Source organism: Arthrobacter sp. zg-Y750 (assembly GCF_020907365.1).
Lineage (GTDB): Bacteria > Actinomycetota > Actinomycetes > Actinomycetales > Micrococcaceae > Arthrobacter_B.
On record NZ_JAJJOC010000013.1, the window covers coordinates 342,292 to 396,171 of the forward strand.

59 protein-coding genes, 7 tRNA genes, 1 pseudogene and 1 riboswitch (2 of these 68 cut by a window edge) are annotated in these 53,880 nt (G+C 65.4%); of the genes and pseudogenes, 27 read left to right on the forward strand and 40 right to left on the reverse strand.

Going from position 1 to position 53,880, the window contains the following annotated elements; genetic code table 11:
• Both LOC57_RS09415 and LOC57_RS09420 read right to left on the reverse strand, forming a co-directional pair.
• Nucleotides 1–42, reverse strand: partial view of a CoA transferase subunit B gene (locus LOC57_RS09415; RefSeq protein ID WP_227911137.1) — the beginning only. It extends 630 nt beyond the left edge of the window; the window shows 42 of its 672 coding nt (coding positions 1–42); it begins with the start codon at nt 40–42; its stop codon lies off the left edge, out of view.
• Nucleotides 39–764: a CoA transferase subunit A gene (locus LOC57_RS09420; protein WP_227911136.1), complete on the reverse strand. Its 726-nt coding sequence runs from the start codon at nt 762–764 to the stop codon at nt 39–41. Before LOC57_RS09420 ends, LOC57_RS09415 begins: the two co-directional genes overlap by 4 nt.
• A gap of 128 nt (nt 765–892) precedes the next feature.
• Between LOC57_RS09420 and LOC57_RS09425 the strand changes: the two genes are divergently transcribed.
• On the forward strand, nt 893–1,684 hold the full coding sequence (locus LOC57_RS09425) for an IclR family transcriptional regulator (protein WP_229959325.1): 792 nt from the start codon (nt 893–895) through the stop codon (nt 1,682–1,684).
• Nucleotides 1,685–1,747: 63 nt separating this feature from the next.
• On the opposite strand, the gene LOC57_RS09430 is transcribed toward LOC57_RS09425, so the two are convergent.
• The 3 genes and pseudogenes from LOC57_RS09430 to LOC57_RS09440 form a co-directional block, all read right to left on the reverse strand.
• Nucleotides 1,748–2,788 (reverse strand): NAD(P)-dependent alcohol dehydrogenase, encoded by a 1,041-nt coding sequence (locus tag LOC57_RS09430; protein ID WP_229959327.1) that lies wholly within the window; start codon nt 2,786–2,788, stop codon nt 1,748–1,750.
• A 117-nt stretch (nt 2,789–2,905) separates the two neighbouring features.
• Nucleotides 2,906–3,226, reverse strand: a pseudogene (locus LOC57_RS09435) (SDR family oxidoreductase); the annotation flags it as partial.
• Between the two features lie 30 nt (nt 3,227–3,256).
• A complete protein-coding gene (locus LOC57_RS09440; RefSeq protein WP_229959330.1) occupies nt 3,257–3,499 on the reverse strand; it encodes an SDR family NAD(P)-dependent oxidoreductase in 243 nt (80 codons plus the stop codon).
• 27 nt (nt 3,500–3,526) lie between these two features.
• On the opposite strand from LOC57_RS09440, the gene LOC57_RS09445 reads away from it, so the two are divergent.
• Nucleotides 3,527–4,060: a hypothetical protein gene (locus LOC57_RS09445; RefSeq protein WP_229959332.1), complete on the forward strand. Its 534-nt coding sequence runs from the start codon at nt 3,527–3,529 to the stop codon at nt 4,058–4,060.
• Nucleotides 4,061–4,100: 40 nt separating this feature from the next.
• On the opposite strand, the gene LOC57_RS09450 is transcribed toward LOC57_RS09445, so the two are convergent.
• The 7 genes from LOC57_RS09450 to LOC57_RS09480 form a co-directional block, all read right to left on the reverse strand.
• Nucleotides 4,101–4,586, reverse strand: a complete 486-nt coding sequence (locus LOC57_RS09450) for a GNAT family N-acetyltransferase (protein WP_229959334.1) — start codon at nt 4,584–4,586, stop codon at nt 4,101–4,103.
• 120 nt (nt 4,587–4,706) lie between these two features.
• Nucleotides 4,707–5,477: an imidazole glycerol phosphate synthase subunit HisF gene (gene hisF / locus LOC57_RS09455; RefSeq protein ID WP_227911130.1), complete on the reverse strand. Its 771-nt coding sequence runs from the start codon at nt 5,475–5,477 to the stop codon at nt 4,707–4,709.
• A 12-nt stretch (nt 5,478–5,489) separates the two neighbouring features.
• Nucleotides 5,490–6,332 carry an ATP phosphoribosyltransferase gene (gene hisG / locus LOC57_RS09460; RefSeq protein ID WP_229959336.1) on the reverse strand — a complete coding sequence of 281 codons (843 nt, stop codon included), beginning with the start codon at nt 6,330–6,332 and terminating at the stop codon, nt 5,490–5,492.
• 92 nt (nt 6,333–6,424) lie between these two features.
• Entirely contained in the window at nt 6,425–6,688 is a 264-nt protein-coding gene (locus LOC57_RS09465; protein WP_229959338.1) for a phosphoribosyl-ATP diphosphatase, read from the reverse strand.
• Nucleotides 6,689–6,867: 179 nt separating this feature from the next.
• Entirely contained in the window at nt 6,868–8,775 is a 1,908-nt protein-coding gene (locus LOC57_RS09470) for a hypothetical protein (protein WP_229959340.1), read from the reverse strand.
• 774 nt (nt 8,776–9,549) lie between these two features.
• Entirely contained in the window at nt 9,550–11,145 is a 1,596-nt protein-coding gene (gene mdlC, locus LOC57_RS09475; protein ID WP_229959342.1) for a benzoylformate decarboxylase, read from the reverse strand.
• Between the two features lie 31 nt (nt 11,146–11,176).
• Nucleotides 11,177–12,424 (reverse strand): MFS transporter, encoded by a 1,248-nt coding sequence (locus tag LOC57_RS09480; protein WP_229959344.1) that lies wholly within the window; start codon nt 12,422–12,424, stop codon nt 11,177–11,179.
• Between the two features lie 266 nt (nt 12,425–12,690).
• Here LOC57_RS09480 and LOC57_RS09485 point away from each other — a divergent pair, with 266 nt between their 5' ends.
• The 5 genes from LOC57_RS09485 to LOC57_RS09505 all read left to right on the forward strand — a co-directional run bounded on the left by LOC57_RS09485 (nt 12,691) and on the right by LOC57_RS09505 (nt 18,124).
• The gene (locus LOC57_RS09485; RefSeq protein ID WP_227911118.1) at nt 12,691–13,098 is read left to right on the forward strand and encodes a YciI family protein; all 408 of its coding nucleotides are present in this window, start codon (nt 12,691–12,693) and stop codon (nt 13,096–13,098) included.
• 7 nt (nt 13,099–13,105) lie between these two features.
• Nucleotides 13,106–14,290, forward strand: a complete 1,185-nt coding sequence (locus LOC57_RS09490) for an RNA polymerase sigma factor (protein ID WP_229959346.1) — start codon at nt 13,106–13,108, stop codon at nt 14,288–14,290.
• Nucleotides 14,291–14,490: 200 nt separating this feature from the next.
• The gene (gene pelF, locus LOC57_RS09495) at nt 14,491–16,134 is read left to right on the forward strand and encodes a GT4 family glycosyltransferase PelF (RefSeq protein ID WP_229959348.1); all 1,644 of its coding nucleotides are present in this window, start codon (nt 14,491–14,493) and stop codon (nt 16,132–16,134) included.
• On the forward strand, nt 16,131–17,456 hold the full coding sequence (locus LOC57_RS09500; RefSeq protein ID WP_229959350.1) for a hypothetical protein: 1,326 nt from the start codon (nt 16,131–16,133) through the stop codon (nt 17,454–17,456). The genes pelF and LOC57_RS09500 overlap by 4 nt, the downstream gene beginning before the upstream one ends.
• A complete protein-coding gene (locus tag LOC57_RS09505; protein WP_229959352.1) occupies nt 17,453–18,124 on the forward strand; it encodes a spherulation-specific family 4 protein in 672 nt (223 codons plus the stop codon). The genes LOC57_RS09500 and LOC57_RS09505 overlap by 4 nt, the downstream gene beginning before the upstream one ends.
• 63 nt (nt 18,125–18,187) lie before the next feature.
• Here LOC57_RS09505 and LOC57_RS09510 read toward each other — a convergent pair whose 3' ends face one another.
• The 3 genes from LOC57_RS09510 to LOC57_RS09520 all read right to left on the reverse strand — a co-directional run bounded on the left by LOC57_RS09510 (nt 18,188) and on the right by LOC57_RS09520 (nt 20,569).
• A complete protein-coding gene (locus LOC57_RS09510; RefSeq protein ID WP_227911113.1) occupies nt 18,188–18,493 on the reverse strand; it encodes an EthD family reductase in 306 nt (101 codons plus the stop codon).
• 64 nt (nt 18,494–18,557) lie between these two features.
• Complete coding sequence (locus LOC57_RS09515) at nt 18,558–19,997, reverse strand: dihydrolipoyl dehydrogenase family protein (protein WP_227911126.1); 1,440 nt, start codon at nt 19,995–19,997, stop codon at nt 18,558–18,560.
• Nucleotides 19,997–20,569 (reverse strand): hypothetical protein, encoded by a 573-nt coding sequence (locus LOC57_RS09520; RefSeq protein ID WP_229959354.1) that lies wholly within the window; start codon nt 20,567–20,569, stop codon nt 19,997–19,999. The genes LOC57_RS09515 and LOC57_RS09520 overlap by 1 nt, the downstream gene beginning before the upstream one ends.
• Before the next feature lie 216 nt (nt 20,570–20,785).
• Here LOC57_RS09520 and LOC57_RS09525 point away from each other — a divergent pair, with 216 nt between their 5' ends.
• On the forward strand, nt 20,786–21,355 hold the full coding sequence (locus tag LOC57_RS09525) for a TetR/AcrR family transcriptional regulator (protein ID WP_229959356.1): 570 nt from the start codon (nt 20,786–20,788) through the stop codon (nt 21,353–21,355).
• Nucleotides 21,345–22,244 carry an endo alpha-1,4 polygalactosaminidase gene (locus LOC57_RS09530; protein ID WP_229959358.1) on the forward strand — a complete coding sequence of 300 codons (900 nt, stop codon included), beginning with the start codon at nt 21,345–21,347 and terminating at the stop codon, nt 22,242–22,244. Before LOC57_RS09525 ends, LOC57_RS09530 begins: the two co-directional genes overlap by 11 nt.
• Nucleotides 22,245–22,265: 21 nt before the next feature.
• Here LOC57_RS09530 and LOC57_RS09535 read toward each other — a convergent pair whose 3' ends face one another.
• Nucleotides 22,266–23,303 (reverse strand): hypothetical protein, encoded by a 1,038-nt coding sequence (locus LOC57_RS09535; protein ID WP_229959360.1) that lies wholly within the window; start codon nt 23,301–23,303, stop codon nt 22,266–22,268.
• 15 nt (nt 23,304–23,318) lie between these two features.
• Nucleotides 23,319–23,813, reverse strand: coding sequence for a hypothetical protein (locus LOC57_RS09540; RefSeq protein ID WP_229959362.1), 495 nt, complete (start codon nt 23,811–23,813; stop codon nt 23,319–23,321).
• A gap of 161 nt (nt 23,814–23,974) precedes the next feature.
• Here LOC57_RS09540 and LOC57_RS09545 point away from each other — a divergent pair, with 161 nt between their 5' ends.
• Both LOC57_RS09545 and yczE read left to right on the forward strand, forming a co-directional pair.
• Entirely contained in the window at nt 23,975–25,381 is a 1,407-nt protein-coding gene (locus tag LOC57_RS09545) for an MFS transporter (RefSeq protein ID WP_229959364.1), read from the forward strand.
• Between the two features lie 62 nt (nt 25,382–25,443).
• Complete coding sequence (yczE, locus tag LOC57_RS09550; protein WP_227911098.1) at nt 25,444–26,055, forward strand: membrane protein YczE; 612 nt, start codon at nt 25,444–25,446, stop codon at nt 26,053–26,055.
• Between the two features lie 80 nt (nt 26,056–26,135).
• Here yczE and LOC57_RS09555 read toward each other — a convergent pair whose 3' ends face one another.
• Nucleotides 26,136–26,996, reverse strand: a complete 861-nt coding sequence (locus LOC57_RS09555; protein WP_229959366.1) for an alpha/beta fold hydrolase — start codon at nt 26,994–26,996, stop codon at nt 26,136–26,138.
• Between the two features lie 84 nt (nt 26,997–27,080).
• On the opposite strand from LOC57_RS09555, the gene LOC57_RS09560 reads away from it, so the two are divergent.
• Nucleotides 27,081–27,602 carry a CGNR zinc finger domain-containing protein gene (locus LOC57_RS09560; RefSeq protein WP_229959374.1) on the forward strand — a complete coding sequence of 174 codons (522 nt, stop codon included), beginning with the start codon at nt 27,081–27,083 and terminating at the stop codon, nt 27,600–27,602.
• A 164-nt stretch (nt 27,603–27,766) separates the two neighbouring features.
• Nucleotides 27,767–29,281, forward strand: a complete 1,515-nt coding sequence (locus tag LOC57_RS09565; RefSeq protein ID WP_229959376.1) for an HNH endonuclease signature motif containing protein — start codon at nt 27,767–27,769, stop codon at nt 29,279–29,281.
• Nucleotides 29,282–29,404: 123 nt separating this feature from the next.
• Here the strand turns inward: LOC57_RS09565 and LOC57_RS09570 are convergent, their stop codons facing one another.
• The 5 genes from LOC57_RS09570 to LOC57_RS09590 form a co-directional block, all read right to left on the reverse strand.
• Nucleotides 29,405–29,932 (reverse strand): hypothetical protein, encoded by a 528-nt coding sequence (locus LOC57_RS09570; RefSeq protein WP_229959378.1) that lies wholly within the window; start codon nt 29,930–29,932, stop codon nt 29,405–29,407.
• Nucleotides 29,933–29,941: 9 nt separating this feature from the next.
• Entirely contained in the window at nt 29,942–30,253 is a 312-nt protein-coding gene (locus tag LOC57_RS09575) for a hypothetical protein (protein ID WP_227911081.1), read from the reverse strand.
• Between the two features lie 59 nt (nt 30,254–30,312).
• Nucleotides 30,313–30,792 (reverse strand): hypothetical protein, encoded by a 480-nt coding sequence (locus LOC57_RS09580; RefSeq protein WP_229959380.1) that lies wholly within the window; start codon nt 30,790–30,792, stop codon nt 30,313–30,315.
• A 132-nt stretch (nt 30,793–30,924) separates the two neighbouring features.
• Nucleotides 30,925–32,010 carry a DNA alkylation repair protein gene (locus LOC57_RS09585; protein WP_227911078.1) on the reverse strand — a complete coding sequence of 362 codons (1,086 nt, stop codon included), beginning with the start codon at nt 32,008–32,010 and terminating at the stop codon, nt 30,925–30,927.
• A gap of 48 nt (nt 32,011–32,058) precedes the next feature.
• Entirely contained in the window at nt 32,059–32,754 is a 696-nt protein-coding gene (locus tag LOC57_RS09590) for a TetR/AcrR family transcriptional regulator C-terminal domain-containing protein (RefSeq protein WP_227911076.1), read from the reverse strand.
• A gap of 171 nt (nt 32,755–32,925) precedes the next feature.
• Between LOC57_RS09590 and LOC57_RS09595 the strand changes: the two genes are divergently transcribed.
• Complete coding sequence (locus LOC57_RS09595; RefSeq protein ID WP_227911072.1) at nt 32,926–33,204, forward strand: hypothetical protein; 279 nt, start codon at nt 32,926–32,928, stop codon at nt 33,202–33,204.
• A 130-nt stretch (nt 33,205–33,334) separates the two neighbouring features.
• Here the strand turns inward: LOC57_RS09595 and ribH are convergent, their stop codons facing one another.
• The 13 genes from ribH to LOC57_RS09660 form a co-directional block, all read right to left on the reverse strand.
• Nucleotides 33,335–33,817 carry a 6,7-dimethyl-8-ribityllumazine synthase gene (gene ribH, locus LOC57_RS09600; RefSeq protein ID WP_227926469.1) on the reverse strand — a complete coding sequence of 161 codons (483 nt, stop codon included), beginning with the start codon at nt 33,815–33,817 and terminating at the stop codon, nt 33,335–33,337.
• A gap of 33 nt (nt 33,818–33,850) precedes the next feature.
• Nucleotides 33,851–34,504, reverse strand: a complete 654-nt coding sequence (gene ribA / locus LOC57_RS09605) for a GTP cyclohydrolase II (protein ID WP_227911070.1) — start codon at nt 34,502–34,504, stop codon at nt 33,851–33,853.
• Nucleotides 34,501–35,145 (reverse strand): 3,4-dihydroxy-2-butanone-4-phosphate synthase, encoded by a 645-nt coding sequence (gene ribB, locus LOC57_RS09610; protein ID WP_227926471.1) that lies wholly within the window; start codon nt 35,143–35,145, stop codon nt 34,501–34,503. The genes ribA and ribB overlap by 4 nt, the downstream gene beginning before the upstream one ends.
• Entirely contained in the window at nt 35,146–35,865 is a 720-nt protein-coding gene (locus LOC57_RS09615) for a riboflavin synthase (RefSeq protein WP_229959382.1), read from the reverse strand.
• Complete coding sequence (ribD, locus tag LOC57_RS09620) at nt 35,866–36,975, reverse strand: bifunctional diaminohydroxyphosphoribosylaminopyrimidine deaminase/5-amino-6-(5-phosphoribosylamino)uracil reductase RibD (RefSeq protein ID WP_229959384.1); 1,110 nt, start codon at nt 36,973–36,975, stop codon at nt 35,866–35,868.
• Nucleotides 36,976–36,977: 2 nt separating this feature from the next.
• Nucleotides 36,978–37,661, reverse strand: a complete 684-nt coding sequence (gene pnuC / locus LOC57_RS09625) for a nicotinamide riboside transporter PnuC (protein WP_227911059.1) — start codon at nt 37,659–37,661, stop codon at nt 36,978–36,980.
• 198 nt (nt 37,662–37,859) lie between these two features.
• Nucleotides 37,860–38,005, reverse strand: a riboswitch (FMN riboswitch).
• A gap of 10 nt (nt 38,006–38,015) precedes the next feature.
• A complete protein-coding gene (gene rpe / locus LOC57_RS09630) occupies nt 38,016–38,684 on the reverse strand; it encodes a ribulose-phosphate 3-epimerase (protein WP_229959386.1) in 669 nt (222 codons plus the stop codon).
• A 44-nt stretch (nt 38,685–38,728) separates the two neighbouring features.
• The gene (locus tag LOC57_RS09635; protein ID WP_229959388.1) at nt 38,729–40,216 is read right to left on the reverse strand and encodes an RsmB/NOP family class I SAM-dependent RNA methyltransferase; all 1,488 of its coding nucleotides are present in this window, start codon (nt 40,214–40,216) and stop codon (nt 38,729–38,731) included.
• Nucleotides 40,213–41,148 (reverse strand): methionyl-tRNA formyltransferase, encoded by a 936-nt coding sequence (gene fmt, locus LOC57_RS09640; RefSeq protein WP_229959390.1) that lies wholly within the window; start codon nt 41,146–41,148, stop codon nt 40,213–40,215. Before fmt ends, LOC57_RS09635 begins: the two co-directional genes overlap by 4 nt.
• A 5-nt stretch (nt 41,149–41,153) precedes the next feature.
• The gene (def, locus tag LOC57_RS09645; RefSeq protein ID WP_229959392.1) at nt 41,154–41,768 is read right to left on the reverse strand and encodes a peptide deformylase; all 615 of its coding nucleotides are present in this window, start codon (nt 41,766–41,768) and stop codon (nt 41,154–41,156) included.
• Between the two features lie 44 nt (nt 41,769–41,812).
• The gene (locus LOC57_RS09650; RefSeq protein WP_227911050.1) at nt 41,813–42,727 is read right to left on the reverse strand and encodes a PD-(D/E)XK nuclease family protein; all 915 of its coding nucleotides are present in this window, start codon (nt 42,725–42,727) and stop codon (nt 41,813–41,815) included.
• An 89-nt stretch (nt 42,728–42,816) separates the two neighbouring features.
• Nucleotides 42,817–43,494, reverse strand: coding sequence for an MBL fold metallo-hydrolase (locus LOC57_RS09655; RefSeq protein ID WP_229959395.1), 678 nt, complete (start codon nt 43,492–43,494; stop codon nt 42,817–42,819).
• A 140-nt stretch (nt 43,495–43,634) separates the two neighbouring features.
• Nucleotides 43,635–43,709 (reverse strand) — tRNA-Val (locus LOC57_RS09660).
• 254 nt (nt 43,710–43,963) lie between these two features.
• Between LOC57_RS09660 and LOC57_RS09665 the strand changes: the two genes are divergently transcribed.
• The 7 genes from LOC57_RS09665 to LOC57_RS09695 all read left to right on the forward strand — a co-directional run bounded on the left by LOC57_RS09665 (nt 43,964) and on the right by LOC57_RS09695 (nt 45,247).
• Nucleotides 43,964–44,037, forward strand: a tRNA-Gly gene (locus tag LOC57_RS09665).
• Between the two features lie 70 nt (nt 44,038–44,107).
• Nucleotides 44,108–44,181: transfer RNA gene (locus tag LOC57_RS09670), tRNA-Cys, on the forward strand.
• A 29-nt stretch (nt 44,182–44,210) separates the two neighbouring features.
• A tRNA-Val gene (locus LOC57_RS09675) sits at nt 44,211–44,282 on the forward strand.
• Between the two features lie 27 nt (nt 44,283–44,309).
• Nucleotides 44,310–44,383 (forward strand) — tRNA-Gly (locus LOC57_RS09680).
• A gap of 54 nt (nt 44,384–44,437) precedes the next feature.
• Nucleotides 44,438–44,509: transfer RNA gene (locus LOC57_RS09685), tRNA-Val, on the forward strand.
• Nucleotides 44,510–44,534: 25 nt separating this feature from the next.
• Nucleotides 44,535–44,608, forward strand: a tRNA-Gly gene (locus tag LOC57_RS09690).
• Between the two features lie 381 nt (nt 44,609–44,989).
• On the forward strand, nt 44,990–45,247 hold the full coding sequence (locus LOC57_RS09695) for an antitoxin (protein ID WP_227911046.1): 258 nt from the start codon (nt 44,990–44,992) through the stop codon (nt 45,245–45,247).
• 80 nt (nt 45,248–45,327) lie between these two features.
• Here LOC57_RS09695 and zapE read toward each other — a convergent pair whose 3' ends face one another.
• Nucleotides 45,328–46,365 (reverse strand): cell division protein ZapE, encoded by a 1,038-nt coding sequence (gene zapE / locus LOC57_RS09700; RefSeq protein ID WP_229959579.1) that lies wholly within the window; start codon nt 46,363–46,365, stop codon nt 45,328–45,330.
• Between the two features lie 297 nt (nt 46,366–46,662).
• On the opposite strand from zapE, the gene LOC57_RS09705 reads away from it, so the two are divergent.
• Complete coding sequence (locus LOC57_RS09705; protein WP_229959397.1) at nt 46,663–47,763, forward strand: hypothetical protein; 1,101 nt, start codon at nt 46,663–46,665, stop codon at nt 47,761–47,763.
• On the opposite strand, the gene LOC57_RS09710 is transcribed toward LOC57_RS09705, so the two are convergent.
• Nucleotides 47,756–48,652: a LysR family transcriptional regulator gene (locus LOC57_RS09710; protein WP_229959399.1), complete on the reverse strand. Its 897-nt coding sequence runs from the start codon at nt 48,650–48,652 to the stop codon at nt 47,756–47,758. The two genes, LOC57_RS09705 and LOC57_RS09710, sit on opposite strands and share 8 nt — an antisense overlap.
• Before the next feature lie 192 nt (nt 48,653–48,844).
• Here LOC57_RS09710 and LOC57_RS09715 point away from each other — a divergent pair, with 192 nt between their 5' ends.
• On the forward strand, nt 48,845–49,744 hold the full coding sequence (locus tag LOC57_RS09715) for a DMT family transporter (RefSeq protein ID WP_227911040.1): 900 nt from the start codon (nt 48,845–48,847) through the stop codon (nt 49,742–49,744).
• A gap of 7 nt (nt 49,745–49,751) precedes the next feature.
• Here the strand turns inward: LOC57_RS09715 and LOC57_RS09720 are convergent, their stop codons facing one another.
• Nucleotides 49,752–50,393 (reverse strand): hypothetical protein, encoded by a 642-nt coding sequence (locus tag LOC57_RS09720; RefSeq protein WP_227911038.1) that lies wholly within the window; start codon nt 50,391–50,393, stop codon nt 49,752–49,754.
• A 370-nt stretch (nt 50,394–50,763) separates the two neighbouring features.
• On the opposite strand from LOC57_RS09720, the gene LOC57_RS09725 reads away from it, so the two are divergent.
• From LOC57_RS09725 to ybaK, 4 genes are all read left to right on the forward strand, one after another.
• A complete protein-coding gene (locus LOC57_RS09725) occupies nt 50,764–51,228 on the forward strand; it encodes a hypothetical protein (protein WP_229959409.1) in 465 nt (154 codons plus the stop codon).
• 84 nt (nt 51,229–51,312) lie between these two features.
• Nucleotides 51,313–52,215, forward strand: a complete 903-nt coding sequence (locus LOC57_RS09730) for a sulfurtransferase (RefSeq protein WP_229959411.1) — start codon at nt 51,313–51,315, stop codon at nt 52,213–52,215.
• A 28-nt stretch (nt 52,216–52,243) separates the two neighbouring features.
• The gene (locus LOC57_RS09735) at nt 52,244–52,708 is read left to right on the forward strand and encodes a SufE family protein (RefSeq protein ID WP_227911034.1); all 465 of its coding nucleotides are present in this window, start codon (nt 52,244–52,246) and stop codon (nt 52,706–52,708) included.
• A gap of 47 nt (nt 52,709–52,755) precedes the next feature.
• Entirely contained in the window at nt 52,756–53,265 is a 510-nt protein-coding gene (gene ybaK / locus LOC57_RS09740) for a Cys-tRNA(Pro) deacylase (protein WP_227911033.1), read from the forward strand.
• 30 nt (nt 53,266–53,295) lie between these two features.
• Here the strand turns inward: ybaK and LOC57_RS09745 are convergent, their stop codons facing one another.
• Nucleotides 53,296–53,880: the 3' portion of a class I SAM-dependent methyltransferase gene (locus LOC57_RS09745; RefSeq protein WP_229959413.1), read on the reverse strand. 144 nt of this gene lie beyond the right edge of the window; only the last 585 of its 729 coding nucleotides appear in the window; its start codon lies beyond the right edge, outside the window — the gene reads right to left on this strand; the stop codon is at nt 53,296–53,298.

Here is a 53,880-nt window from a genome sequence, read left to right on the forward strand (position 1 = left end):
CCGGGCGGCAATGGCCGCCATATCGTTCCTTGTCCAGGTCATGCTTTCTTCCCGTCGCTAAGCGTAAGCATGCGCGGCCGCGTAGTCCGCTGCTCGATTTCCTTTGGCCGCGATGTCCGCACCAGCCGCTTCACAAAAATCCCGGGGGTCACCACCAGGTTCGGGTCCAGGTACCCGGGGTTCACCACTTCTTCGACCTCCGCTACGGTCACCCGGCCGGCGGCCGCGACGAGCGGATTGAAGTTCCGCGCAGTGTTGCGGTAGGTCAGGTTGCCCTCGAGGTCGCCGCAGTGTGCGTGCACAAGCGACAGATCGGCGACTATGCCCCGCTCCAACAGGTACTCTTTCCCATCCAGGATTCTGGTGGGTTTCCCCTCGGCGACCGGCGTACCTACGCCGGTTGCAGTGTAGAAGCCCGGAATTCCCGCTCCGCCTGCCCGGAGCCTTTCAGCGAGCGTTCCTTGGGGAACGAACTCGACGTCGAGCGTCCCGGCCAGATAAGCCGCGGCGAAGCCCTTGTTCTCACCTACGTAAGACGAGATGACTCGTGAAACCTGCGCATTCTCCAACAAAAGGCCTAGACCTTTCCCGTCTACCCCCATATTGTTCGAGACGACCGTTAGGTCGCGCACTCCGGAGTCCCGAACCGCCTCGATGAGGTCCGCCGGAATTCCACTCAGGCCGAAACCTCCTACGGCCAGCGTCATGCCGTTACGGAGTAAACCTTCAAGGGCCGCTGTTGCGCTAGTCCACATTTTGGGCATCGGAACTTCCTTCGCTCGGATTACCCGTGAGCTAAGCAGAGCCGGAAATTGCGATCAACAGGAAGGAATGAATTAAGCAACATGTGAATTTGTGCCGTCCATCTGTCCACATAGTGAATTGAGGCTCAATGCCTGAAGCCCTTCCCGGAGGTCAGGTGGTCGCCCGTGTGGCCGCCATCCTCCGAGCACTCAGCTCCTCCCCTGTCGGACTGTCCACGGGAACTGTTGCCGCTGCGGTTGGGCTCACCCGCTCAACGGCCTACCGGATCCTGCGTTCCCTCGCGGCCGAAGGTTACGTCGACTTTGACGAGGACGATTCGCGCTGGGTACTGGGCACCGAGCTCCTCGTCATGGGAACAGTCGCGGCGGCGCGGCACGACATCACTGAGCTCGCACTCCCATTCGTCCGGCGTCTCGCGGCGCTGACGGGCGAGAGCGCATTCTTCTCGATCCGGCGGGGGGATGAAACTGTGTGTCTCCTCCGCGAGGAGGGCACCTTCCCGGTACGGTCGTTTGTCCTATATGAGGGTGTGCGATTCCCATTGGGCATAGCTTCAGCGGGGCTCGCAATTCTCGCGTTCAGTGACTCCGAAGACGTTGATGCGTATTTCCGGCGGAACAGCCACATGGAGAGGCGGGGATACAACGGGCATTCCGAGGCCGAAATCCGCGGCCGGATGCTTCGCACCCGGCAGCTCGGGTTCGCTGTGAACCCTGGGCTCATTGTCGAAGGCAGCTTCGGCATGGGGGCGGCAGTCTTCGACAGCGCCGGCCGCGCCCAGTATTCGCTGAGCATCACCGGCATCGAGCAACGCTTCGGTCCCGGCAGGGTCCCGGCACTCGGCCGGATGCTGCTCGATGAGGCGCATCAGCTCACTCGGCGCCTGGCCGTGGTGAACCCCGGAAGGGCGCAGAGCTAGCTGCGGACAAAAGTATGGGCACCCCGCCATCTTGGCGGGGTGCCCATACTGGTGGCTAACAGATTAGATGGTCGCCGCATCAATGACGAAGCGGTACCGCACGTCGGACTTCAGCACACGCTCGTACGCGGTGTTGATTTCGGCGGCCTCGATCAGCTCCACCTCGGGGGCGATGCCGTGTTCGGCGCAGAAGTCCAGCATTTCCTGGGTCTCGCTGATACCGCCGATGTTCGAGGCGGCGTAGGAGCGGCGCTTGCCCATCAGGGTGAACACGGAGATCGGCATGGGCTCGGGCGGGGCGCCCACGCTGACCATGGTGCCGTCCAGCCGCAGCAGGGCCAGGTACTGGTTGAGGTCGAGCGGGGCGCTGACCGTGTTGATGATCAGGTCATACGTGTTGGCCAGCTTCTCGAAGGTGCTCTCGTCGCTGGTGGCGTAGTAGTCCTTCGCACCGAAACGGAGTCCGTCTTCCTGCTTGCTCAGCGTCTGGGACAGGACGGTCACGTCGGCGCCCATGGCGACGGCGATCTTGACGGCCATGTGGCCCAGCCCGCCCATGCCGACGACGGCGACGCGCTTGCCCGGTCCTGCGTTCCAGTGGGCCAGCGGTGAGTAGGTGGTGATGCCGGCGCACAGCAGCGGGGCGGCAGCTTCGTAGGGAATGCTTTCCGGCACGCGGAGCACGAAGTCGTCGATGACCACTACGGAGGTGGCGTAGCCGCCCTGCGTGACGGTGCCGTCCACGTCCTTGCTGGCGTAGGTGCCGATGTTGCCGTTGAGGCAGTAGTTCTCCATGCCGGCCTTGCAGTTCTCACACTCGCGGCAGGAGTTGACCATGCAGCCCACACCCACCCGGTCGCCGACCTTGTGCTTGGTGACGTCGGAGCCGACCTCGGCCACGGTGCCCACGATTTCGTGGCCAACTACCTGCGGGTACGCAATGGGTCCCCATTCGCCGCGGACGGTGTGGATGTCCGAGTGGCACACACCGGCGTAGGCGATGTCGATGAGGACGTCATGGGCGCCGACCTCGCGGCGTTCGATCGTGGTGGGAACCAGCGGATCGGTGGCGGAAGTGGCTGCGTAAGCGCGTGCGGTAGTCATATTTCTCCAAGCTGTTTGGTAACCGTGCCGTAGGGCACTTAAAGCACAAGCCGGATCCGGCGTGATCTATTCCCGCGCCTTCCGGACGACGACGCCGGCCGGCACTGATTGCCGAACTCACCAGGGCTGGTTGGCCGGTCCGACGGTGAACTCGTTGACCGTGGTGTCCGCCGGCAGGTCCAGGGCGTAGGCAACGACGTCGGCCACCCGCTCCGGCGCAATTCCGTAGCTTTGGTACAGGGCCTGCGCACCTTTGGCGGTGTGCTGGTCGCTGATAGTGTCCAGCAGTTCAGTGTTGATGGCCGCCGGATAAATGGTGGCGGTGCGGATGTTCGTGCCCTCGGCGGCGGACTCCATGCGCAGCACTTCCATGAAGTCCCGCAGGAACCATTTGGTTCCGCCGTACACGGCACCGCCCGGACAGGCCTTCAGTCCGGCGACTGATGACGTTGAGCACCCCGGTGACGTTCACGTCCACGCGTGGTTGGAGTCCTGCACGGTAACGTCGAGGACCTGGTGGACCGCTTCCCCGCCGGCGTCCCGGATCTGCGTGGCAATCCGTTCCAGTTTGTCTTCGCGCCGGGCACCGAGCACAACCCTGGCTCCGCGTTCGGCGAGCAGCTTTGCCGTCGCTTCGCCAATCCCGGACGATGCTCCGGTGATGATGACTACCTTGCCGGAAATGTTGTTGGCAAGGCGAACGGATATCATTGGAGGTCCGCCGAACCCGTCGACCAGATGCGAACCGGCTGCCCCACCGCAAGGAACCCCCTCCCGTTGAACAAGAAATCACTCAAGGCCAACGGCTTCACCGGCTTCCGGCCCATCGACAACCTCGACTTCAACCGGATCCCGCAGCGCCAGGGGATCTTCGCCGTCGTGCGGCCCGACGGGTTTGAACCGCGGTTCCTCAAGGAGAGCACGGCCGGGGTGTTCAAGAAGAAGAAGCCGTCCCTATCCCGGGATGAGCTCGCCGCCGAGTGGGTGGCGGAGGCGGACATCCTCTTCTTCGGCAAGGCCGGGGCCGGCAGCCAGGGCAACCGCGGACTGCGGCGGCAGATCAAGGAATTTGTGGACTTCGGCAGGGGGAAGCCGCCGGGGCACTGGGACGGACGGCTGGTCTGGCAGCTGGTCGATGCAGAGGATCTTCTGGTGGCCTGGAAGGAACTGCCGCCGGAAGAGCTCAACGCCGCTCTCGCCGAGTGTCAGCAGCAGTTCACCCACCAGTACGGTCGGCTGCCCTTCGCCAACCTCGTTCCGGCCCGCGCCTAGAAGAACCACCGTTTGGCAGGGGAACCTCCCTGCCGGGCGTTCAGCCCAACAATGCCCGGTCGTCCCCTTCAACGGGGCTGAGCGTCTTGCTGAACAGCACATACTCACGGTCTTGACCCGTGGCTTCGTAACCCGCGGCCCGGTACAGCAGATGGGCCTGGTTGCTTCGGAAAACACCGAGTTCCACAACGCGGGCTCCGCTTGGAGCGGCGCTCTGCTCGAACGCATCCAGAAGGACCCTGCCGAGTCCTTGGCGGCGATGGCTTCCGAGGACACTGATCGAGACCAGTGTTGCGGTGTCGCCGTCGAGGCTGCCCATCACATACCCGAGCGGGTGACCTTCTGCATCAAGGCAGAAGAGCGTGGAGGGAAGGCAATCGATCCAGAGTTCCAGGTTCTGGTCGAGAACGCTCATCCACCCCAGGAGCGCATGCGGCTCGATGGTCTCCATGTATTCGCGCTCTTGACGCAGGATGAAGGGCAGATCGCTTACTTCGGCGCGTCGGACGCGTGTTGGCATAGTCATGAGACGGAAGCATGCCACATCCGTCTGCGTTCCTAGCCGAGCGCAGCCCAGCGCGCCCTCACGGCCGGGCCTGCCGGTGTGGCCGGGGAGGCGTGCCGGGGAGGCTGTGAGGGGCAGCAGCTAGCGGACGTCGAACCCGGCGTCGCGGATGGCCTGCTTCACCTGGTGGATGGCGTCATCCGGGCCGAAGTGGAACACCGAGGCGGCCAGGACGGCGTCGGCACCGGCTATCACGGCGGCCGGGAAGTGCTCGGGCTTGCCGGCCCCGCCGGAGGCGATCAGCGGCACGTCCACGGCGGCGCGGACGGCCTTGATCATTTCGATGTCGAAGCCCTCGCGGGTGCCGTCGGCGTCGATGGAGTTCAGCAGGATCTCCCCCACGCCGCGGTCTGCGGCCTCCTTCGCCCAGGCGACGGCGTCGATCCCGGTGCCCGTGCGCCCGCCGTGGGTGGTGACCTCAAAGCCCGACGGCGTGGCGCCGTCGTGCGTGCGGCGTGCGTCCACGGAGAGCACCAGCACCTGGGAGCCGAAATGCCGGGTGATCTCGTCGATCACGTCCGGCCGGGCGACGGCGGCGGTGTTGATGGAGGCCTTGTCCGCGCCGTAGCGCAGCAACCGGTCCACGTCGGCAATGGAGCGCACTCCCCCGCCGACGGTCAGCGGGATGAAGACTTCTTCGGCGGTGCGCGCGACGACGTCGAACGTGGTGTCCCGGTTGCCCGAGGACGCGGTGACGTCCAGGAAGGTCAACTCGTCGGCGCCGGCCTTGTCGTACCGGTGCGCGAGTTCCACCGGGTCTCCGGCGTCGCGCAGGCCTTCGAAGTTGATGCCCTTGACCACACGGCCGGCGTCGACGTCCAGGCAGGGGATGACGCGGATGGCAACACTCATGGTGTTCTCCCCCTAGATCCGGCAGGCGTGGATGCTGCTGACCAGGATGGCGCGGGCGCCGATGTCGTAGAGCTCATCCATGATGCGGTTGGTTTCGGACTTCTTGATCATGGAGCGGACAGCTACCCAGTCGCTGTTCTGCAGCGGGGACACGGTGGGCGATTCCAGGCCCGGGGTCAGGGCGGCGGCCTGCTCCACCAGGTCCTTGCGGACGTCGTAGTCCATCATCACGTACTGCCGGGCCACCAGCACGCCGCGCAGGCGGCGGATCAGCACGTCGACGCCGGCGGGGTTGGCGCCGGGGCGGCCGATCAGCACGGCCTCGGACTTCAGGATCGGTTCGCCGAAGATTTCCATGCCCGCGGCGCGCAGGGTGGTGCCGGTTTCCACGACGTCGGCGATCGCGTCGGCAACGCCGAGCCGTACGGAGGACTCCACGGCGCCGTCGAGCCGGACCACGGAGGCGTTGATGCCGCGTTCGGTCAGGTAGGAGCGCAGCAGGCCGTCGTAGCTGGTGGCCAGGCGCTTGCCTTCAAGCTGGTCAATGGAGGTGAAGTCCCCCACCGGGCCGGCGAAGCGGAAGGTGGAGGCGCCGAAGCCGAGGCTCAGCAGTTCCTCGGCGTCCACCTGGGCGTCCAGGAACAGGTCGCGGCCGGTGAGGCCGACGTCGAGCGTTCCGGCACCCACGTACACGGCGATGTCACGGGGGCGGAGGAAGAAGAATTCGACGTCGTTGTCGGGGTCCACCATGACCAGTTCGCGGGTGTCGCGGCGCTGGCGGTAGCCCGCCTCGTTGAGCATGGCGGAGGCGGATTCGGACAGGGCACCCTTGTTGGGTACGGCTACACGGAGCATGGGAGCATCTTTCGCTGGAAGTTTGTTGCTGCGGGTTTGTTACTGCGCAGGGAGTAGTTCAACCGGCGGGCCACACGCGGAAAGGCGCGTGGCTAGAGATGCTTGTAGACGTCCTGCAGGCTCAGGCCTTTGGCGAGCATGAGGACCTGGAGGTGGTAGAGCAGCTGGGAGATTTCTTCGGCGCATTCGGCATCGGATTCGTATTCGGCGGCCATCCACACTTCGGCGGCCTCCTCAACAACCTTCTTACCGATGCCATGCACGCCCGACTCGAATTCGGTCACGGTGCGTGACCCGGCGGGGCGGTCCTGAACTTTCTGGCTCAGCTCGGCAAAGAGGTCTTCGAAGGTTTTCACAGTGACAAGGGTACGCTGTGGCGCGGTATGTGACGGAATCGTGGGGCGGTGTGGCGAGCAGCATGAAGGCTTGTAGTACAGGGTGGCGACTGCACGGCCTTCGTCGCTCATTAACTAGTCCTGCACGAAAGGCCACCAAGCTTGCTACGATTCCTAGGCTCATTGATTTCCCATGTCAGTTACGGTGCCCGGACGCAGCCTGTACCTAACTGCACGTCTATCGGATTACCCGCACTGATGGTTGCGGCATGCCACGTAGTACCGTTCGAAGGGAAATCTGACGGCAATTGAAATAGCTGCACACCATTAGGGCCTGCGATTTGGAGCTTGGGTTGGGCATCAGCCAGAGGTACACCTTGGTGTGAATGAACCAGAATCCGAGTTTCTTCGTCGGCATTGAACAATTCAACTGTTTCCGGGCCACCATCAAATGCATCCTGAATTAGGTGCCCATAAAAGCTAACTGGCGATTGATAGTTGATCTGAGCGACTTCATCAGTTTCGCCCCGATAAACATAAAGATCTAGATCATGTACCAGCGGAGACCAGGTCAGAACAGCGGCGAGGAACGGTGGTGAATATAGCCTAGACTTCGACGATCGTGGCGGCGGCAACATATTTGAGATAGCCTCTATCAATTTACTCCGTTCTTCATGGAATGGCCGAACGTCACGAAAGACTTCAGCCCGCGAGCGATTCTCGGCCGGCACAAGATCCAACACATTCGCACTGACCGGGCCATAAGCTGCCAAAAATACCTGCGCGTTCGGTAAACCTTTTGTATAATCCGCAAGTGCCTGACCGGGGTTCTTTTTAGCTGCCTTGAAATATTGCTTAACTTCAATCGCCAGCAACGTATCCTGAATGGCGTCATGCTGTCTTGCTGTGGTGGATTGAAATGATTGCCTCGTCGACCGAACAAAGCGATAGTCAGGCTGGATTGCATTCTTACGTCCGTGCCCGACCGGATCAATGATTGGGCTCTTCAATTCAGACCACAACTCGACAATACCGGCACTAGTAAAAATGTCGGCAAGATGAACTGCTCGGAACGGCATTGCAAATATGCCGTCACGAACTATGAACTGCACCCGCTCCTTTGGCAACGCCTCCTTGACCAAAGTCACAATCCAAGCAGAATAAATTTCGTGACGCTTTCGCCATGCGGGCAATGAAAGCACGTCACTCAGCTGACGCACCACCTGACCTAATATGCGCCTTTGGAGCGGAGCAGCGTCAAGCCACTTCGTCATGGCTTGCACCGTTTCGTTTACCGCTTCGATCTCTTGGGACGTTGAACGGATGTTAGCAACCCACTCGTGGACCGCACGAACGTGGGTGGCCAGCCAATGGTCAGTAGCTGCGAAGAAAAACGTCCTCGTCATGCCATGATCTTCGGAGGTCAATTCATCACGACCGGCAGAGGTCCAGACATTTCGCAAATCGCGTAGCGAAGGCGCGTAGTTCAGAAGCAAGTGTCGGTGTCCTTCGAGAACTTCGACCATATCGCTCGCGAGTTTGTCCACCGCAGCTACGCCGCAAGCTGGGACAGGCGGAATGGGCATTTGGTAAGAGCCTAGATCGCCATCTCCTTGATAATGATCAAGCCAATCCCGGATTGGTTCAGGTGCCACCTCAACCTTCCTTGGCCGAAGCGGACAAGACCAAAGCCACTCCGATTCATCGAATGGAGCGCTAACCGAGGCAACGAGGTAGTGGACGCTTTCGACCATCTCCCTAAAGTAGTGAAGGCTCTCATCTATACCTTCATCTTCATTGCCAATCTTTATGCGAAGTGACTCGTTTTCATTCGCGCGAGCACCGATCTGCTCATACATCGCCAAGAGATCGGCTAGCATCCCGCCGAAGGGGCGTAGCGCATTTAGTGCCGCGATAATCAGCTCGAGTGCGGTAGCTTTACTAGTCTGGAGGTGCCTCAGTAAATCTGCTCCACTAGGCGCGCCTATGATTCCCGCAACAGCATCCGCGAACTCATAATCGTAATCCGTTGGCCGAACTGTTCCGTTTGAGATCCACATCGACCACACTTCGTGAGCTTTAGTCAGCGCTATTGAGTCATTAGGCATGGGTGCACTATAACCGCACTGTTTACAATTCTAAGCTCATGAAGAACGTGTCGTGACCGGAGTTGCCCATCCATGCGATAGCGCATTCGGTATCGAAGTTTATGCTCGCGGACGAAGTCCAGGCCCGTGCAGTTCGTTCGACATCCAGACGAGCGTTGATCGGTGCTCGAAATTTCCAGCGAGGTCTCCATAGTTATTGCTAGTGGGCTGCGCACCTTGCTGCCCGGACCATCCGGGCGTAGCGGCCCTGGACGTTGGTCAAAGTCTGCCCGTCTGGGCAGATAATCCACCCAAAATGCTAAGGACCCTGAGCTATGGAATCGAAGGTCCGGAATCTCAAACTCTGTACCGGCATCACGGTGCCGTGCCTGATCCAAGGTGACGCCGCGGTGTCCGAAGGCCTGGCTGGTCACCGCCGCGTGGCGAAAGTTCCTGGACGTCACGGGCGCCGAGTCGTCCCGCCGCCGTCCTGAGCTGAAGCTCGACGCCGAGCCTCGGCCTGGCGTCAACGGCTCCAGCGATGACATGCTGGCGCTGTATTTCGTCTGCGCCCACCCGTCGCTGCCCCCGTCCTCGGCCGTGGCGCTGACCGTGCGCGCCGTGGGCGGGCCTGGCCGCACTTCGCGGACCCCGGCACACCGGCCGTGGAACTTTATGCCCAGACGGCACTACTGGCACCCAAACTCGCCGAACGCGAGCACCTCGCCCGGCAGGCTGTGCGGCTGGGTGGACCCGGGATCGCTCCGGCTCACGTCTTTAGCCTGGCAATATCAGTTAGAACGGAGACACCGTACTGATGCGGACTTCGACGAGGGTCGGCCGGTCCGATGCCAGGGCCTTGGCCACTTGGTCGCGAAGCTCGCCCACCGACTCAGCCAATCCTGCGTCCACGCCGTAGCCAGCGGCCAGCGAGACGAAGTCGATGCCGGGGACGTCGAGACCGGGTGCGTCCAGAGCGTTAAGTTTGGCGGCAAAGCCGCGCAGGGCGCCATACGTGCCGTTGTTCAGGATGATGAACACGACAGGGATCGCATGCTGGGCGGCAGTCCATAGGGCGGTGATGCCGTAGTTGGCGGACCCGTCGCCGATGAACGCGATCACGCGGCGCCCCGGCTCGGCCAGCTGGACGCCCACAGCGGCAGGCATGCCGAAGCCAAGCCCCCCCGACGCCGGAAAGTAGTAGCTGCCCGGATAGCGCATTTGGATCCGGTCCCAGAATGCAGTCACCGTGGCAGTCGCCTCGTTGACATAGATGGCGTCCTCTGGCGCCAGCTCGTTCACGACGTCGAAGACGGCTTCCGGTGCCATCCGGCCGTCGGCGTCGGTCTGGTGGGGCACTACAGGAGCCGCCGGGCGCGGCTGCACAGTAACCCCGCGGGGCACCACGGCGTCGGCCAGCCGCCGCAACGCCGGACCGATCGAGGCCACCACGGCCCGCCCCATCGGTGCCCGGGCGGCTTCGCCCGGGTCGCAGGTGATCTGCAGGAGGGCAGCACCGTCGGGCAGGTACTCCCCGGGCTCGTATTGGTGATAGCGGAACACCGGCCCCCCGACCACCAGGATCAGGTCATGACCGGCCAACAGCCCGGCAATTCCGGCAACGCTGGCCGGCAGCACCCCGCGGAAGGCTGCATGGGTGGTTGGGAAAGGGCACCGGGACGCCGAGGGCGCCACCCACACCGGAGCACCCAGCCTCTCCGCCAGCCGGACGGCGTCGTCGTTGCCCTGCGCGGAATCGACGTCGGGCCCCAGCACCAGCACGGGACGGGCGGCAGCATCCAGAGCTGCCACGAGGTCCGCGAGCTGGCCGTCGGACAGCCCGCCGGCGGTTTCCACCGTGCGCTCCCCCAAGTGTTCCTCTTCCGGCCCGGTTTCGTGCGCCCAGTCGTCGTAGGGAATGGACACATAAACCGGTCCGGCCGGTTCCAGGACGGTTGTATGAATGGCCTGTCCCATGGTGCGGACGACGTCGCGCGCCGACGCCGGTTCGGCGCTCCACTTCACCAGCGGGCGCGGCAGGGACACGGCGTCGACGTTGGAGAGCATCACCTCCTGGCCGATGGTGGAGCGGACCTGCTGACCGGCGGTGATCACCAGTGGTGTGTGCGCGTACCACGCGTTAGTCAGCGCGCCCATGGCATTGCCGGAGCCTGACGCCGCATGCAGGTTCACCAGCGCCGGCCGGCGCGTCGCCTGCGCATAGCCGTCGGCCATGCCCGCCACCACGCCCTCGTGCAGGCCCAGGATGTAGCGGAAGTCCTCCGGCATGCCGGCCAGGAACGGCAACTCATTGGAGCCCGGGTTGCCGAAAATCGTGGTGAGTCCGTGCCGGCGCAAGAGGTCGTAGGTGGCCTCGCGAATGGTGGTCATCTCGTCCTTCCTGTCCCCCGGGTAAGTTCGGTCAGCCCAGCGGCACGGGTTTGCCGGACCCCGGCGGCACGGAGTCCGCGGCCTCCGGGGTCGACTCCCGCGGACGGGGAATCACGGCCACCGCCGCAACCCCGAGCAGGGCAGCTGCCGCAAAGACGTAGAACCCGAACGGATAGGCGATCCCGGCAACCACCAGCAAACCGGTGATCCACGGCCCGGCAATGGCCCCCAGCCGACCGACACCGGACACGAAGCCCATCCCGGAGGCGACGATATGCCGCGGGTACAGGTAGCCCACAAACCCGTAGACGAGCACCTGGGCGCAGAAGACAAAGAAACCGGTCACGAACACTACGCCGTTCAGCAGCAGCTGGTCCTGGATCCGGATGCTCAGCACCGCCAGCAGCACGGCCGCGGCACCGAACCAGAACATGGTGGTTCCCTTCACCCCGCGCCTGTCGGCAACGCCGCCGCCCACCAGCAGGCCGGCGATCGCGCCCAGGTTCAGGACCAGCAGCAGCACCAGCGAATCAGCGACGGCGTAGCCGGCCTCGCGCATCAGCTGCGGCAGCCAGGTGTTCAGTCCGTAAACCAGCAGCAGGCCCATAAAGGCGGCAACCCAGAGCCCCAGGGTGATGCGCACGTACCGCCCGCGGAGCACGTCCCGGACATGCACCTTCGGGACCTCCGTGTCCGCGGATTTGCGCGCCTCGATCACGGGAGAGGTTTCGGGCAGCTTGGCCCACAGCAGCAGGGAGGCGAGCAGGCCGAGGATACCGCCGGTATAGAAGAGCCATTCCCACCGCTGCCCTACCAGCAGTGCGGTGACCGACGCGGCCACGGCGCCTACGTGGTAGCCGGTCATGGTGAGCGTGCTGGACTGGGCCTTGCCGTTGGCGCGGGCGGTTTCCTGCATGATGGTCACCGCCACTGGCATGCACCCGCCCAGCCCCAGTCCGGCCAGGAAGCGCAGCAGCCCCATCAGGGCAACGGTGGGCATCAGCGGGAAGATCAGGGTGAAGACGGAGAACACCACTACGCACGCGATCAGCGGCAGGCGGCGGCCGAAGCGGTCCGAGATGGGCCCGCTCAGCGCAGCGCCTATCCCCACACCCACCAGCGAAATGGTGGCCACGAAGGTGGCCCCGCCCGCATCAATACCGGCGTGTCTGGTGTCCAGCAGAGTGGGAATGGAGGCGCCCAGGGCCACGAGGTCGAATCCCTCGAACACCACGGTGAGCCAGCAGAGGATCACAATCCATTTTCGCGAAACCTTCATGATGAACTTCCTTGTTCGAGACGGCCACCGCTGTAAGAAAGGAGAGCTGCATGAAAGGAGAACTGAAAGTCAGTGTCGACACAAGTGTGGAACCCCCGGCCGGGGAGCACTAGGTGAAGACGAAAATTTGTTTCCGGTTACGGCGCAGGCGAACGCTCCCGCAGAAATGTCGAAATTCCGGACACTGTCCCGTCCCCGGAGTGAATGCGGCCACAATGGCCGTGTTGCAGCGATTCGACCATCCCCGGAGACCAAGGAGATAAGTCATGGCCAAGTATCTGTTGCTCAAGCATTACCGCGGTGCACCGGCACCCATCAATGACGTGCCGATGGACCAGTGGACACCGCAGGAAGTATCGGACCACATGCAGTTCATGCAGGATTTCGCCGACCGGCTGCAGGCCCGCGGCGAATACATTGACGGCCAGGCCGTCGCACCCGAGGGCACCTTTGTGCGGTACGACGGCGAGGGCCGGCCGCCGGTGACCGACGGCCCGTTCGCGGAAACCAAGGATCTGATCGCCGGCTGGATGGTGATTGATGTGGACGACTATGACCGCGCGGTCGAACTCGCCGGCGAGCTGTCCGCCGCTCCCGCCGCGGGCGGGAAGCCGCTGCAGGAATGGATCGAACTACGCCCGTTCCTGGGCTCGCCCATCACCATCACGGAATAGCGCTGCCATGCAGCCCGGCAGCGTGGGGCCCGGCATCGTGGATGAGCAGCTGGTCCGCACGCTCACCCCGCAGGTCATTGCCGTCCTCGTCCGCCGCGGAGCTGATTTCGCGGCGGCCGAGGACGCGGTGCAGGACGCCCTGATCGAAGCCCTGCGCGCCTGGCCGCAGAACCCGCCGCGGGACCCGAAAGCCTGGCTGGTAACCGCCGCCTGGCGGAAGTTCCTGGACGCGACCCGCGCGGACACTTCCCGCCGACGTCGTGAACTCACCGTTGACGCGGAGCCTCCGCCCGGGCCCGGCGGTGAAACCGATGACACGCTGCAGCTGTATTTCCTTTGCGCCCACCCGTCCCTGTCGCCGTCGTCGGCCGTGGCGCTGACGCTGCGCGCGGTCGGCGGGCTGACCACCGCGCAGATCGCCGCCGCGTATCTGGTCGGCGAGGCAACCATGGCGCAGCGGATCAGCCGGGCCAAACGCACCGTTGCCGGGGTCGGGTTGAACACAGTCCGGTTCGGCTCCCCCGGCAACGTGGCCACCGTGCTGCGGACCCTGTATCTGGTGTTCAACGAGGGCTACTCCGGGAACGTGGACCTCGCTGCCGAAGCCATCCGCCTCACCCGGCAGCTGGCCACCGGCATCAACCATCCCGAAGTCCACGGGCTGCTGGCGCTGATGCTGCTCCACCACGCCCGCCGCCCGGCACGGACGGACGGCGCCGGGCGGCTGGTGCCGCTGGCACAGCAGGACCGCGGCCGCTGGGACACCGGCCTGATTGCCGAAGGAGTGGCGATCCTGCAGCGGGCACTGGCTGCGGACCGGCTGGGCGAATACCAGGCGCAGGCCGCCGTCGCCGCCCTGCACGCCGATGCACAGACGGCCGGGGAGACCGACTGGCCGCAGATCGTGTCTTGGTATGACGAATTGGTCCGGCTCACCGGCAGTCCGGTAGCCCGGCTGAACCGCGCCGTCGCCGTCGGGGAGGCGGACGGACCGCGCGCCGGGCTGGCCGCGCTGGCGGAGCTGGATCCCGCACTCCCCCGGCGCACCGCCGCGCTGGCCTACCTGCATGAGCGCGACGGTGACGCCGGCACGGCCGCACGGCTGTACGCCGAGGCCGCCCTGGCCGCGCCGAACCTGGCCGAACGCGAGCACCTGGCCCGGCAGGCGGCCCGGCTGCACGCTGTTCGATAGCTGAACGCTGTTCGATAGCTGAACGCCCCGGGAAAGGGCAGCCGCAAGAGACCCGCAATGTATGCCAAATTTTCGGAAAATTCTTCAACACCCCTACCTCGAAGCATCTGATCGAAGCGAGTAACGGTTACGCGTGTCCCGCCTGGCTACCTCGTATTCACTGATATCGATGTCGTCCATCGCTAATTGAGGTCTCGAAAATGTTTAGTTCAGTCACGGGGTTCTGCCGTTCCGCCCAGGTCCACGGATCCGCTGCCGTTCCGGCTGTGCCGAAACGGATCCGGGACAAACCGCTGAAGATAGCGCTCGTCACGGAGGGCACCTACCCGGTAGTCACCGGCGGGGTCAGCACGTGGTGCAACCAGCTGATCACGGGAATGCCGGACCACGACTTCGAAATCTTTGCCCTGACCGGAAGCGGTGCCGACCGTCCCGTCTGGAAGCTCCCCGAAAATGTCCGCTCCCTGAGGATCATCCCCGTCTGGGGACCCCCGGCCGCCCCGCTGCGGCCCGGATCCCGGCGCAAGGAATGGATTGACCGCACGCAGGACGAACTCGCCCTGCTGTGGGACGCCGCACTCGGGTCCGACGACGCGGACGCCGTGGCCCGGACGGACGAGGCACTGCGCAACCTGGTGGCCATCAGCAACCGGATCGGCCTGGCCCATGCCCTGGCTACCCGGGGTTCCGTGGCGCCTATCCTGGCAGCCTGGACGCGGCACCTGGTCCGCGCCGGCGAGCCGCCCATGTCCGTGGCGGACGCCGTGATGGCAGCCAGCATCGTTGACCGTGCCCTGGCCCTGGTTGACCAGCGGCCGGCCGGGGCCGACGTCATCCATGCCTCCAGCAACGGCCCCTCCTCACTGGTCGCCCTGGCCCACTCCTGGCGGCACGGCACTCCCATCCTGCTGACCGAACACGGCGTGTACCTGAGGGAGCGGTACCTCGCCCTGCACGGTGCCAACTTCTCCTGGCCCGTGCGGCGCGCGGTCACGGCGTTCCTGCGCCGGCTGTGCCAGGTGGTTGTGGCCCGGGCGCACATGGTCCTCCCGGTCAACCAGTTCAACGCCCGCTGGGAGCGCCGCCTCGGCGCCCTCCCCGAACGGATCCACACCATCCCCAACGGCGTAGACCCGGAAACGTTCCTGCCGGTCACCTCCGAACCGGAGCTGCCCACCATCAGCTTTGTGGGACGGATCGATCCGCTGAAGGACCTGGAAACCCTCATCTCCGCCTTCGCGCTGGTGCGTCAGCAGGTGCCCACGGCCCAACTGCGGCTTTTCGGGCCCACGCCAACGGAAAACCACGCCTACAAGGCGGGCCTGGTGGAACTGGCCGCCAGCCTCGGTGTCACCGACGCGGTGCACTGGGAAGGTCCCAGCAAGGGCAGCCGCCCGGCCATTGAAGCCGGCCACGTGGTGGCACTGTCCAGCGTGTCCGAAGGCCTGCCCTTTACCCTCATCGAGTCCATGATGTGCGGCCGCGCCACCGTCAACACCGACGTCGGGGGCGTAGCGGAATGCCTGGACGAAGAGCGGACCACCGGCATGCTGGTGCCCGCCCGCGAGCCCGCCGCGTTCGCGGACGCTTGCATCACCCTGCTCTCCAATGACCGGCTCCGGGCGGACATGGGGGCGGCCGCACGACGCCGTGCCCTGGCCGAGTTCACGTTGGACCGGTGCCTGGGCCGCTACCGGGAGGCCTATGCTGCCACCCGGGACGGGCGGCTGTTCGAGCACCCCCCGGCTGCCGGTTTCCGGTCCGGCACGGCTACCGGAGCCCACGGCGCACCGACACCCGCGGTTCCCGCACTCCGTGACGCGTCCCAGCGGTTGTCCGCATGAGCGCCGACACTGTCATTGTGCCCGCAGCGGGTTCAGCCGTCCCGAAACTTGAGAACAACCTGATGGCCTACGACGCCGTGGACACCTTTGAGATCACGGCTCGGCTGGAAGCGTCCGGACTCAGTGACCGCACCGTGCGCCAGCGCCATGGAGCGAAGGACGTGTTCGACTACGCTTCCTCCCTGGTGCAGGAACGCGGCACCACGCAGGCAACCGCCGAGCCATGGCTCGGACGGGACGACCTGCTCCAATCCGTCCGGCGGGCCATTGTCCTCATCTTGGGGGCAGTGCTGGGCGGTCTCACCGCTACGGTCCTTGCCGCCAACACCAGGGAGGTCCTCGTAGCCGGCATCGGCGCGTGGATCATCGGGCAGGCCGTCTCCGGGATTGTCTGGACCTATGCCGGCGCCGGGCAGCTGAAACGCGGCGTCGCCCGCGGCACCGGGGCAACCCTGCTGATCATGGCCGTCCTCGCCTGCTACGTGGGGGTCTCCCTGATCCTTCCCGGCCATGATGCCACCATGGCCGCACTTCTGATGGTTTGGTGCTGGTACTCCTGTGTTGTTTCCATGCTCGTGATTCTGGGCCGCTCCTGGTTCCTGCTGACGGTCCTGGCGTGTGCCGTCTCGATTGTGGCGACCATGCTGGCGATACGTTCCACCGCCGCGGCCGTCATTGTGCCCGGCACGGCCTTGCTGGTGGTGGCGGCAGTAACGGCATTGCTCGCCATCCATCTCCGCTCCAACCCGGAGGGCCGCCGGCCCCGATGGGAAGACGGCAGAAGCGCCGTCGCTCCGGCTGCCCAGGCCGGCTTCCTTGCGGCAGCACTGACCTTGGCCCTGACCCGGTTGCCCGCGTGGGAAGGCACCGCGTTGGTGGCGGCCACCGTCGTTGCTGCCGCCGCCACTGATCCCGCGCTGGTACTGATGCGCCAGCGGCTCCAGTGGTCCTCCCAGCGGACACCGCTGCTCCGGAACGCCGCGTGGAACGCCTGGCTGCTGACCCTGGCCATCTCCGCCACGATTGTGGTGATCTCGGCAGCGGTGTCCTCCGTGGTGGTCCTCTTCCTGGTGGAGGACAACAGGGCGGCCGCCACGGTGGTGGTAGCCGCCATCTTCAGCGCCCTGGCCACTATCTCCACGGCCCTGAGCGCGTTCGGACAACCCCGGCGGGGCGTGCTGTTTGCCGCTGCTGCCTGCCTTGCGGCCGCATTGTGGCTGCTGGTCAGCAGCGGAGCCGGCATTCTGGCGGCCGCAGCTTTCCTGCTTGCGGGAATCGTGGTCCTGCTGGCGCTCGTGGCGGATCCGCGGACCTACGCGTGAGGGCACCCCGGCTGGCGCTGCCGTGGTACATCCACCCGGCGGAAGGGCCCCGGGAATGGGCGTGGCTGGCCGGACAAAACGTCTCCTTCGCCGTCGTCAACGTCCACAACGGACCCGGCGGAGAACACGATGCCTACTATCCGCAGGCGATTGCCGGACTGGGATCCACCCGGCTCCTGGGGTACGTCGCGGTTGACTACGGCCAGCGCCCACCGGCGGACGTTGCCCGGGACGTGCAGGCCTGGCAGCGGATCTACGGCCTGGACGGGATTATGTTCGACGAACTTCCCTCCGGAGCCGGCAGCCTTGACCGGTGCGCCGAGTATGCGGCATCGGCCCGGGCTGCCGGCATCCGTTTCCTCGCTGCGAACCCCGGTGTCTTTCCGACGCCGGGACACGTGCGGCTGTTCAATGTGACCTCGGTGTTCGAGGGAACTGCGGCGGATTATGCGCGCTTCCGGCACCCCGCCTGGGCGCAGAATGTACCTCCGGCGCGGCTCTGGCATCTGGTGCACAGCTGTGATCCGGCACAGATTGCCGGAGTCCGTTTGGCAGCTGGCCACCGCGGCGCGGGGCATGCCTTCGTCACGGACCGATCCATGCCCACCCCGTGGCTGGGGCCGCCGGCGAACGTCTCTGCGCGGCTGGCCAAGACAAAGTCGCCGTGAGGCCGGGACATTGCTGCCCGCCTCACGGCGACTCCTACTTGGATGTCCAGCCTCCTTCGACGCCTAGCCTTCCGAGACGTCGGAGAACAGCGCCCTGAACGGTGTGCCCGTGGCGGTCAACTGCCCGAACGTATCGGCAGCCGCAGCGGTCTTCACGGCTGCAGAGGCATCCTCATAACTGTCGAAATACAGGTCCAGGGTCCGGTGGGCCGGAGTGGGCGAGCCGTCTTCCTTGGGCCAAACCTTCCCGGCCTCGTACCGGCGCAGCTTCGGAAGCTGCTTTGCGTTGCCTTCAATGCTTTTGTAGGCGGACTCGAAGGCTCCGGGGTCGGCGGGGTTGTCGATGATGAAGGTGATCTTCGTGGGCATGTTCTTTCCTTTCGTGGGGTGGTTGTGGTGATGGCGGAAGTTTGCGGGCGGGCCGGGCGGTTGTCTACCGTCCTGCGGTTTCCAGCAGCCGAAGCCAGAGCTCGCTCATCGTCGGATAGGCCGGCACCGCATGCCAGAGCCGGTCTAGAGGTACTTCTCCGGCGATGGCGATGGTCGCGGCGTGCACCAGCTCTGCCACGTCGGATCCGACGGCGGTGAACCCGACAATGGTGTTGGTGTCCTCGTTGATGACGATGCCTGCGCGGCCGGCATAACCGTCGGCATGCAGGGATGCGCCGGCAACGGAACCCAGGTCGTACTCCACAGAACGGACCCGCAGTCCGGCGTCGGCGGCCGCGGCCAGGGTGAGTCCGGCGGAGGCGATCTCCGGGTCAGTGAAGATGACCTGCGGAACGGCCAGGAGATCGGCGGTGGCTGCATGGCGCCCCCATGCGAAGTCCTCAACCGGGGCGCCGGTTGCCCGTGCCACGATCACGTCCCCCGCCGCGCGGGCCTGGTACTTGCCCTGGTGGGTGAGCAGCGCCCGGCCGTTGACGTCTCCCGCGGCGTATAGCCACCCGCCGTCGGGCACGTGGCCCCCGGGAGCGGTCACCCGCAGGGTCTCATCGACCTCCAGCCAGCCGGAGTCCGGGAGTCCGAATTGTTCAAGTCCGAGATTGCCGGTGTTGGGCCGGCGCCCCGTGGCAACAAGGACCTCGTCCGCACTGATGACCTCGCCGCCCGCCAGGGTGATCTGCACGGTTCCACTGGGATCCCGTGTGACCCCGGTGGGGCTTGTTCCCGCCATTACCTGTACGCCGCTGCTCTGAAGGGACGCAACGACGTGCTCGGCGGCATACGGCTCCACCCTGGGGAGTACGCCGTCGCGCGCAATCAGCGTCACGAACGCGCCCAATGCGCTGAAGGCGGTTGCCATTTCCGTGCCAACAACACCGCCTCCGATGATCGCAAGCCGTTCCGGAATTTTCTTCACCGACACGGCCTCTCTGCTGGTCCAGGGAGCAGCGTCCGCCAGTCCCGGAATCGGCGGAACGGCCGCGCTGGTGCCCGTGGCGACGACGACGGCGTGCCGGGCCGTAATAGTACTGACGGTACCGTCCCGGCCGGTGACTTCGACGGTCCGTGGGGCGCTGATACGCCCCCGGCCCCGGACAAGCCCAATGCCGGCCTGGCGGAGCCAGGCAACCTGGCCATCATCGTTCCAGTCCGAGGCAAACCGGTCTCGACGCTCCAGCACGGCGTCGACGTCGAGTCCCCCAGTCACCGCCGCGGCGGCACCGGGCAGCTGCCGGACGGCACGGAGCGCGGCCGCGTCCCGGAGCAGCGCTTTGGTAGGCATGCACGCCCAGTAGGAGCATTCTCCGCCGACCAGCTCGGCTTCCACGATTACGGCGCTCAGCCCGCCGGAGACGATGCGGTCGGCTACATTTTCCCCGACCGGTCCGGCGCCAATGATGATGACGTCCGTAGTAGTCCCGGCCATCATGCGCCCGCCTTGGTGCGTCCCAGTCGGATCGCGGAGAGCAGGAAGAAGATGCCGCCGAGAGTTGCGTACCCGGCGACGCCGGTGAGGGATGACGAGGGTCCGCCCGACATCAGGATGAACCCGGTGCCCGCAAGAGTGGAGATGCCGCCGCTGAGGATCATGGGCCACTGCCCGCCCAACCGCAGACGGCTAATGGCTACGGCGAGTTGGACCGCACCCGCGGTGATGGCCCAGGCGCCCCAGACAACCAGGACTGCGGCCGGTCCGGAGGTGACGGCGAAACCGAGTGCAACAGCGGTCAGGAGGCTGAGCGCCATGTTGACGACGAGCAGCGGTCCCGGCCGGGTGGCTCGGGAGGCGCGGTGGTCGACGACGGCTGCCCCGACGTCGAACAGCGGGTAAAGGATGAGCAGTGCGATGCTGAGCGGGCCGATGGTGGAGGCCGTCAGCGCAATGAGGACTGCCCAAAGGACGGCGAATCCGAAGCGGACGAAGTACAGCTTCCGAAGGGCCGGTCCGATGGTGCCGGCGGGGTGTGCGGTGGCGGGGTGTGCGTTGGCGGTGGTCATGGTGTTCCGTTCTGTTGTGGGGTTCGAAGGGGTGTCTCTTGACGGGTCAGGGGACACCTCGACCTCGATAGCGGCCGCGCCGGTCCGACGGGTGCTTCCCGCAGGAAGGTCCGCCGGTACGACTGATGGAACCGTTGGTAGAATGACTAGTCACTCTACTTCGAAGGACTGTAGTCTTGATCACGGAGCGGCACAAGGGCAACGGAAGGAAAACTCATGGCGGAGACTGTGAAGGTATCGATGAGGGATCGCCTCATCGAGGCCGCTACCGAGCTGTTCTATGCCGATGGCTTGCGGTCCGTCAGCGTTGAAAAGGTCATTGCCCGCACCGGCACCACAAAGGTGACTTTCTACCGGCATTTCAAGAGCAAAGATGACTTGGTGGTCGCCCATCTGGAACTGAGGGCCCGGATTGAGCGGGAGGGAATCGGCGCGGCCATGGAACACGCGGACGGCGACGCCGACAGGACACTCCAGCTCATCGCCGACCAGCTGGGCAAGATGTCCTGCGAAGCGGGTTTCCGGGGGTGCCCGTTCATCAATGCTGCTGCTGAATATCCGGACCCCGCCAGCGCCGTCCGGAAAACCGTCAGTGAGCACCGCGCCTGGTGCAAGGGCGCCTTTGCGGAAATTGTCCGCCCTCTCTCCCCCGCCGATCCCAAGGCCGTTGCCGAAGATCTGATGCTGCTGCGCGACGGGGCGATGGTCGCCGGGTACCTCGACGACGGCGAAGCGCTGGCCGCATCGTTCCTACGCAGCTGCCGCGCGGTTATCGGTGCCGGCTGAGGCCTGGACCACCCGCCGGGCCGGGCCGGCCCGGACCAGGGCGGCCTGCGCCGTCGTAATCGCCGGTGCGGTACTTCTCTCCGGCAGCCTCGCCGGCTGCACTTCCGACAACGGCGCGTCCCCCGGTTCCGCGCCCACCGCGCCAGCGCCGGCCGGGGCGGCGTCGGCGGCGTCGTCATCTGTCCCGTCGTCGTACTGGGCCCCGTCGCCGGGAGCCAGCTGGCAGTGGCAGCTCAGCGGCAGCCTGGACCTGGATGTTGACGCAGACATTTTCGACGTGGACTACGAAACCACCACGGTTGAGCAAACCGCGGCGCTGAAGGCGAAGGGCCGCCACTTGGTCTGCTATTTGTCCGTCGGCTCCCGGGAGGATTTCCGTCCCGATGCCGGCAACTTTCCGGACACCGTCCGCGGAAAAACAATGGACGGCTGGCCGGACGAACAGTGGCTGGACATCCGGCAAACGGAGGTGCTGCTGCCGATCATGGCCGCCCGCATGGATACCTGCGCAGCCAAGGGGTTCGACGCCGTCGAACCCGACAACGTGGACGGCTACCGCAACGACACCGGCTTCCCGCTGACTGCCGAGGACCAGCTGGCGTACAACCGTGCCGTTGCCGGCCTGGCCCACGACCGCGGACTGTCCGTGGCCCTGAAGAATGACCTGGACCAGATTCCCGCGCTCGTGGACCATTTCGATTTCGCAGTCAACGAGGAATGCGTCCGGTATGCGGAGTGCGGGGCGTACCAGCCCTTCACTGATGCCGGTAAGGCGGTGCTGCACGTGGAATACGAAGGCACGTTGTCCTTCTGCCCCGGGTCCCGGCAGCGGGGATTCTCTTCAATGCTCAAGCCCCTGGACCTCGGGGCGCCCAGACAGCCCTGCTGACGGCCACTCCCGCTCCAAGAGTTAAAGCGCGGTTTGTACCGGCTGGCCATCCACGGAATCAACGGTCGGGACAATGCGGGTTCCCGTGGGGTCGGTACTCACGGTGAGGGTCAGCTGCCGTCCGTAGGTGTCCGTGGCGGCCAGGGTGTACGGAGTGAACCGGGGCTTGGCCTTGTCATGCAGGATGAGCTGCTTGGGTTTGGTGACGGTAATGCCGTAGTCCCGTACCAATGATTCCCCGAGCCGGTAACTGGCCGCGGCCACCTTGCCCCGAACCTGTACGGACTTGACCATCAGAATAATGAACAGGACAACAAATGCGAGGAGCATCGCCAGCATCAGGATCATCAGGAAATCCACCATGCCTCCCGTGCTTCCATCCATGGCTATGCCGGTCACTACAGCGCCTGCAATCACGGCAACCATGGCGAACAGCAGCCAGTTCAGGTTGGGTACTTTGGGGATGAGGTTTTCGCCGGGTTCGGCAGAAACGGTCTTTTCAGTCATGTTGTAAAACCTTTCAGCTAAAGGGGTTGGAAGATCCGGCACAACCGCCGGCCGGGCCTTTTCCGGGGTATACCCCTGCTTGCCGGTCGACTTTCCGTCGATAAGAAGGATGGTGGGGACAACATTTGTACCGGTCGTATCCAGGCTCAGTTCCATGAAGAGTTCCCGCCCGTCATCGTCGACGGCATAAAAGGCATCCGGCTGCAGCCTGCAGCTCGCCGTGTTCATAACAACCAGGGCGACCCGGCGGTGCACTGCGATGCCGTAGTCCCGGTGCAGGTTTACGGCAATTCCGTAAGCGGCAGCGGCGACTTTGCGCCGGTTGGACATCACTATGCGGATGAAGTTGGCAAACCCCAGGAACATGGCTGCCACACCGAGGGCGTCCACCAACTCCTCACCGCTGCCCAGCGCGCCGCTGATTGACCAGCCGATTAACAGCACCACTGGTGCGGGCAGGAACGCCCAGGCCAACGCGCCCCACACATTCGCGATCTGCGGAACCAGGCGTTCACTGGGGACAACGGCGGACTTCCGCCGGGTTAATGGCATGCCGAGACCTTTCGCTTACGGGGTGTGCGTTTGGACGGGCAACCCGGCCGCGTCAACGAACGTGGGGATCACCCGGGAGCCGGTGGGATCGGCACTGATGGAGATCGTGACCGGCCGGCCATACGCGTCCACCGCGGGAATGATGTACGGATTCAAGTGGGGTTTCGCATTGTGCTGGAGAATAAGTGTTTTGGGTTTGGTGACGGTGATGCCGTAATCCCGGCTCAGGGATTCGCCTATCCGGTAGGCGGCAGCGGAAACCTTGCCGCGCAGGGCGGATATCTTAACAATGAAAATGACCATGGTCACCAGGAATACGGGAACCATGGACATGGCAACCATGGCCCAGGCATCGGCTGCATCACCTGAGGAACTATCTCCACCAATGCCGGCTCCCACCATGACCGCTAGCGGTGCCACGATGAGCGCCGCCAACCAGTTGGTGTTTCCTACCTTTGGAATTAGCTTTTCGCTCGGCTGCGCTGCGGTAATCTTTCCATTTTCAGACACGCTTATATACCTTCCCCCATTTGCCCGGGGCACGTGGGTTTCCCGGGAGCGGACACAACCCTAACAGCATTTCCACTGAAGTTATCCGGTGCCGTTCCGCAGCATCCCGGGCTAGGCTGTCCCGGGAAGTGCGCGGCGCTGCAACGTCGAACGGAGGCCGTATGCCGGGTACGAAAGCCAACAGGAACACCCGCCTCCTGGCCGTGGCGATCCTCTCCTCTTTCGTTGCCTTCCTCGACGGTTCCATCGTCATCGTGGCTTTGCCCGCCATCGGTACAGAGCTCGGCGGCGGGCTGGTCACGCAGCAGTGGACCGTCAACGCATATCTGCTGACCCTCGGTGCGCTGATCCTGCTGGCCGGTTCCCTTTCGGACACCTTCGGCCGGCTGCGGATCCTGCGGCTCGGGCTGCTCGGATTCGGCGCCGCATCCCTGGCGTGCGCGCTGGCGTGGAGCCCCGCAGTACTGATCATCGCCCGTGCAGTCCAGGGCATGGCCGGCGCCCTCCTGGTCCCCGGGTCCCTGGCACTGATTACGACGGCGTACCGGGACGAGGCGCGCGCCCGTGCCATCGGCCAGTGGACGGCGTGGACCGGTACCGCCGCCATCATCGGCCCGCTGCTGGGCGGGGTGCTGGTGGACTGGGCCAGCTGGCGCTGGATTTTCGCGGTGAACGTTCTGCCGGTGACGGCAACGCTCCTGCTCACTTCCAAACTGCAGGACACCGGCCGGCTGCGCCGCACTTCGCTGGATCTTCCCGGTGCGCTGCTGGCCGTCGCCGGCCTCGCCGGTCCCGTCTATGCCCTCATCGAACAGGAACGTCTCGGCTGGGCCGATCCCGCCGTCGTCGTACCCCTGGTTGCAGGCACCGCGGCGCTGGTTCTCTTCTTCCTGCGCGAGGCACGCGCCCCGGCGCCCATGATGCCGTTGTCCCTGTTCCGGGCCCGGAACTTCCGTTACGGGAACCTGGTGACCGCCGCAGCGTATGGGGCCATCTCGCTCGGCTCCTTTGCGGTGACGGTCTTTGTGCAGGAGGCTGCCGGGTTCAGTGCCATTGAGGCCGGGTTCATTTCGCTGCCCCTGCCGGTGGCCATGCTGCTGTTCTCCACCTATTTCGGGAAGCTCTCCGGCCGGTACGGACCCCGGCTTTTTATGACGGCCGGTCCGGCAATCTGCGGTGCCGGGTTCCTGCTGCTGCTTACCGTGCAGCCGCCCGTGAACCTGCTCACCGAGCTGCTGCCCGGGTTGCTGCTCTTCGGCGTCGGGCTCAGCGTGATGGTCGCTCCGCTGACCGCGGCAGTGCTCGGCGCGCTGCGCGGTGAGGAGGCCGGAATCGGTTCGGCCGTGAACAACGCCGTGTCCCGGGTGGCCGGGCTGGTGGCCGTGGCTTTGGTGGGCACCATTTCGGGCGGTGCGCTGGGATATGCCGGGTTCCGGCAGACGGCGCTGGCGACGGCGGGGCTGTTCTTTGCTGCCGCCGTGATCGCGTTGCTGGGAATCCGGAATCCGAAGAGCGCTTCGGTGGGTCCGAGCGGCCAGGAACCCCCCGGCAGCAGCCCGCAGAGCTGAGCGGGACGACACACAGTGGGATCGGTTTGGTCCCGCGCCCTTTTTAGGGTTCGCTTTCCTCTATGTCCTGGAACTTTGTGCGCCGCGTGCTGCAGCTGCTGATAGGCGTGTTCTGTTACGGCTTTTCGATCAGCATGATGATCCGCGCCGGGCTGGGCGTTTCTCCGTGGGATGTCCTGGGGCAGGGCACGTCGCTGCAGTCCGGGCTGCCTTTCGGCCTGGTTGCCAACCTGATCGGCATCGGCGTCCTGCTGCTGTGGATCCCGTTGCGCCAGCGGCCCGGGGTCGGCACCGTGGTGAACACGCTGGCGGTAGGGCCAAGCGCGGAGGTCGGGCTGCTGCTGCTGGACCCGCAGACTGAACTGCCCGGCGAGATACTCCTGTTCACCGGCGGCCTGGTGCTGCTGGCGGTAGCCACCGGCCTTTACATCGGCGCCCGGATGGGACCAGGCCCCCGCGACGGACTCATGACCGGCCTGCACCGCCGCCTGGGATGGCCGGTCTGGGTGGTCCGCACCGGCATAGAGGTCATTGTCCTGGTGGTCGGCTGGTTCCTGGGCGGCACGGTGGGCATCGGTACGGTGGCTTTCGCCATCCTGATCGGGCCCATGGTCAACCGGACGCTGCCGCTGCTGAACGTACCGGAACGCCGCTCCGGTCCGGCTGCTGGATAGGGGCAGGTCTGCGGGCTCTGGCTGCCGGCTGGCGGCCTCTATGGCATCGGTACTGCTCGGTTTGCCTCCACCGTGGACCGCTAAAACCCGGAACGCCAATCCAAAATGATGCGCGCGACGTCGTCCAGGTGCGACTCCAGCAGGAAGTGGCCGCCGTCGAGCAGTTCCACGCGCGCGTGCGGGACGTCGTCAAGGAACGCCGTCGCGCCCGCCGGGCCGAAAATTTCATCGTTCCTGCCCCAGACGGCGAGGACCGGAACCTGGCTGGAGCGCAGCCATTCGTGGACCTCCGGATACAGCGCCCGGTTGGTGGAATAGTCCCCGAACAGGGCCAGCTGCGCTTCATCGACGCCCGGACGGGCCAAGAGGGCGAGGTCATGCTCCCATGCGTCCGGATCAACGGTGGTGGGGTCGGGAACCCCGTGTGTGTACTGCCATTCCACGGCCTTGCGCCCAAGGGCCGGACGCAGTGCTTCCTCATTCTCGGGGGAAGGGTCGGCACCGTAGTTCCAGATCGGGGCCCAGAAGTCCGGGACAAAGCCTTCCTCGTAAGCATTGCCGTTCTGCGAGATCACGCCCTGCACCGCTGACGGGTTGGCCAAAGCCAGCCGCCAGGCGATCGGTGCACCGTAGTCCTGGGTGTAGACCGTGTATGCCTCCACCCCCAGTTCCTCGAGGAAGCCCTGCGTCACCTTGGCAAGTGCCTCAAAGGTGTACGCGAACTCCCCAACGGACGGCGCGGAGGACAGGCCGAAGCCGATGTGGTCCGGAGCAATGACGCGGTACTGCTCAGCAAGCCTGGGAATGAGGTGGCGGAACATGTGCGAGCTGCTCGGGTACCCGTGCAGGAGCAGGAGGACCGGAGCGTCCTGCGGCCCCGCCTCACGGTAAAACACGTTGTGGCCGTTGACGGAAACACTGCGGTGGTGGACGGTAGCCATGAGCTAACCCCTCTCAATTGTTTTACTGGTTAGGCAGACGCTAGCATGGATGACGTGCAACACAACCCGCTTGAAAGGAATCCGATGGTCGAGGACGAGGAACTGCTGTTGGCACTGCTGAACAGCACCCCGGAGGTATCCGGGCGTCCTGCGGATGAGCTTGCGGGGGCCGCCGGCGGAGAATTTTCCGTGCGGTTCGGGGGCAACGGATCTGCCGCCGAAGTTGAGCATCTGCGGCAGATGCGGGAATGCCTCCAAGACATCGTGCGGGGAACGGACGGCGCCGTCGAACGTCTCTCAGCGGCCCTGGAAGGAGGCGTCCTGGTTCCGCGTGCCACCGCCCAGGGACTGGATTGGGAGATGCGGTCACCGGAGGACGAGCGGCTGGCGTTCCGGGCCGCGCTGGCGTGGTCCCGGGTCCAGGAAACGGCACCGGGCCGCCTGCGTCACTGCGCGAACGAGGAATGCAACCTGTATCTGATCGACCGGAGCCGGCCCGGCACCGCCAAGTGGTGTTCCATGGCCGTCTGCGGCAACCGGATGAAGGCCCGTGCCCACGCGGACCGGCAGCGCACAGGGACCGGTGGGGTTCTTGGGCGCGCCTAGTTGACGGCGTCGGCGCAGGACTAGCGGGGCCAGCGCGCCTATGAGGATCTGTCCGGAAACCGAGTAATCGAAAAGAAAAGACGCGTATTTCGAGGGTGCTTGGACGGACCGGTTAGGCCAGTTTTGGGTCCGGAAATGTCAGTGCCGGGTGAAATCCTTGGGGCATGGATCAGCTCGGAAACACCGAACGGATAACCGAAGAATCAGGGGCTGAACACCAGACGGCCTCAACTCAAACCGGTACCAAGAGTGGGTCCGGCACGGCCTGCACACTAGCTGTATTTCGGGCCGATCCCGGTTCGCATACTGCCGACGACGACGGCGGTCGTACCAGCGGAACCGCCACTGATTTTCCCGACGGTTTCAGTGGGATGCTGGCTCTGCAGAACCTCGAATCCTTCGACGACCAGGCAACCGGTGAAGTCCTGGTCCGGGTCGCACACCTGATCGCGTGGGCGGAGGCGCAGCGGGCCCGGATGCTGAACCGGATGGAAACCATTTTCCGGGAGGATTGCGCCAGTGCGACCGGCCGGGTGGAACCCGGGATGGCTTTCACACTGGCGGCTGCCGAGTGTGCCGCCCTCCTGCAGATACCGCACGGCACCGCGCAGCGGCTGATGTTCGAAGCCGGCCTCCTTTCTGGCGCCCATATGGCCACACTGGAGGCGCTGCAGGACGGGAGCCTCAGCTACGGGCATGCCCAGGTGGTGCTGGACCAGTGTGAGAGTGTTCCTGCCGCCGAGCTGCCGGAGTTCGAAGCTGCCCTGTTGAAGGCGGCACAAGGTCAGACCCGGTCCCAGTTCTCCGCCAAGGCCCGCCGGCTGCGGGAGAAGAAGTACCCGCAAACCCTTGAGGTCCGGCACCTCACTGCGTTCGAGAAGCGCCGGGTCACCCTGGACCGGGAAGAGGACGGGATGTCCTGCCTGTCGGCGTATCTTCGTGCGGCGGAAGCACAACAGATCTACGCCGCCCTGAGCACTGCGGCCCGCGGTGAACAGTCTGATGGGGATTCCCGGACCACGGACCAGCTGCGCTCGGACATTCTGGCCCAACTGCTTATGGGCGGTCTTGGTTCTGCGGCACCCAGCCAAGCGGACAACAAGGATGCCATCGCTGACGAGGACGCGGATAAATCGGGTGTATTGCCGCGGGCGGAAATCATGGTCCTGATCAACGCCGAAACCCTGTTCGGCGCCAACGAAGACCCAGCCGAACTGCACGGCTACGGGCCCATCAGTGCCGAAGCAGCCCGCCGGCTCGCCCGCAACGCGACCCGCTGGACCGGCCTCGTCCAGGACCCGGACACCGGGGAAATTCTGGGCGTGGGCAGGCGGCGGAAGGTCCCGGCCGGGCTGGCCCGTTGGTTGCGTGCCCGGGACGGGACCTGCCGGTTCCCCGGCTGCCGGGTCAGCACTGCGGTCTCGGAAATTGACCACACTACGGACTGGGTGGACGGAGGCCCCACGGATCATGGCAACCTCGCCCACCTGTGCCGGCGGCATCACCGGTTCAAAACCCTGGGATTCTGGAAAGCGTCCCAGCCCGAACCGGGCGTGATGGAGTGGACCTCACCGAGCGGACGGATCTATCGGACTGAACCATTTCTCGAGCTGGCCCATTCACCCTCAAAGGCAGACCGACAGGCCAAAGACTTGTCAGACGCCGTGCCGCCGTTCTAGGCACAACGTCCGGGCGGCACAACGTCGAGAGCCATTCCCGGGGATATCTGCGCATCCACTATGGGGGGCGCGGCTGCCTCTGCCGCGTCTGCCTTAGCCGCGGTTCGATCCGGCGCAATCCTGTCAGGCGCGGTGCCTGCGGGCTTCTTCGTGAACACGGATGCGTTCCCGGTTTCCCAGACCCAGTTGCAGCACGGGGGCCAGTTCAACGTGGGCGTATAGCTCGATCGAGGTCTCCCCCGCATGCCACACTCCGGACCGGTGGCCGTTCGAATACGCGCCTTCATCGATAGGGGGACCATAGGCTGCTTTAAGCCGCGAATGCAGGGCTTCAAACCCGAACTCGCACAGGGCACGGGAGCCCAGCCGACCCGGATAAAAGAAAAAGCCGAGGCTTTCCAGCTTCCCGTCCACGGCAGACCACACACCCCTTTCGCCGCCGGGAAAATGCAACCAGCCCCTTTCTTCTCCCGGCAGGTCCTCCTCCCGGAACGGCAGTGCGGCATCCGCGGTACAGCCCAGACGCGCCAGGTACGGGCCGCACTGCTCCGGGTCTTCCGGCCACGGAGTCGACGCAACTTTCTCTATAAGGGCTGCCACCACGTCAGGGGGTGGATCCAAGGCAGCGGAAGGTTCTGTCTGGGAAGTCATCGCCGCACTCTATAACTCGGGTTCAGGCAACGCCACAGGCTTACGTGATTCCTTAGCTGGAGCCGCACCTGCCCGCCCGGTCGGCGGCAAAACCATGCGGAGAATGATCTCCGCGAAGGCCAGCACAAACCACGTTCCCACAGCCTCAAAAGCGAGCAGCATGGGGAAGAACCCACCGCCGATTCCGTTCTCTCCGTAAGCCTCCACATACGCAGCATGGTCGGCCTGTGACCAGGCGAAACACAGGACGGCCGTCACCGGCAGGCCGACCAGAAGCACACAGAAGGTGATCCATGCTTCCCGGCGATGGGCTATGAGCAACCCGGCATGAAACGCCCATACAGCTGCCGCTACACAGGGCAGGCCCCAAAAGGCCACAACTACCCGACCAAAGCGGCAGCCAACCGCTGCGCGGAGTGGTGGCTGGACAGGACAAATTGGTAGCGGCGCCCGTCGCTGACAAACGAAACCACCGCGCTGCCGCCCATGTTCAGCCGAACCAGGGTTCCGCGTTCCAAAGAAACAACCGGCCAGTTCACAGGCCCCGGATTCAAGCCGCTGTCACCGCTGACCTCGACATTGTGCAGATCACGCAACTGCAGGCTGCGTTTCCAGAACGGACCGGAGAGCAGGACCGTCTGCCCCTCAACAGCGGCGGTGATCTTGGCGGACACGCACCACCAAATCGCGGCGAGTCCCATCCCCGCCGCGGGTACGAGAACAATCCAGTACCCATCGCTCACCGCCCCGATGGAGAGCACGACGCCGACGCTCAGCAGCAGCGCACCGCCGCCCCAGCGCAGCCAGCCCGGCGAACGCTCGACGAATTTCACCATTTTGGTCGCTGCCTGAGCGGGCATTCTGCTGGTCCTGTCAGTCGCCGGGGCCGTATCACCAGCCATTATGCCCGCAGGGCTGGTTGGCGCATAGCAATCGGGGTTCCCGGCAAACGACGCCGTCGCCTGCGGCCGGGCTGTGCTCCGACACGACTTTCAGATGGTCACTTCAAACTCCAGCCGCCCGTGCCGCACACCGTTGACCTGAAGTTCCAGAGCGTGAACACCGGCATAGTGCCGCCGCGTCGTCATCTGCCGGAAGGCATGCCGGCCGGTCAGCTTCCGCGACTCCCCCGCCGCAAGCTCAACGGTCGCCAGTTTGAAAACCTTCTCAGCGGTCGAGCCGCTGGCTTTCACATAGTGCACGGCGTAGTCCACAGCCAGTTTCGCGGGCACGTCCCCGGTATTGGTGAGCAGGAACCCGAAGGCCAGCTCCCCAGGCAGCGCCAGCTTCTCTGACTCGGCGTGCAGATCGCCGATGCTCACCTGCGCCGGAGCGAAGCCCATCAGCTCCAGCGCCCCGGGATTGCCCTTTTTGATCAGGGTGCGCAACGCGTGCCGCACCACCCAGGTGCTGCCGGGCGTGCCGGTCTGCTGCCACCGCGCTGCCGTCTCCAGCACCAGGTCCGGGGCATGCCGGGCCAAATCATTGGTGTGGTTGGCCACCGACCGGCGGACATAGATCTCGGGGTCATTGTGCATCGCATCCAGGATCGGCAGCGTCAGCTCAGGCCGGGCCGTCAACTGCGGAACGCGAACGGCCCAAGGCAAATACGTACGAGTGCCTTCGCTGGCCAGCCTGCGAACGTGCTGGTCCGGATGGGCGGTCCACGTCCGGATGATCCCCAGTGCCCGCTCCGGCCGCTCCCGCAGCAGCCGCCGGATGGCGAATTCGCTGGTCAGCCGCGGCGTCAGCTCTGCGAGCAGGGCCAGCGCGTCGTCGAAGTCCTCATCCTCACCGGAGCGCAGGGCCAAAGTTACCGCGGCTTCGGTTACGGGCCAGAGCATCCACCCCGTGAACGCCGGATTAGCCAGACCCATGCGGAACGCTGAAGCGGCAGCCGGATAGGAACCCAATGCATCCACCAGTACATCCGCGACGACGTCAGTGCGTCCCCGCAACGACAACGGCTCCAGCCGCTCGCCCGCCGCGAGCACGGCCTCCCACTGAACTGACGGAACAGCCGACGCCAGTACGTCGTGCAGCTCCCGAACCTCGCCCGGCCCGAGCATGTCATCCATTGATCCCAAATGCGTTCCCCTGTGTCCTTCCTTGCCCTGCCCTCAACCCTAATCCCCGGCGTCGCCCAGCAATTGGGCGGCGAGCCCGGTCAGCAGGATGTCCAGCCCCTGGTCCAACTCCGCCTCGCCGTCGTAATCGGCCAAATCCGGCGCCAGCGTCCTAAGGTTCGGAAAGTCCTTGGCAGGCAGCCGGTACAAGCCGAGGCGCAGGACTGCTTCTTTTTCCTCCGGGTCCACTACGAGCTCCTGCAGCTCATTGAGGATATGTCCGTAAACAAAACCGTAGTACGCCCGGTAGACGTGCAGCGCGTCGGCAGGCGTGAAACCGGCCCTGGTCAGCAGCGCCAGAATCTCTTCCAATGGGCGAAGCGTCCCCAGCGGACGCAGTCCCAACGGGATGGACAGTGGCCGGGTGACCAGCAGCGGCACGGTATGGGGATGTTTCAGGGCCAGAAACCGGACATTATGCGCGTTGCGCCGCAGCTGCGCCTGCCAGTCGGGATCGTCAGGGAAGATGTCGAGCTCGTTCATGACTGTTTCGGCGACCCCGTCCAGCAACGCCGCGCGGTTCTTTGCGTACCGGTAAATGCTCATGGGATCACAGCCTAGCTTTTGGGCGAGACTCCGCATGGTGAGGGCCGCGAGCCCTTCGGCATCCACCAATTCCAACGCCGCGTTCAGCACCAGATCACGGTTCAGGCGCGCTTTATGCGAGCCTGTGTGCGGTTTCCGTGGAGTCTCCATACAGCATCCGCCCTCCTCATGGTCAGGCTGCTGATAATCAGCAAGCTTGCTTATTTGTGAGTCTACAACTAGTGTCTACAGCGTAGAGAAGTTGTCGACATGGTTCCAGAAGAGGAATCACAGTTCACATGGCCACCACGGCCGCTCTCACCAATACTTCAGGAGACACACATGGCTACGGAAACCCGTAACAACACGAACACCGTCCACCACACCAACGAGAACGACATCAAGGTTTCGGTCCGGACCCTCGAATTCGTCCTCTACGTCCTGGCCGTCATCGCCACGATCATCACCGCAGCAGTTGTGGGTGACAACGCCAGCGAAAACGGCGTCGACGCATTCAACGCCAGCCAGGCCATGCAGTACATCACCTGGCTCACCGTCGGCTTCATGGTGGCCCGCGGCCTGGCCAAGTCCGGCAACCGCCGCAACAACGACCACGTCTAACCAACGTTTCGGCTCCTGCTAGGAGCTGCACCACTATGGCGTGCCACCTTTACCGGGTGGCACGCCATAGTTGGTTAACGCCCGTTGCGTCGGTAACACGTTCCAGGCGCGACGGACCCTAGACCCCGCCCTAGACCCCGGCCCCGCGCAGCTCCGCGACGGTCAGCACCGCAGCCGCGGTTGCTTCGTAGCCCTTGTCCTCGGAAGAACCGGGCAGCCCGGCCCGGTCCAGCCCCTGCTGCTCGGTATCGCAGGTCAGCACGCCGAACCCCACCGGAGTGCCGGTGGTGACGCTGACGTCAGTAAGCCCGGTGGTGGCCGCAGAACACACGTAGTCAAAGTGCGGAGTGCCGCCTCGGATAACGACGCCGAGGGCCACCACCGCGTCAAAGTGCGGAGCCAGCCGTGCGGCTGCGACGGGAAGTTCGAAACTGCCCGGCACCCGGATCAGCTTCGGCCCCAGGCCGGCATCCTCCGCAGCGCGAAGCGCTCCGGCAATCAGGCCGTCCATAATTTCGGTGTGCCAGCTGGCAGCAACGATGGCCAGCCGAACGGGTACTCCGGCCAGGCGGATGCCACTGAGGTCGGTGGCGGGTGCGCCGTGTCCACTCATGATGAGGTGCTCCTTGGGTCGGGGGAAAGAAATTCAGCTCTGCTGCACGGGTTTGGTGCGCAGCAAGGTTAGGTGGTGGTCCATCCGGTCCCGCTTAGTCTGCAGATAGCGCTCGTTCTCCGCACGGATGGGTACCTCGGACGGAACCATGGCCTCAACATCCACGCCGAAACGGCGCATCCAGTCCTGCTTGGCGGGATTGTTGGTCAGCAGCCGGATCCGGTGCAGGCCCAACTGGTGCAGGATGTCGGCAGCGGCCTGGTAGTCGCGGGCGTCCACGGGCAGGCCGAGCTGCTCGTTGGCTTCCACTGTGTCAGCACCGGCTTCCTGGAGCGCGTACGCCCGCAGCTTGTTCGCCAGGCCGATCCCCCGGCCTTCCTGACCGCGGAGGTACACAATGGTTCCCCCGTGCAGGGCAATAAGCTCCATGGCCTGCTCCAACTGTTCCCCGCAGTCGCAGCGGTAGGAGCCGAACACATCGCCGGTGAGGCATTCCGAGTGCAGCCGCACCAGCGGAGCACCTTCGGCCAGCGGACCGGAATTTTCCGTCCCGGGCGCAGTCAGGGTCATATGTTCGACGCCTGTGCGTGTGTCGGTCCAGGCGGTGGCGGTGAAGTCCCCAAACGCGGTGGGCAGATGCACCCCGGGTCCGGGTACCACCGGCTGTTCGGCTGCCGCTTCGCTCATGAGTCCTCCCCCATCCGTGCGTGCAGGTACTGCACCAGGTCCTCGATGGAGATCAGCGGAATACCGTGGGCATCCGCAAAGTCCCGCAGCGCAGGCAGGCGCATCATTCCGCCGTCGTCGTGCACCAGTTCGGCAATCACGCCCACCGGAGTGCAGCCAGCCAGGCGGGCGAGTTCCACAGCGGCTTCGGTGTGGCCGCGCCGCTCCCGCACCCCGCCGTCGGCCGCACGCAGTGGAAACATGTGTCCGGGACGGTGCAGTTCGCCGGGAACCGAAACCGGGTTGGCCAGTACGCGGGCGGTCAGCGCCCGGTCCGACGCGCTGATCCCGGTACTGGTGCCCTCGGCCGCATCGCAGGAGACGGTATACGCGGTGCCTTTGGCGTCTTGGTTGACGTCCGTCATGGGCGGCAGCTCGAGCCGGTCCGCATAACTGCCGGGCAGCGGCACGCAGAGCACGCCGGAACTGTACCGCACGGTCCACCCCGTCAGTTCGGGGGTGGCGTGCTGGGCGGCAAAAACAATATCGCCCTCGTTCTCACGGTCGGCGTCGTCCACCACGACGACGGCGCGCCCGGCAGCGATCGCCTCCACCGCCTCCGTCACAGGGTTCAGGACAATGTCAGTGTCAGCGGCGCCCACTTAGCCCTCCTTCGCAGCATCACCGGACACAGCATCACCGGACACAGCATCGCCGGACGCAGCGTCCCCCGATGCCGGCTCGGCGGCAGAATGCGCTGGAGGCCGGGGATTGGCGAAGGCCAGCAGCCGCTCGGCGTATTTGGCCAGCACGTCCACTTCCAGGTTCACCCTGCTGCCCACGGACAGGGCACCCAATCCGGTTTCGGCCAGCGTGGTCGGAATCAGCCCTACCTCGAACCAGTGCTGTTCCGCGTCGGCGCCGCTGACGGCAGTAACGGTGAGGGACACCCCATCCACGGCAATGGAACCTTTCTCCGCGATGTACTTCGCGAGCCCGGCCGGCACCGCGAAGCGCAGCCGGTCCCAGCTGCCCAAATGTTCCCGCTCGAGCAGCCGGCCCACACCGTCCACGTGCCCCTGCACCACGTGCCCGTCCAGCCGGCCGCCGGCGGGAACGCAGCGTTCCAGGTTCACCTTCGCGCCGGGTTCCAGATCACCAACGGTGGTGCGCTTCAGGGTTTCGCCCATCACGTCCACGCTGATCGCGCCGCCGCGGATTTCGGTGGCCGTGAGGCAGACGCCGTTGACGGCAATCGAGCCGCCCAATCCCAGCCCGGCACCCGTCTTGGGCGCGGTGATCACCAGGACCGCGCCGTCGCCGTCGGGATTCTGTGCCAGGGAAACCACGCTGCCCTGTTCAGCAACTATGCCGGTAAACATTTATGCGTCCTCCGATTCTTCGGAAATGGCCGTAGCAGGCTGCAGCCGGAGCCGGAGGTCCCTGCCAAGGTGCGCCACGGCACCGCCGGCAGCGGAGTCCCAGCGCCAGCGCGGCGCCTGGCCGAGCGTCTGCACACCGATACCCTGCAGCGAATCCGTGCCCGCGCCCAGCAGCAGCGGTGCGGTGTAGACCACCAGTTCATCCACCAGGCCGGCACGCAGGAACGCGCTGGCCAGGATGGCGCCGCCTTCCACCAGCAGGTGCCGCACCCCGCGCCCGTACAGGTCCGCGGCTACCTCCGCGGGATCGTGCAGGGCCAGCTGGAGGAACCGCCCGTCGGTCCCGCGGACCGCCGCGTTTTCGGGGATCGGACGGCGGCCGACGACGACGCGCAGCGGCTGCCGCTGCGCGTCTGTGTCGTTTGCGGTGCCGTTCGGGGTGCCGTCCGGGATGCCGTCCGGGATGCGGGCAGTCAGCCGGGGGTTATCGGCCAGGACCGTGCCTGTGCCGGCCAGGACGGCGTCCACCCGGGAGCGCAGTGCGTGACCGTCTCGCCGGGCCTCCGGGCCGGTGATCCACTGGCTGGTGCCGTCCGCTGCGGCAATCCGTCCGTCCAGGCTTTGGGCGATCTTGACCGTGACGAACGGCCGGCGCTCCGCCACAGCCGCAATCCAGCGCTCGTTCAACTCCGCGGCAGCACCGGCACCCAGTCCGGAGGCCACCTCGATACCGGCCGCGCGCAGGGCCTCCGCTCCCCCAGCCGCGGCATCACTGGTATCCGGTGCGGCGAACACCACCCGGCGCAGGCCGGCGTCGATGATTGCCTGCGAGCAGGGCCCCGTGCGGCCGGTGTGGTTGCAGGGTTCCAGGGTCACCACCATGGTGGCGCCGGTGACGTCTGCGCGTGCTGCGCGGGCGTTGGCCAGGGCATCGGCTTCGGCGTGCGGAGTTCCGGCCCCGCGGTGGTAACCGGTCGCCAGGGTGGCACCGTCGGCGTCGAGAATCACGGCCCCCACCAGTGGATTGGCGCCGCGGACGCCGCGCGCAGCCAGGTCCAGAGCTTCATCCATGGCGGCAACTTCGCCCGCAGTGAAGTCTTCGGGGCGCATGGTCAGCGTGTCCGGGGATCAGGCATGAGGACTTCCACCTGGGGCTTTTCGTTCTTTTTAGCCTTCCACCATACAAAGAAGCCGGCCAGGGTAAAGCCGCCGTAGAAGAGGTACATAAAGGCGGTGGCGTAGTAACCGGCGCTGAAGAGCAACGGCACACCCACAATGTCCACAGCCACCCAGATCAGCCAGAACTCCACCCAGCCCTTCGCCATGCCGTAAGTGGCCAGCAGTGAGCCGACGAAGGTCCAGGCATCGGCCCAGACCGGTTCGTAGGAGCCCAGGCGGGCGAAGACCGGGGTGAGGGCCACGGTGCCGAGCAACATGATGACCACCAGCCCGATCCGCTCCCGGCCGGAGGCCCACTGCGGGGTCACGGCGGCGTCGCCGTTGGTTTTGCTCTGCTGCCAGCGCCGCCAGCCATAGATCGAGACAGCAACGAACATGATCTGCCGGCCGGCCTGGCCCAGCAGCGTGGCGGTGTCGGCGTCGCCGAAGATGGAGCCCAGGAACACTGTCAGCAGGAGCAGGTTGCCTACGATGCCCACGGGCCAGGCCCAGACCTTGCGCCGCATGCCGCCGAGGGCGCTGAGCAGTCCGAAAATGTTGCCGAGAAGTTCTCGCACCAGCAGCGAGCTTGAGCCCACCGGTATCTGTGCGTCAAAGAGCCACCGCAGAAAATCCATGTCGTCCTTTATCCCTAAGCTGCTGCTCCGGAGGGTACGACAGGCGTACGGCAGTGGGTGCGTCGCCGGCAGGACAACCCGAATGTGGCCAAAATCCGCGCCGGACCCGCTCAGTGGGGCCCGGAACGGACCCTTGCGCGGGGATCCCGAAACGGGTCCCCTTTTCAGGGTCGGCAAAGCCGGCGGAACAACAAACTGCACGTGCTTCTCCCATCCAGACTTTAACTGTCGGTATCGGAATTTCACCGATTCAACCGAACCGCTTCCCCGAGAAACTCGGTTCAGCAGTGCGGGTCGCGGACTATAACCGCCGGTTCGGAATTACACCGACCCCGGAGCACGTTTTGTTAGGAACTATTCTTGCACAGCTGCTTCGGCCGAAGCGCGCAGTTTACGGATAGCGTCATTAGGATCACCTGATCCGTAGACGGCGGACCCGGCCACAAAGACATTCGCACCGGCCTCGGCGGCCCGCTCGATGGTTTCCGCAGAGATTCCCCCGTCCACCTGGATGGCCAGCGGCAGGCCGCACCCGCGCACCGCGTCAGCGGCACGGCGGATCTTGGGCAGGGTGACGTCCAAGAACTTCTGCCCGCCGAAGCCCGGCTCCACCGTCATGATCAGCAGCATGTCCAGTTCGGGCAGCATGTCCAGGTACGGTTCCACCGGGGTGGCCGGGCGCAGCGCCATCCCGGCCTTGGCACCGCGGTCCCGCAGGTCGCGTGCCAGCTTGATGGGCGCCGTCGAGGCCTCCACATGGAACGTGACCGAGGCCAGGCCCGCCTCCGCATACAGCGGTGCCCAGCGGTCGACGTCGGAAATCATCAGGTGAGCATCCAGCGGCAGCTTGGACACCTGCTGGATCCGCTCCACCACGGGCAGACCGATGGTCAGGTTCGGTACGAAGTGGTTGTCCATCACGTCCACGTGGACGGCGTCGGCAGCGCTGATCCGCTCCAGCTCGGTTTCAAGATTGACGAAATCGGCCGAGAGGATGCTCGGGTTGATGCAGCACTTGCTCACGTGTGTCTCCCTGGCTAGGACTGGTTGGATCTTGCGGCGGCTGGCTAGATCTTGCGGCGGATGAGCGCCAGGAACATGGCGTCGGTCGCGTGGATGTGCGGCCACAGCTGGGCGGTGGACTCATGTCCGGCCTCCAGCGCACCGGGCAGGCTGACCGCATCCAGGGCGGCACCGGCGTCGAGCAGTTCGAGGTCGTTGCGCTTGCGCATCACGTCGGAGACGACGGCGGTGGTTTCGGCCGGGTGCGGAGAGCAGGTCACGTAGGCCACCACACCGCCGGGCTTCACGGCGTCGACGGCGGTGGTCAGCAGTTCGCGCTGCAGGATGCCCAGTTCGCCGACGTCGCCGGGCTGGCGGCGCCAGCGCGACTCGGGCCGGCGGCGCAGGGCGCCCAGTCCGGTGCAGGGAGCGTCTACCAGGATCCGGTCAAAGGTTTCGGGGTAGTCCTCGGCAATGGTGCGGCCGTCCCCGGTGCGTACGTTCCAGGTCTCCCCCGGTACGGCTTCCAGGGCTTGCCGAACCAGCTGGGCACGGTGCGGGGCCGGTTCGTTGGCCAGCAGGACGGCGCCCTGTTCGTGGGCCAGGGCCGCGAGCAGCGCGGCTTTGCCGCCGGGGCCGGCACACATGTCCAGCCACTTCTCCACGCCGTCCTCATCGATGGAGGAACCGTCGAGTTTCAGTTCGGCCAGGGCCCGGGCCACCAGCTGGGAGCCGGCGTCCTGCACCCGCGTGGTGCCGGCGCGCACAGAGTCCAGGCGCCCGACGTCGCCGGCGGAGAAGAGCGCGGAATCCTTTACGAGTTCCCCGTCCACGGCGCCGGCTTTCCGGGCGTCGTCCAGATCTCCGAGGCCGGGCAGGGCCACCAGGTTCACTACGGGCGCGTCGTTGTCGGCACGCAGCAGGTCAGTGATTTCGTCCACGCTGCGCCCGTGCGCCACCAGGGACTGGCGCAGGGCGCGGACAATCCATTCCGGGTGGCTGTGTTCAATGGCGGAGCGCTTCACGGCGTCCGGTTCACCTTCGGTGAGCAGCTGGACCCAGTCCTCCATGCTGCGGGCCGAAACCTTGCGCAGCACGGCATTGATCAGGGCGGAAGGTCCGGCGCCGATGACGGCGCGGGCCAGGCCCACGGTCTGGTCCAGGGCAGCATGGGCCGGCACCCGCATCGCGAGCAGCTGGTGGACGCCGATCCGCAGGGCATCAAGCACTGCCGGGTCCAGGCGTTCCAGCGGCCGGTCCACGCACTTGGCCAGGATGGCGTCGTAGGTGCCCTGGCCGCGCAGCGCGCCGTAGGCCAGCTCAGTGGCGAACCCGGCGTCGCGCTTGTCCAGGCGGTGCTTGCGGATGCTCTTGGGCAGCACCAGGTTGGCGTAGGCGTCCTCACCGGAAACCGCGCGGAGCACCTCGAAGGCCACCAGCCGGGCGGGATCGGCAGCACGGGTGCGCTGGCCGGGTGCTGCGGCGGTGCGGGTCTTCACGGCGGCGCGGCGGCGTTCGTGGCCCTTTTCGTTACGGGAATTCTGGGAGGTCATTCGAAGACCACGTCCTCACGGTTGGCGAGGCCGCGGGCCCAGTCGGCCCCCGGCATCATTTTCTTGCCCGCAGGCTGTACCCGCAGCAGTTCCAGCGCGTGCGATCCGGTGCCCACCAGGGCGGCAGCGCTGCTGCCGCCGCTGAATCGGACCTGGCCGGGGAGCAGGTCGGTGACGTCGGGGCGCAGGGCTGCGGCGCCGATCTTGAATCGGGCGCCGTCCCAGCCGGTCCAGGCGCCGGGTTCGGGGGTGACGCCGTTGATCCGGCGGCGGATAGCCAGGGCGGGCTGCTGCCAGTCCACGCGGGCATCATCGATGGTCAGCTTGGGAGCCAGGGTGATGTCACCCTGCTGCGGGACGGCGACGGCGGCACCGGCGTCCACGGCGCTGAGGGTCTGGGCCAGGAGCACCGCACCGGAGTGCGAGAGCCGTTCCAGCAGGTCTCCGCTGGTGTCCTCCGGCCGGACGGTTTCGGTCATGGTGCCGTACACCGGGCCGGTGTCCAGACCGGTTTCCAGCAGGAAGGTGGAGGCACCGGTGACATCGTCTCCGGCAATCACGGCGTGCTGCACGGGAGCGGCTCCGCGCCAGGCCGGCAGCAGGGAAAAGTGCAGGTTGATCCAGCCGTGCCGCGGCACGGTCAGGGCCCGGGCCGGAACCAGGGCGCCGTAAGCAACAATGGCTGCGACGTCGGGCTCCAGGGCGGCGATGGCGGCAATGGCTTCATCGTCCACCTTGGATGCGCGGATCACCGGCAGGCCCAGCTCCTGGGCACGGGCGGCCACCGGCGACGGGGTCAGGACCTTCTTGCGGCCCAGCGGTGCGTCGGGCCGGGTCAGGACGCCAACGACGTCGAACCCGGCCTCCACGAGGGCATCCAGGGACGGCACGGCCACCGACGGGGTGCCGGCGAAAAGAACTCGAAGCGCCACGCGGACTAGGCCCCTGCCTTGGCGCCGGACCCGAAGGACCCGCCGCCAAAGGAGCCAGCACCAACCGAACCCCCGCCGAAGGAGGACCCGACGCTCTGCGCACGCTCGCTAACGGTGCGTGCGGCCACGGTGTCGTATTCACGCTGGCGGATGGCACGCAGTGCTTCCTTGCGGTCCTCGCCCTCGAGCCGGTCAATGTACAGGGAGCCGTTCAGATGGTCGGTTTCGTGCTGGAAGCAGCGGGCAAGCAACCCTTCGCCCTCGATGCTGATCGGGTTGCCGTGCAGGTCGACTCCGGTGACGCGAGCCCAGCGGAAGCGCGGTGCCCGGTAGCCGAGGCCGGGAATGGACAGGCAGCCCTCCAGCTGCTCTTCCTGCCGGTCTTCGCTCAGTTCCAGGACGGGATTGACCACGTGGCCCGACTGGCCGTCCACACGGTAGGTGAAGACCCGCAGGCTGACGCCCACCTGCGGCGCGGCCAGGCCGGCGCCGTCGACGTCCTCCATGGTTTCCTCCATGTCCGCTACCAGCTTGGCCAGTTCCGGGCCAAAATCGGTGACGTCTTCGGCCCGGGTCCGAAGGACCGGGTCGCCGAGGGTGCGGATAGTGAGGATGGCCATCGGGTGTTCGTTCCTTACTGTTGCTGCTTGGGATCGAATCCAGTCTAGTTGGCTCCGCCGCCCGCCGGGACGGCCGAGGGCTGGATGGGGGCCTCCGGTGCCGGAGCAGCGTGCGCACCAACCGGCGGCGGCGGCACGGGAAGCAGTGCCCGGCCCGCCCCGATGGCATCCATGCTGGTCTGCCAGACCCGCCGCAGGGCGCAGAACTTGAACCAGTGCTGCGGCAGTACCGCGGGGTTAGCGCGCATGGGCCGCACCTCGGTCTGCCCCACGGCGACACCGAGCAGCAGCGGTTCCTGTCCGTAAGCCCAGGGCTCCCAGGTGCCGGCGCCGGCGTCGACCAGGGATTCCTGCGCCTTCATGCCGGCCACCAGCTGCATCACCACCTTGTCATCCAGCGGCTTCACCTGGCCGTCCCGGTCCGTCTTTTTGGTTTTGTAGTCGATCAGGCACAGCCGTCCGCCGATCCGCGCCACCAGGTCCAGGGTCCCGGCGTAACCAACCTCGGCGTTCCAGACGGTGATCTCGGGAGCGATGGGCTGGACTTCGTAGAGTTTCCACCACTCGTCGAACCGGTCCGCGAACTGGTGCTCGCCGCGCGAGGCCAGGTCTTCCCTGGCACGTTCCAACTCATGCGGGCGGTCCAGGGCCCGAAGGGCAACCTGCTCGGCGTAGAAGTGCACGCGCGTGCCCCGCTCGGCCGCGGCGTCGCGGTAGCGTTCAGAGGCGGAGGAAGCATCCTTGACCACGCCGCGCAGCGCGGAAGGGTTCCCCAAGGCGGCACTGAGCTTGGGATCCTTGACGACGGCGGAGGCCGCCATGTAACTGTGCCAGCCGTCCAGGGAGGTGGAGCCCTGGGCGATCACCGTAGTAATAGAGGGCACCGTGGGCGGCTCCGAGAGCGACCGCGAGTACATCCGTCCGTATTCGGTAGCGTGTGCCAATGCTGGTTCAGTCATGTTTCCAGTCTGCCACCCGGCGGTGACACTCCGGGTTCAGGGGCTGCCGGGACGGACCGTGTGTCCGGGCCGCCTCCTGCAGCCGGCCTTTACCGTGTGCCCCCGGCCCGTACGCGGTTGATCACTGCGTCCACCCGGCTACGGATCTCCGCCCTGGTGCCGACCAGTGCGAACGGAGGGCCGTCGTCGGTGGTTCCCCACGGTACAAGGACATCGAAATCGAGCTCACGGACCAGTGCCAGGCTGTCGAGGTAGGCCTGCCGAAGCGAAGGGTCCAGGACCACTGCCTTCCATTCGCCGTGCTCAATCCAGAGGAAATCTCCGGTGAAGAGGAACCGACCGTCGCCGCTGTCCCATAAATAGCTGGCGGTGCCGGCTGTGTGGCCCGGTGTCGGAATCACTTCCAGGTCGCCGTCGATCATTTGCCGGTCCTCGAACACGCCGGCTACCTCCATGGCGGCAGCCACCTCGGCCCGGTCTCGGGAGTGCACATATACCGGCACATCCAGCCCCGGAGCGCCGTACATGGCTTCATGGGCGTGATTGATCAGCAGCCGGACTGCACCGCCCAGCTCCTCAATGGCTTGATGCGCGCTGCCGATCCCGGGCGAGTTGTAGATGATCACGTTGCCCGCGGGCCGTTGGAGCAGATAGGAACGCAGCAGCACATTGTCCTGATAGGGCAGGCGGGCAGTTGGCGTGGCCAGCAGCCCCTTCAGGAGATTTTCCAGCTGGCTGGTCTCCGGCTGCGGCATCGGCTGCGGCATCGCGCCCCTTCGTCCTGGTGGTGTCCAGTGGTCCAGGTTTCTGTTCCGACTGCACAGCATGCGCCTGCCGGACGGGATATGGAAGCGCCCAGACACAAAAAAGGCCGCCACCTTCCTGTAAGGAAAGTGACGGCCTGTGCTGGTGGGCGATACTGGGTTCGAACCAGTGACCTCTTCGGTGTGAACGAAGCGCGCTACCACTGCGCCAATCGCCCAGCTTTTGCTGTTTTTTTCTACTTCTTGTCTATTTCTTGTTCTGTTGCCTGCCGGTGTGCCCGTAAGCACTCCAACGAGTAAAGAGCCTAGCCCAGATCCGGCGGGAGTCCAAACCGTCTCAGGAACCACACCGCAACCAGTGCCGATTGGACGAACCCGCAAACGTCCTATAGAGTTTTTCTTCGTTGGAAAGCGGGGGTTCGCCGCGGAAAGCGCAAGCGTTCCGAGGCAAATAACCCCTAACTTCTTCAATGCGGACGTAGCTCAGCTGGCTAGAGCACCACCTTGCCAAGGTGGATGTCGCGGGTTCGAATCCCGTCGTCCGCTCGCAAGTCACTGTACAAGCCGCTCCTGGTTCTCCCGGAGGCGGACAGCCAAAGCTTCACGCGGCGGTTACGGTGGGGTGGCCGAGAGGCGAGGCAGCGGCCTGCAAAGCCGTATACGCGGGTTCGAATCCCGTCCCCACCTCCACAGTGGATTGCAGCAAAACCCATTTATGGGCGCGATTGGCGCAGCGGTAGCGCGCTTCCCTGACACGGAAGAGGTCACTGGTTCGATCCCAGTATCGCGCACGACAGTACTGTTTTCAGTGCTTTCTTGCGGACGTAGCTCAGCTGGCTAGAGCACCACCTTGCCAAGGTGGATGTCGCGGGTTCGAATCCCGTCGTCCGCTCTCCCTGCTGCCTTTGGTTTTCCAGGAGTAATCCTGAACGGGCCGGGCAGCCGGGCGCGATTGGCGCAGCGGTAGCGCGCTTCCCTGACACGGAAGAGGTCACTGGTTCGATCCCAGTATCGCGCACGGACAGTTTCGACTGTCTACATTTGCGGACGTAGCTCAGCTGGCTAGAGCACCACCTTGCCAAGGTGGATGTCGCGGGTTCGAATCCCGTCGTCCGCTCTCCCCCGGTTTTCAGGCCGGAAAAGAAGGAACAGGTTTTCGCCTGTTCCTTCTTTCGTTTAAGCGCTTCCGAGGGGTGCCAATCCCTGCGCTGTGTCCGCACTGCTGTGCCTGTGTACAGCAGATGCGGTGCCGGCCTCATCTCCCGTACAGCAGACGCCCCCTGAAGCAGCATTTGCCCGCATCAGCTGTACACAAGGCATACCGTCTGAGCCGGCCTGCCGACCCTGCCGACTCCCCCGCCGCGAGTTCACCCCCAGCCTAGGCGCCGGGGATGAAAAATTGCGCCCACAAAAGAAACCCTTGGCCGCTCCAGCGCCACGGCCTACCATGGAGGGGAACGGGAAACGAGCGGGTTTCCCCTGTGAAAGGAGGTGATCCGTGTCTGTATTTGACGAGCTCAAGGGCAGGGCCGGAGAGCTGAAGGGTAAGGCCGCCGGATTTGTGGGCGAGAACGCCGACAAGATCAAGGGCGGAATCGATCAGGCCGGCAACTTCGTGGACCAGAAGACGGGCCACAAGTACTCCAGCAAGATTGATGGCCTCCAGAGCAAGGTTTCCGAAGCGGTTGATAAGACCAACCGCGGCAAGGAGCCGGGAACCGGCAACGGTCCCGGACAAACCCCTCCGGTCCAGTAAGTCTTACGAGCACGACAAGAAGCGCCGGTCCCGCCGCGAGGCGGCACCGGCGCTTCCGCGTTTAATTGCTGGGAATCTTGCTAGGAATCCTCGCCGGTCTGACCTTCCCGGGCCAGTGCGGTCAGGCGGGAGACTGCACGGAAATACTTCTTCATGTACCCGCCGGCCATCATTTCCTTCGTGAACAGCTGGTCAAACGGCACGCCGCTGGCCAGGATCGGCACGTCTTTGTCATACAACCGGTCCGCGAGGACCACGAAGCGCAGCGCCACCGACTGCTCGGTGATGGTCTGTACGTTCCGCCAGACGACGGCGTCGATACCGTCGATCAGCTGCCGGTAGCGGCTGGGGTGGACGCTGGACAGGTGCGCGATCAGCTCGGAGAAGTCATCGGCTGCCACGGTCTTGCCGCTGAACTCGGACTCCATCCGCTGCTCCAGCTCGGCGTCGTCCAGCGGCGCCGGGGACTCGGGCAGGCCGCGGTGGCGGTAGTCCTCGCCGTCGATGCGGACTACATCGAACTGGTCGGCCAGGACCTGGATTTCGCGTTGGAAGTCGACGGCGGCAAAGCGTCCCTCCCCCAGCGAGCCCGGCAGGGTGTTGGACGTGGCTGCGAGCTTGACGCCGGCGTCGGCCAGTTCCCGCATCAGCCGGGACATGAGCACGGTGTCTCCCGGATCATCGAGCTCGAACTCGTCAATGCAGACCAGCTTGTAGGTGCTCAGGGCGTCCACGGTTTTGCGGAAGGACAGTGCGCCTACCAGGTTGGTGTATTCCACGAACGTGCCGAAGGCCTTGGGGCCCTCCACCGCATGCCACAGCGAGGCGAGGAGGTGGGTCTTGCCGACGCCGAATCCGCCGTCGAGGTAGAACCCGGCCTTGGTCTCGGGCTTTTTGCCGCCGAAGAACTTCCGGAAACCGCTGGGCTCGGGGGTGTCGACGTCGGCGGCAAAGGAGCGCATGGCGTCCACGGCTTTTGCCTGTGATGGCTGCGCCGGATCGGGGCGGTAGGAATCAAAGGACACGCTGCCGAAGCGAGGCGAGGGGAAGAATCCCTGCAGCAGTTCGTTTACGGATACCTGGGGAGTCCGTTCTGTCAGGTGCTCCAGTTGTGCCACTGCGTGCTGTCCGTCCGTTTCGTGCCCGGCCGGCAAGGTCTGCCGGTTCTGATGCTCTTTGGGTGGCGGCATTTCGCCGCCCTGCAAACGATACGCCAACGCGCCCGTGAATGAGATTTGCAAGCCCTGGGGCACCCCGATCCCCAACCACGAGGGCAGCCCGACGCCCTTCTTCTCACGGTCGCGTAAACGCCGCGCACCGGCACGAGCGTCAGTGGTGAGGACATTCAGGGGTATCCGCGAAGTCCGATGCCTTGGGCTCTTTATTGCGTGATCGCCTTCGAATACGATTCCGCCGTGGAATCTTCGCCAAAGAAGTACGAAGCCGATCTCTCACGGACGCCGCGAACGGTTGATCCGGTCGTGGAGTGGTTATTGCAAGGCGATCCGGCCATCCGGTGGCAGGTGTTACGCGACCTTCTCGACGCCTCCCAGGATGAGGTGGACGCTGAACGGGCGCGGGTGGAGCACGCAGGGTGGGGCGCCGGGCTGCTCGCAAGGCGTGCCCCTGACGGACGGTGGGCGGACGGGGCCTGCTTCCCGGATACCGCGGCGTTCGCCGAGAGTACGGCGCGGGCCCTGGCCGGCGGGGAACCACCGCCGCCGTTCCCTGCCGCCTTTGCAGAACCGACGCCGGGCGCACAACCGGGCGTGCAACCGGGCGGAGAGCCGGAGCAACCGTGGACCGCTACCTACCCGGTACTGCTGGACCTGTGCCATCTGGGCGTACCACCGGACAGCGCGGTGATGCAGGAGACAGCGCAGCTGGTCGCCGACAACTGCAGGTGGGAATACGACGGATTGCCGTTCTTCGCCGGGGAAGTCGACTGCTGCATCAATGCCGGCACTATCCTGATCGGCAACTACTTGGGCGTCGACGTCGAGCCGGTGGTGCAGCGGCTCCTTGCGGACCAGATGCCCGACGGCGGCTGGAACTGCTGGGCCGAGACACGTCCGGCACCAGGATCCTTTTCCAGCACCCTTGATGTGGTGGACGCTTTACTGCGGTGGGAGCGGCACACCGGTGGATCCGACGAGGTCCACCGGGCACGCCATGACGGCGAGGAGTACCTGCTTCAACGCTCCCTGTTCCGGTCCTTGCGCACCGGCGAGGTGGTGGACCCGCGATGGCTTCAGTTCTCCTATCCTCCTCGCGGGCACTATGACCTGCTCAAGGCGGCGAGCTACTTCGCCCTGCGCGGCGGACCGGCCGATCCGCGGCTGGCTGAAGCGATCGACCATATCCGTGCGAAACGCCAGCCGGATGGACGGTGGCTGCTGGAGAACACCCACCCCGGCGCGGTCCACTTTCGCTTCGAAGGACCCGACGGCACGCCGAGCCGGTGGAACACCCTCCGGGCATTGCGGGTTCTGCGCTGGTACGACGCAGCTAGTTAGAGAACGGAATCCGTCGAAGGGCGTCAACGACCTGCAGGACTGCCACCCGCTGGAGTGCTTCAGGCCGGCAGAGGATATCCACGCGCCGTGCCAGCGGCAGGTCGTGGATCGGTTTGAGGACAATCCCGCTGCCTGGCGGCGGGGCTGCGGTGTGGCGCGGCATCAGCGAGACGGCAGAACCGGCGGAGACAATCGCTGCCGCAATGAAAAACTCGTTGATCCGGTGCGTGACATTAAGGGGTTGCCCGGCGTGAACAGCAAGTGCCTGCAGGGCAGACGTCAGCGGAAAGCCGTCCTGGACTGACACCCATTCTTCAGTGATGAGGTCGGCGACGCTGACGCTTGGCTCAATGGCGAGAGGGTGTGTCTCTGACATTGCGACGTCGAGGGGCTCCCGAACCAGCGGCAGGACGGTGATGGATTCGGGCCATGGCGGGCTGTGCTCAAGGCGGTGGGCAATGACCACGTCGTAATCGGCGGCCAGGGCGGGAAAGTCTTCCTGGCCCACATCCCGGTCATGGCAGATTAGCCGCGGGCTATCCTCACCGGACAGCGCTTGAAGCAGGGGCCCGAAGTAGGTCAGGCCGGCGCTGTTGAAGGCGCACAGGTTCACCGTCGCGCGGGGGTCCTGGAGGTAATGGCTGACGGCCTGCTCGGCAGAACGCATGGCGACGCTGATATCAACGGCGGCCCGGGCCAGGGCCTGGCCGGCGCCGGTCAGGACAAGGTTCCGTCCCCGCCGCTCCGTCAGGGGAACCTCTGCCCGGCGCTGCAGCGCCGCCAATTGCTGCGACACGGCGGATGCGGAGACATGGAGCGCGCGGGCAACTGCGGCAAGGCTGCCTCGCTCACCCAATTCCCGAAGCAGCTGTAACTGATGCAGATCCATAAGGAAAACCTAAACCATCAGTTCATCAAATGCCCTCTCGTCTTATCTTTCCATTGCCATAAGACTGGTCAGGTGACCTTCCCCTCCCCGCGTCCCGCCCGGCGAATCCAGCCCGCCCGGCGAATCCAGCCCGCCCGGCGAATCCGGACTGAACCGCGACGCCTGTTGTTTTCGCTACTTTCTGCGCGCAGGGTGGATCTCCTACTCCTGATGGTCGCTGTCGTGTGGGGCAGCAGTTATCTTGCAGCCAAAACCCTCACCGAGACAGTCGGCGTCACCGTCATCCTTTCCCTGCGCTTCCTGATCACCACGCTGGCCCTGGCACTCATCTGGCTGGTCGGGAACCGCCGTCGGCCCGGTCGCCGCGAGACGCTCGTCGGCGTGGTCCTGGGCCTGACACAGGCCGCGGTACTTCTCCTGGAAACCCAGGGAATCTCCGGTACCAGTGCCACGAATGCCGGGCTGATCATCAGTCTCGTGATTGTGTTTACCCCCGTCACGGAGAGCCTCGCCTTCCGCGTGCCGCTGCCGCGCATGGTCTTCGTGGCGGGGGTGGTGGCAGTGGTAGGTGTATGCCTCCTTGTCTCCGGTGACGGATTCGCTGCTCCGACGCTGGGAGACCTGCTTGTGCTGGCCGCCGCCGTCGTGCGGTCAATCCACGTCACCGCCGTCTCCGGCCTCACCCAGGGACGCGGTCACAGCGCACTGAATCTGACCCTGATGCAAAGTGCGGTCTGCGCCGTCGTATATAGCGCAGCCGACCACCAAGGTGTGCTCGAGGCAGTGCGCAGCTTCGACGCCGGTGAATGGATGGGTGTGCTCTACCTGGGGCTGGCATGCAGCGTGTTCGCATTCCTCGTCCAGACCTGGGCCATCCAGCAGACCTCGGCGTCGCGGGCCAGCCTCCTGATGGGCACCGAACCTATCTGGGCCGTCCTCATCGGAATTACCATAGGCCGGGAAGCCCTTCCGCTGCCGGGCATCGCCGGTGCCGCACTCATCATCACCGGCACGTACCTGGGGCTGAGGTCCGAGACACGCCACCGCGCAGCGACGTCTCCAGCGAAACTCGACGCCGTCGGGACGCCGTGATCGCACTTCAACGGTTCGTCTTTAGCCGGTACCCGAGCACTGCAGCTGCTGCCAAAAGTGCAGTACCTAACCGACTGAGCCCTTCTTCCCACCAGCTATCGGTCTGGACGCCTGCGGCGAGGCCGACAGTCAACGTCAATACTCCGACCAGAACCATCACGATCAGCAAACGTCTGGCTTTCCGCCGTCCCGCCGCCGTCAACGGCTTCGGCGCAGTCTGCTCCTTGGAGTCCTCTCGCTCAAAGAGCAGAAACAACACGGAAGCAAAGAGGACTGCGAACATCGTCTGCAGCAGGAAAGGCCATTCTTCATCACCAGTCGTCGAGAATTGGACGGCGAGTACTATCAGCATGCCTGCAACTGAAATGGCCAGTGAAGCAACAAGTATGAGTCGCTTGCGGTCCCGCGCGAAAACGATCGGTTGACCTTTCGACCGGCCTCTTATGACCCATGCCCCACCGATGGCCGTGGCGCAGCCCCACGCAAAGAAGATCCAGGAAGTGACGGCTTCGCCGCCGGTCCCCTGGATCGCCCGGCTGAAGCTTGCATACACGCATATCAGGCTCAGCCCCAGCGTCAGGCTGCCGCACAGGATCCGTAACGGCGCTTCGCCCGGCTTCCTGCCGGTACGGACCGAACCATGTGTCATCGCAGCCTCCGCGGTCGCAGTAGTTCACCTTGCAGTGCATACTACTCACCGCCTGCTTCTAGCTGCCTCCGTGCCTGGAGCTGCGCGCACAGTGCTACTGCTTGGCCGGTTGGGGCTCGGCTCACGGCCTAAGGTATTGGCGCGACGACCGATCGGGAACCATAGGCTCGGGCCGGCGAACAGGAAGGCAAGCACCGCGAGCACCCACACTGCCCGTGCCCCGGCGGTGAGGTGGGATGCAAGCATTACCGTCCCCCTTTTTTCGGGCCGGAGCGACTCTCGAGGCACACCTGCGGCCGGCCAGGCAGAATCGGAACGTTGCCCTCCGTCATGTCTGGACGCCGGCCGAAACGCAGCCAATACTCGACACATGACCCCTCGGCGCACCGCGAGCCCAAATGCGGACAGCCCGCGCATCGGCGCTGAACGGACCCTGATAGGCCTGGAGTTCGGCACAGCCGCTGCTGCCCTCGGCGGCGGAATCCTGCTGGCCGTCCGGCCCGACGGCGCGTTCCTCCACGCGGATCCGCATGTGCTGCGGCGGACCCCGTTTACGGACTGGCGGCTGCCCGGCCTGCTTCTGGCCGCCGGGTGCGGCGGCGGATACCTGGCCACCGGGATCCTCCAGCTGCGCCGCCACCGGGCAGCCCGGCCGCTGGGAGTGGCGGCCGGCCTCAGCCTGATCGGATTGGAAGCCTGGGAAACCGCCTACGTCGAGTTCCAGCCACTGGAGGCCGTGTTCGCCGTCGTCGGCGCTGCCGTCGCCGTGCTGGCGCTGCGCGTCCCCACCGGCCGTCCGGCACTGCGCCTCCTGACCGGGGCGTCCCCGGGTTAGGCGGGCATTGGAAGTTTTCACCTCCCGGCGTCGTTAGGCTTAGAAGAAGCCAATATTCAAAAGCCTAGGAAAGAAGTTTTGCGTATGTCGATCGCCGCTGACAGCAACCCCAAGTTCGCCGCCTACGCCCACCCGGAGCGGTTGGTGTCGACGGACTGGTTGGCGGAACACCTGGACAAGCCGGATAACCTGGTGGTCCTGGAATCCAACGAGGACATCCTCCTCTACGAAACGGGCCACATCCCCGGCGCCGGCAAGATCGACTGGCACACCGACCTCAACGACGCCGACACCCGGGACTTCGTGGACGGCGAGGCCTTCGCGCAGCTCATGTCCCGCAAGGGCATCACCCGCGACTCCACCGTGGTCCTCTACGGCGACAAGAGCAACTGGTGGGCCGCCTACGCCCTGTGGGTCTTTACCCTGTTCGGCCACGAGGATGTCCGGCTGCTCGACGGCGGCCGGGACAAGTGGGTTGCCGAAGGCCGCCCCATGACCACGGACAAGGTTTCCGTGCAGCCCACCGATTACCCCGTGGTGGAGCGCCGCGACGAACAGATCCGCGCGTTCCTGCCCGACGTCGTCGGCCACCTGGGCAAGGGACCGCTGATCGACGTGCGCTCCCCCGCCGAATACACCGGCGAACGCACGCACATGCCCGACTACATGGATGAGGGCGCCATGAAGGGCGGGCACATTCCCACCGCGAAGTCCGTGCCGTGGGGCAAGGCCGCCGCCGAAGACGGCACATTCCGCAGCCGCGACGAGCTCGAGGCCCTCTACAAGGACGGGGCGGGCCTGCAGGAGGGCGACGACGTCGTGGCCTACTGCCGCATAGGCGAACGTTCCAGCCACACCTGGTTTGTCCTGAAGCACCTGCTCGGTTTCGAGTCCGTACGCAACTATGACGGATCCTGGACCGAGTGGGGCAACGCCGTGCGCGTGCCGATTGCCCGCGGTGAAGAACCCGGCAACGCACCCCGCTGATTTCCACCGCATAAAGAGAGATTTCCCCATGACCGCAACACCCGAAACCGCCATCCCGGACTCCTTGGCCGAAATCGTCGACGACTTCCAGGCAATGGAGGAAGCCGAGCGGCTGGAACTGCTGCTGGAATTCTCCCGCAGCCTGCCCGAGCTGCCCGCGGAAATCGCCGACCGGCCCGAACTGATGGAGCAGGTAGTGGAATGCCAGTCGCCGGTGTTCCTCAGCCTGGATGTGGACGACTCCCCCGAACACCTGGTGTCCCTGTTCTTCAAGGCGCCGCCGGAAGCACCCACTACCCGCGGGTTCGCCAGTGTCCTGTACGAAGGCCTGAACGGACTGCCGGCAGCGCAGATCCTGGCCGTGCCGGCCGATGTTCCGGACCGGCTGGGGCTCACCCGGGCCATCACCCCGCTGCGCATGCGCGGGATGTCCGCCATGCTGGGACGTATCAAGCGCCGGCTCGCTGAACACGAAAAGCTGAACCAGGCGTAGGTTTCACCGGCACAGCAGTTTCACCGGCACAGCAGGAGGGCAGCACCATGGCGGGCAACCGGGACAAGAACGCGGGCCGGAGCGCGACGCCGGCCACGCGTCTGCTGGACCACGGCAAGGTTCCGTACACCGTGCGTCATTACGAGCACGACGCCGGTGCGCCCTCCTATGGACTGGAAGCGGCGGAGAAGCTGCAGCTGCCGCCGGAATCCGTGTACAAAACCCTGATGGTGGATCTGGGCGGACACCTGGCCGTGGCCATGGTGCCGGTGGCGCTGAACCTGGACCTGAAGAAATTCGCCGCGCTGATGGGTGCCCGCAAAGCCGTGATGGCGGACCGCCACGAGGCGGAGAAGCGCACCGGCTACGTGGTGGGCGGGATATCCCCGCTGGGCCAGAAGCACGCCTCCCCCGCCGGCATCGACTCGCGCGTCGAGCTGCTGGACACCGTGTATGTGTCCGGCGGCCGGCGCGGCCTGCAGATCGGCCTCTCCCCGTTTGACCTGATCCGGCTCACGCACGCCGTCTCTGCCCCCATCGCGGCCGCCCCGGCCTGAGGGCCGCCTGTCTCGGGCTGCGGCTGGTGCCTAGCCCTTGCGCACGTGGTGCAGGGCGTAGCCGTAACTGAGCCGGGACCGCTGCGGATCGGCTTCCAGCCACGCATCGGCGGTCCCCTTCGGGAACTCCATCCGCACGACGTCGGCCAGCTCTTCCGGGCGGTCGAAGGTCCAGCTGCTCATCACCCGCGTGGTTGACGCACCGTGTTCCGCCCACCAGGACGCGATGTAGTCGCCCTCGCCCTGGCCGGCTGCCGCGTTGGCCGCCTCGAGCAGGTCCGCGAACTCGCCGTCGTCCTGGTCATTGTCGATGACCATCAGGGACCCGCCGGGCCGCAGCACCCGCAGGACCTCCGCCAGCCCAGCCGAGCAGTCATTCTGAGGCGACGGAAAAAAGTACGCAAACCGGGCATGGACTACGTCCACCGAACTGCCCGGAAGCGGGATGTACTCCGCCGAACCATGCAGCACCGAGGCGCCGCCGGCCCGTGCCCGTGCCGCTGCCAGCAGCTCCGGATCGGGTTCGACGCCGATCACCGAGGCCGCCTGTTCCGCATACCGGGGCAGCCAGAACCCGGTGCCGCAGCCCAGGTCAAGGATGATGCGGCCCGCCCA

What these genes read in the sequence shown, in the direction of transcription:
- LOC57_RS09420 (WP_227911136.1), bottom strand. Translation starts at nt 764, where the DNA reads ATGCCCAAAATGTGGACTAGCGCAACAGCGGCCCTTGAAGGTTTACTC.
- LOC57_RS09425 (WP_229959325.1), top strand. Translation starts at nt 893, where the DNA reads ATGCCTGAAGCCCTTCCCGGAGGTCAGGTGGTCGCCCGTGTGGCCGCC.
- LOC57_RS09430 (WP_229959327.1), bottom strand. Translation starts at nt 2,788, where the DNA reads ATGACTACCGCACGCGCTTACGCAGCCACTTCCGCCACCGATCCGCTG.
- LOC57_RS09440 (WP_229959330.1), bottom strand. Translation starts at nt 3,499, where the DNA reads ATGATATCCGTTCGCCTTGCCAACAACATTTCCGGCAAGGTAGTCATC.
- LOC57_RS09445 (WP_229959332.1), top strand. Translation starts at nt 3,527, where the DNA reads ATGCGAACCGGCTGCCCCACCGCAAGGAACCCCCTCCCGTTGAACAAG.
- LOC57_RS09450 (WP_229959334.1), bottom strand. Translation starts at nt 4,586, where the DNA reads ATGACTATGCCAACACGCGTCCGACGCGCCGAAGTAAGCGATCTGCCC.
- hisF (WP_227911130.1), bottom strand. Translation starts at nt 5,477, where the DNA reads ATGAGTGTTGCCATCCGCGTCATCCCCTGCCTGGACGTCGACGCCGGC.
- hisG (WP_229959336.1), bottom strand. Translation starts at nt 6,332, where the DNA reads ATGCTCCGTGTAGCCGTACCCAACAAGGGTGCCCTGTCCGAATCCGCC.
- LOC57_RS09470 (WP_229959340.1), bottom strand. Translation starts at nt 8,775, where the DNA reads ATGCCTAATGACTCAATAGCGCTGACTAAAGCTCACGAAGTGTGGTCG.
- mdlC (WP_229959342.1), bottom strand. Translation starts at nt 11,145, where the DNA reads ATGACCACCATTCGCGAGGCCACCTACGACCTCTTGCGCCGGCACGGA.
- LOC57_RS09480 (WP_229959344.1), bottom strand. Translation starts at nt 12,424, where the DNA reads ATGAAGGTTTCGCGAAAATGGATTGTGATCCTCTGCTGGCTCACCGTG.
- LOC57_RS09485 (WP_227911118.1), top strand. Translation starts at nt 12,691, where the DNA reads ATGGCCAAGTATCTGTTGCTCAAGCATTACCGCGGTGCACCGGCACCC.
- LOC57_RS09490 (WP_229959346.1), top strand. Translation starts at nt 13,106, where the DNA reads ATGCAGCCCGGCAGCGTGGGGCCCGGCATCGTGGATGAGCAGCTGGTC.
- pelF (WP_229959348.1), top strand. Translation starts at nt 14,491, where the DNA reads ATGTTTAGTTCAGTCACGGGGTTCTGCCGTTCCGCCCAGGTCCACGGA.
- LOC57_RS09500 (WP_229959350.1), top strand. Translation starts at nt 16,131, where the DNA reads ATGAGCGCCGACACTGTCATTGTGCCCGCAGCGGGTTCAGCCGTCCCG.
- LOC57_RS09510 (WP_227911113.1), bottom strand. Translation starts at nt 18,493, where the DNA reads ATGCCCACGAAGATCACCTTCATCATCGACAACCCCGCCGACCCCGGA.
- LOC57_RS09515 (WP_227911126.1), bottom strand. Translation starts at nt 19,997, where the DNA reads ATGGCCGGGACTACTACGGACGTCATCATCATTGGCGCCGGACCGGTC.
- LOC57_RS09520 (WP_229959354.1), bottom strand. Translation starts at nt 20,569, where the DNA reads ATGACCACCGCCAACGCACACCCCGCCACCGCACACCCCGCCGGCACC.
- LOC57_RS09525 (WP_229959356.1), top strand. Translation starts at nt 20,786, where the DNA reads ATGGCGGAGACTGTGAAGGTATCGATGAGGGATCGCCTCATCGAGGCC.
- LOC57_RS09535 (WP_229959360.1), bottom strand. Translation starts at nt 23,303, where the DNA reads ATGCCATTAACCCGGCGGAAGTCCGCCGTTGTCCCCAGTGAACGCCTG.
- LOC57_RS09545 (WP_229959364.1), top strand. Translation starts at nt 23,975, where the DNA reads ATGCCGGGTACGAAAGCCAACAGGAACACCCGCCTCCTGGCCGTGGCG.
- yczE (WP_227911098.1), top strand. Translation starts at nt 25,444, where the DNA reads ATGTCCTGGAACTTTGTGCGCCGCGTGCTGCAGCTGCTGATAGGCGTG.
- LOC57_RS09555 (WP_229959366.1), bottom strand. Translation starts at nt 26,996, where the DNA reads ATGGCTACCGTCCACCACCGCAGTGTTTCCGTCAACGGCCACAACGTG.
- LOC57_RS09560 (WP_229959374.1), top strand. Translation starts at nt 27,081, where the DNA reads ATGGTCGAGGACGAGGAACTGCTGTTGGCACTGCTGAACAGCACCCCG.
- LOC57_RS09565 (WP_229959376.1), top strand. Translation starts at nt 27,767, where the DNA reads ATGGATCAGCTCGGAAACACCGAACGGATAACCGAAGAATCAGGGGCT.
- LOC57_RS09570 (WP_229959378.1), bottom strand. Translation starts at nt 29,932, where the DNA reads ATGACTTCCCAGACAGAACCTTCCGCTGCCTTGGATCCACCCCCTGAC.
- LOC57_RS09580 (WP_229959380.1), bottom strand. Translation starts at nt 30,792, where the DNA reads ATGCCCGCTCAGGCAGCGACCAAAATGGTGAAATTCGTCGAGCGTTCG.
- LOC57_RS09585 (WP_227911078.1), bottom strand. Translation starts at nt 32,010, where the DNA reads ATGGATGACATGCTCGGGCCGGGCGAGGTTCGGGAGCTGCACGACGTA.
- LOC57_RS09590 (WP_227911076.1), bottom strand. Translation starts at nt 32,754, where the DNA reads ATGGAGACTCCACGGAAACCGCACACAGGCTCGCATAAAGCGCGCCTG.
- LOC57_RS09595 (WP_227911072.1), top strand. Translation starts at nt 32,926, where the DNA reads ATGGCTACGGAAACCCGTAACAACACGAACACCGTCCACCACACCAAC.
- ribH (WP_227926469.1), bottom strand. Translation starts at nt 33,817, where the DNA reads ATGAGTGGACACGGCGCACCCGCCACCGACCTCAGTGGCATCCGCCTG.
- ribA (WP_227911070.1), bottom strand. Translation starts at nt 34,504, where the DNA reads ATGAGCGAAGCGGCAGCCGAACAGCCGGTGGTACCCGGACCCGGGGTG.
- LOC57_RS09615 (WP_229959382.1), bottom strand. Translation starts at nt 35,865, where the DNA reads ATGTTTACCGGCATAGTTGCTGAACAGGGCAGCGTGGTTTCCCTGGCA.
- ribD (WP_229959384.1), bottom strand. Translation starts at nt 36,975, where the DNA reads ATGCGCCCCGAAGACTTCACTGCGGGCGAAGTTGCCGCCATGGATGAA.
- pnuC (WP_227911059.1), bottom strand. Translation starts at nt 37,661, where the DNA reads ATGGATTTTCTGCGGTGGCTCTTTGACGCACAGATACCGGTGGGCTCA.
- LOC57_RS09635 (WP_229959388.1), bottom strand. Translation starts at nt 40,216, where the DNA reads ATGACCTCCCAGAATTCCCGTAACGAAAAGGGCCACGAACGCCGCCGC.
- def (WP_229959392.1), bottom strand. Translation starts at nt 41,768, where the DNA reads ATGGCCATCCTCACTATCCGCACCCTCGGCGACCCGGTCCTTCGGACC.
- LOC57_RS09650 (WP_227911050.1), bottom strand. Translation starts at nt 42,727, where the DNA reads ATGACTGAACCAGCATTGGCACACGCTACCGAATACGGACGGATGTAC.
- LOC57_RS09655 (WP_229959395.1), bottom strand. Translation starts at nt 43,494, where the DNA reads ATGCCGCAGCCGATGCCGCAGCCGGAGACCAGCCAGCTGGAAAATCTC.
- LOC57_RS09710 (WP_229959399.1), bottom strand. Translation starts at nt 48,652, where the DNA reads ATGGATCTGCATCAGTTACAGCTGCTTCGGGAATTGGGTGAGCGAGGC.
- LOC57_RS09720 (WP_227911038.1), bottom strand. Translation starts at nt 50,393, where the DNA reads ATGACACATGGTTCGGTCCGTACCGGCAGGAAGCCGGGCGAAGCGCCG.
- LOC57_RS09725 (WP_229959409.1), top strand. Translation starts at nt 50,764, where the DNA reads ATGACCCCTCGGCGCACCGCGAGCCCAAATGCGGACAGCCCGCGCATC.
- LOC57_RS09730 (WP_229959411.1), top strand. Translation starts at nt 51,313, where the DNA reads ATGTCGATCGCCGCTGACAGCAACCCCAAGTTCGCCGCCTACGCCCAC.
- LOC57_RS09735 (WP_227911034.1), top strand. Translation starts at nt 52,244, where the DNA reads ATGACCGCAACACCCGAAACCGCCATCCCGGACTCCTTGGCCGAAATC.
- ybaK (WP_227911033.1), top strand. Translation starts at nt 52,756, where the DNA reads ATGGCGGGCAACCGGGACAAGAACGCGGGCCGGAGCGCGACGCCGGCC.